We start from the raw sequence: 55,573 nt of genomic DNA on the forward strand, positions 1-55,573 counted from the left end.
AATTGCTGGGGTTGGGCGCTGAACTGGTGATCGTGTTCGGGGCGTCGGCGATCGCCGACCGCCGCGATGTGATTCCAGCGGCGCTCGAAGCAGTCGGCGGCGAGATCGAGCACTTCGGCATGCCGGTCGATCCCGGTAATTTGCTGATGATCGGCAATGCCGACGGCGTCCCGGTGCTGGGCGCGCCCGGCTGCGCGCGCTCGCCGGTCGAAAACGGCTTTGACTGGGTGCTGACGCGATTGTTGGCGGGCCTCGAGGTGACGCGCGCGGACCTCACCGGCATGGGGGTCGGCGGCCTGCTGATGGAGATCGTGACACGGCCGCAGCCGCGCAAGCCGGCGGGCTCGGAAGGCAACCGCAATGTCGCGGCCGTGATCCTTGCCGCCGGGCGATCCACCCGGATGGGCGGTCCGAACAAGCTATTGGCGGAGCTTGCCGGCAAGCCGCTGGTGCGGACCGTGACCGAACAGGCGCTGGCATCCTGTGCCTCCGGCGTGATCGTGGTCACCGGACACCAGGCCGGCGAGGTCGAGAAAGCGCTGGCGGGGCTCAAGGTCAAGTTCGTGCGCAATCCGGATTTTGCCGCGGGATTGGCCAGCTCCGTCAAGACAGGCATTGCCGCGGTGCCCGCCAATGCCGACGGCGCGGTGGTGTGCCTCGGCGATATGCCGCTGATCGATTCGCGCCTGATCGATCGGCTGATCGAGGCGTTCGCGCCGGATCGTGGCGAACTGATCGCGGTGCCCGTCAGCGACGGCAGGCGCGGTAATCCGGTGTTGTGGTCGCGGCGCTTCTTCACGGAATTGATGGCGCTCGACGGCGACATCGGCGCCCGGCACCTGATTGCCAGGCATGCCGAGGCGGTGGCGGAGGTCCCGGTCGAGGGCCACGGCGCGTTCCTGGATATTGACACGCCAGAGGCGCTGGCCGCCGCCCGGCAGACCAAGCGGCAGCCCGAGCGGCTGTCGTAAGAGCGGGCGCTGTAGGCCGTAGGGTGGGCAAAGCCACCGGGTCGCGCGAATGCGCGCCCGATGACAGGCTCCGCGTGCCCACCGCTGCTTGCGATTGTTTGAGTTGGTGGGCACGGCGCTAACGCGCCTTTGCCCACCCTACGAAGTCCTCGCCTGCGCGCGCGGCCGTTATTTTCAACCTCTCGTTCACCAAGTGGAAAGTTCCCTGCGCTAGGTTTTCCCCGATACGACCTCGGGGGAGGGGAAACTTGACGTTTTTTTCGAAACTGCAGCGCCGCGCGATGTTTGTCTTCGCGCTGACCTTGGCGCTGGCCGGAACGCGCTTTGCCACCGAAGCCTGGGCCGCCGGTTCGTTCGCGATCGGCAAATGCGGCGCCTATGGCCAGGCCTTCGATTATGCCGGCGAAGCCCGCGCGCGGGCCGCCGCACTTAAGCAGTGCAAGGGCGAATGCACCGCGGTGACCATGAAGCGCGCCTGCGCGGCGCTGTCGATCGACATGAAAAATCCCTGCGGCGCCTACGGCTATGCGGTCGAACAGCACATTTCCAATACGCTGAATACCGCGACCCGCAGATGCTATGAATTCGGCGGCAAGGAATGCGTGATCCGCGCCTGGGCCTGCGACGCCAAGGGCTAGCTTTAAGGGCTAGCTTTTATCACGAGAGACCATTTGTATGGATCTTCGCTTTCGGGTTCGCGCGTGCGCGCCCGGAACGACGTCACTCTCGCGGGAAGCCCTCCATGCAATTCGATACCAAGATCGCGGTCGTGATCCGGACCGATCTCGAGCCGTGGCAGAAGCTCAACGTGGCCTCGTTCCTGGCCGGTGGCGTCGCCGCGGCGTTTCCGGAATGCATCGGCGCGCCGTATCAGGACGGCTCGGGCACGCTCTATCTGTCGCTGATCGGGCAACCGATCCTGATCTATGGCGCCGACCGGCCGCAGCTTTCCCGCGCGCTCGAACGGGCGCTGGCGCGAAATGTGAAGCCTGCCCTCTATACCGAGGATATGTTCAAGACCACGCATGACGCGGCCAACCGCGACGTGGTCAAGGCCGTGATCCGCGCCGAACTCGATCTGGTAGGACTTGCGATGCGCGCCGAGCGCAAGATAATCGACAAGATCGTTGATGGACTGAAGTTTCACAATTAGCCGGCCTCACCACGACGCCGTGCGCCAGGAGCCGACCGTGGCCAGCCGAAAAGATCCAGCGATCCGATGGCTGCGGCGCTTGATCCGGCGGCGACAACACACCCCGGCGCTCGCCCAATATCACGACGCCCTGACCCGCGAAATCCTTCTCACCGAACGGATCCGCATCAAGGCCGTCATCAGTATGGGCTCGCTGTTGATCGCGGCTACCACGCTGCTGCATCTTCTCGCGCCGTCGGTACTCGACCGCATCACCCATGGCCGGTTCGATCTGTTGCCGCAGTTTGCGGTGTTCGTTCCATTCCTCCTGTTCGAGCTGGTTGTGCTGCATTTGCTGAGCCGGCGGCTGGCGATGCACCAGGATGTGCCGACGCTGCGCCGATATCTGTCCGCCCTGATCGAAACCAGCGTGCCGACCTATGTGCTGTATCTGGACATGAACTGGATGGGCCCGGCGCAGGCGCTGGGCTATGCCGCGCCGCTGGCGTATTTTCTCTTCATCGTGCTCTCGACGCTGCGGCTTGATTTCTGGCTATCGACATTCACGGGCTTGGTTGCTGCCGCCGAGCTGTTGGCGATGGCGATGTTGTATCACCCGCCGGGTTTTGCCGCCGAGCCGCCGGCCGAATTCGGTTACGAGCTGATCCGCAGCGTGATGTTTCTGCTGGCGGGTATGCTGGCGGGCGCGGTCGGCATGCAGTTGCGGCATCAGTTCGAGGCGAGCATCGCGGCAGCCACCGCGCGGGATCGCGTCACCAATCTGTTCGGCCAGCACGTCTCGCCCGAGGTGGTCGAACGGCTATTGGTCGAAGGTGGCGACAGCCTGGGCGACATCCGCCGCGTCGCGGTGATGTTCGTCGATTTCCGCAGTTTTACCGCGGGAGCGCGGGTGCGGTCACCGCAGCAAGTGGTCGAGCGGCTCGACGGCGCGTTTGCGATCCTGGTCGATATTCTCGACCGCCATGGCGGCATCGTGAACAAGTTTCTCGGCGACGGCTTTCTGGCGCTGTTCGGCGCGCCGATCGAAACGCCGGATGCCGCCCGCCATGCGGTCGCCGCCGCGCGCGAAATGCTGGCCGCCAACGCGCGGGTCAACGACGCCACGAGCTGGCCGCTGCGCATCGGCATCGGCATTCACTTCGGCGAGGTGGTCGCCGGCAATATCGGCTCGCCCCGCCGCAAGGAATACACTGTGATCGGCGATACCGTGAATTTTGCCTCGCGGCTGGAATCGCTCAACAAGGAATTCAATTCGCAACTGCTGATCTCGTCGGCGGTTTGCGATGCGCTCGGCGACGACGGCCGTGACGCGGTGTCGCTCGGCGAGGTCCCGATCAAGGGCTATGACCGGCCGATGGCGGTGTGGCAGTTGGGGTAGACCAGCGGTTCAGCCGTTTCTATTTGAGCCGTGTTGCCCGGCGAACTGTTATTGCGACCGATCGAAATGTCCTCAGTGCAATTTACGAAATGACATTCCGGCGTCATGCGCGCTAGAAGATGAACATATCCAATTCGCGACGGGAGACCTTAGATGCAACGGCGTTACGTCACCGTGGACGTCTTTACCGATCGCGCGTTCGGCGGCAATCCGCTCGCGGTGGTCCTCGACGCCGGCGGGCTTTCGACCGCGCAGATGCAGGCGATCGCAACCGAGTTCAATTATTCCGAGACTACCTTCGTGTTGCCGCCGCAGGACGCCGCCCACGACGCCCAGGTCCGCATCTTCACGGTGCGCTCGGAAATCCCGTTCGCCGGCCATCCCAATGTCGGCACCGCATTCGTGCTGGCGGCGCAGGCATTGAGGCCGCCGGCGCGGCTGTTGTTTGAAGAAAAGGTCGGCCTGGTGCCCGTCGAAATCCTGACCCAAGATGGCAAGGTCGTCGGCGCCGAACTCACCGCGCCGCAACCGCTGAAGCGTTTGACGCTGTTCAGTGCCGAACAGGCGGCGGCCTGCGCCTCGCTGTCATCGGCCGATGTCAGGACCGATCGCCATCCGCCGCAGATCGTCTCGGTCGGGTTGCCGTTTCTGGTCTTTGAGGTCGCGACCCGGGAGGCGCTGCGGCGCGCGAAGCCGGATGCGGCGGCGTTCGCGCGGACGTTTCCATGCGATGAGAGCGATGCGGTTTATTTTTACACGCGCGATGTAGCCGATGACGAGGAGCCATGCGATCTGCAGGCGCGGATGTTTCATCCGGGATCGAGCGGTCTCTCCGAAGATCCCGCCACCGGCAGTGCCACCGTTGCGGCCGCGGCGTTGCTCGCGGATTTGTCGGGCGAGCGGGACGGCGAGCTCAGGCTGCGGATCGGGCAGGGCGTCGATATGGGGCGGCCCAGCCTGCTGCTGACCCGCGTGCGCATGCAGGCCGGCGCGATCGTGTCGGCCCATGTCGGTGGCGGCTGCGCGCCGATGATGCAGGGAACGTTTTGGCTGGCGGGCGACGACTAGAGCCGTTCCCGTTCCGATGAGATCGGAACGCGGCTCTAGTCTTTTGTTTTGACGCGTTTTCTTCACGCGAACCGGTGCCCACTTCGCTCGAAAACGCTCTAGACCTGCCGCGCCGCCAGATTTTCGATCTTCACGCCATCGCGGTGTTCGATGATCTCGGCGATCCACTGCCGGTGGCAGTGGGCGTGATCGCGCTCGTAGCAGAGGATGCAGACCGGGCCGGATTTCTTCACCAGCGCCGACAGTTCATCCAGCTCTTCCTTCGCCTGTGCGGTCTTCAGATGCGCGGCATAGATCTTGTGCAGCACGCCGAACTGGCCACTGCGCGCGGCCTCGCGGCCGCTCTTTGGCGTGCCGAGCCCCCGCAGATGCAGATAGGAAATGCCGCGCTCGTCGAGCCCGGCTGCCAACTGGTTCTTGGAGAATCCAGGCCGCCGCGACGACGCCACCGCACGCACATCGACCAATAGCTTGACGCCGGCGGCTTCGAGTTCGTCGAGCACGGATTTTGCCGGCGTCTGCTCGTAGCCGATGGTGAAAAGTTTCTTGGCCCTGGCCATCACGGCCTCCGGTTATTTCGGGATGAGGCTCACTTCACGCGCTCGATCAATTCCATCGCGCCGGCCGGCGCCCGCACCTTGCCTTCGTGGATCACGTAAGCGTAGACGTCGCGCGGAATCTTCTTCGGGACCGTGGTGTCGACCCGCGGCAGGTCGTCGGGTTCACCGCCGTCGGCCCAGGCCTGAAATCGCGTCGCCCAGGCGTCGAGCTGCTTGGGCGGATAGCAGGTCTTCAGTTCGTCATTGCCCTTTTGCAGCCGGGCATAGACGAAATCGCTGACGACATCGGCAATCGCGGGATATTTGCCGTGCTCGGCAAACACCACCGGCGTCTCGAACTGGCGCAGCAGCGCGATGAAATCGGGCGCGCAAAAACTGTCGTGGCGCACCTCGACCACGTGACGCAGCGCACGGCCCTCCAGCTTGCGCGGCAGCAATTCGAGAAACTTGCCGAAATCGGCTTCGTCGAATTTCTTGGTCGGCGCGAATTGCCACAGCACCGGGCCGAGCCGGTCGCCCAGTTCGAGCACGCCTGAATCATAAAACCGCTTCACGGAATCGCCGGCTTCCGCCAGCACCCGGCGGTTGGTGGCAAAACGCGGGCCCTTCAGCGAGAACACGAAGCCGTCGGGCACCTCGCGCGCCCATTTGCGAAAACTCTCCGGCTTCTGTGAGCCATAATACGTGCCGTTGATCTCGATCGAGGTCAGTTTCGAGGCGGCATATTCCAGCTCTTTGGCCTGCGTCAGTTTTTCCGGATAGAACACCCCGCGCCACGGCGCGAACGTCCAGCCGCCGATGCCGATATAGATGTTGCCGGTCTTTAAATCGTATTTGGACGCGGTCTTTGAAGCTGCCTTGGGGGTCTTGCTCAATTGCAGTTCTCATCAGCTGGAGAGGGCGGGTCGCGGGGCCGGAGCCTAATCAAATCGCAAGCCCTTGACCAGTTCACCTCGGCCCGCGTCCGCGCCGCAACATCGGCGTCCGGTCCGCGCGGGCGCGGCCGCTCGCCCCACAGGAACAACTTTCAAATCGACGAATTGGTCAGTGGGTCAGGCTCGGAAGCCTGGCCTACACGGCCTGCCTCCGAAACCTTTAAAGCCCTCCGCGGCGGGTCGTGCGCACTCAATCCAACGCCCGAGGCGCACCATGGAAAAACCCACCGAGGACCAGATCAGCCAACGCGCGCGCGACATCTGGGAACGCCATCACCGGCCGGACGGAAGGGATGATGAGTTCTGGCATCAGGCAGAAAAGGAATTGCGGGACGAGGATGGTCGCGGCAATAGCGAGAGCAATCCCGAATCGATCGCGCCCGAGACGCCGGGCGTGTTGCCGGGTTGATTTCCGCACGTTACAACCGCCGCCGACACTTCGCTTCGAGAGGACGGCGTCATGGCGTGGCCCATCATTGTCGCGTGGATCCATTACATCGGGATCATGCTGCTGCTTGCGAGCCTGCTCGGCGAGCATCTCCTGCTCAAGCCGGAGCTGACGGCAGCTCAAGCCGGGACGATCCAGCGGCTCGATATCGTCTATGGCGCGTCAGCCGCGATCGTGCTGGTCACCGGGATTTGGCGGATGTTCCTGGAGAAGGGGGCCAGCTACTACAACCACCAGATCGCGTTTCATATCCTGGTTGGAATTTTCGTGATCGTGGCGTTGCTGTCGATTTATCCGACCGTGATCTTTCTGCGCTGGCGACCCGATAGTGTTGCCGGCCGTGGCCAGCAATTGGCGCAGGCCCAATTCAAGAAGATTCAGATGATCGTGCGGCTGGAAATGACGTTGCTGCTGCTGGCGCCGTTGTTTGCGACCTGGATGGCGCACGGCAGCTTCTGATCGTTGCAATCCGCAAATCGGCCGCGGCCACCCCTCAGGCGACCGCGACGGCGATCGGCGGCGTTTCGCCGTCGAGCCAGTCCTGCTCGTTGGCCAGCGAGAGCCAGGCGTCTTCCATGCGCTTGTAGCGCAGATAGCTCGGATGATCGTCCGCACGCTCCGCGAGACGCTGGCAGTTTTCAGCATTTTCACGGAAATGATCTGATTGCTTCATGACTTCCTCCTTCCCTAAAGGTAGGTACCAGGCCGACGAGTGCCAACGATATCTCGGGATGAAATGTTGGTAACGTCGCGTATCCGGGTTCCTTTCCAGTTCAGGTTCCCATCAATGTGGGTGAAACCCGCGCAGTGCGGCCTTACGCGGATCGCTGGTTCCGGCTAAGATGCAAAAAAAGGAGAACAAGATGCGGATATTTGTTGCGGCGGCGTTGATGTTGGCCGCTACCGGCGCGATGGCCGACGAGATCGGCGATGCGCACAAGGAAGCGATCACCGGACGCGATACCTACTGGAATTGCCTGGCCCAAGAGTATCAGACCTATGCGAGGGACAACACCAAGGCGGTGTCCGGGCCGGATTTCACCAGCCATATCGCCGATGTCTGTCCCTCCGAGCGGCAGAATTTCCGGGTGTCGCTGGTCGGTTTCCTCACGCTGCAATTCCCCGATGTCGATGCCGGAGACCACATGACGACAGCCAACAAGGCCATCGCCCTGGCGCAGAAGGATATCGTCACCGCCTTTATCAAGCATCAGGAAGCCGCCAAGTAGCCGCCTGCCAAGTAGTGCGGCACTAGATCCTGTGAAGCTATCTCGGAACGTCATCCTGAGGAGCGCGCACTTGCGCGCGTCTCGAAGGATGGCCGCGAGCACGGCTGAACAGCATCCTTCGAGGCTCGCACCGGACAGCGCAAGTGCGCTGCCGGGAGAGCTCGCACCTCACGGGGCGAACGCAATTGCGTTCGTCCCGGGGATGACGGCGTCGATTGTTTCGCGGCCTCACCAGCAGGCCAGTTCGGTTGAACGGGTCCCGGCCAATATCCTCGCGCCGGTGTGGCCCCCCTTGCGGAACGCGCTGGTCGTCCCCATCTAGTTAACAACGGCGACGTTGATGCTTCATAGCTCCGGCGCTGGAACGACCACGGAATAGCTCGGTAGCGCCGGATGTACGCGCGCCCTCTGTTCGTGGTCGTTGGCATTTTTGGGGCCCTTTTGGGCCCGTTCTAGGCCTCTTTCCCCCCGTTTTTGGGCTACCGGCGCGTTACCCCTGCTTGGCATTATCTGGGCCTGCGGATATACGCTGGCGCATGAATGAAGCCATCAGACCGGGCCCCGAAAGCCCGTTGCAGGCCGCCACGGCGCCTCAGCTTTCGGTCGTCGTCCCCACCTTCAACGAGCGCGACAACGTCACCACGCTGTACCGGCGGCTGGAAACGGCGCTGACCGGCATCGCCTGGGAAGTCGTCTTTGTCGATGACAATTCCCCTGACGGCACCTGGGAAGTGGTGCGCGGTCTCGCGCGCCAGGATAGCCGCGTGCGCTGTATCCGGCGGATCGGGCGGCGCGGCCTGTCCGGCGCCTGCATCGAAGGCATCCTGGCCTCGAGCGCGCCCTGCGCGGCGGTGATCGATGCCGATTTGCAGCATGACGAGACCCAGTTGCCGAAGATGCTGGCGCTGCTGCAAACCGACAAGATCGATCTCGTGGTCGGCAGCCGCTACATCGAGGGCGGCAGCGCCGACAGTTTCAACAAGCAGCGCGCCGGCGCCAGCCAGCTTGCGACCGAGGTCGCCAAGCGTGCGCTGCGGGTCGAGATCGCCGACCCCATGAGCGGTTTTTTCATGATCCGCCGCGACCGCTTCGAGCAACTGGCGCCGCAGCTCTCGACCCAGGGCTTCAAGATTCTGCTCGACCTCGTCGCCACCGCGCGCGGCGAATTGCGGGTGCAGGAAATCCCCTACAGCTTCTCCTCGCGGCTGCATGGCGAGAGCAAGCTTGATTCCATGGTGGCGCTGGATTTCCTAGGGCTGGTGCTGGCGAAACTGACCCATGACGTGGTGTCGCTGCGCTTCCTGTTGTTCGCGATGGTCGGATCGATCGGCGTGTTCGTGCATTTCGCGACGCTGTACATCGTGCTGAAGGGCTTTGATCAGCCGTTCGCGGTGGCGCAGGGCTGCGGCGCTCTGCTGGCGATGACCAGCAATTTCGTGCTCAACAATTTTCTCACCTATCGCGATCAGCGGCTGAAGGGCTTTGCGATCCTGCGCGGGCTGTTGCTGTTCTATCTGGTGTGCGGCGTTGGCCTTGCCGCCAATGTCGGCGTCGCGTTCTCGGTCTATGCGCAGGAGCCGATCTGGTGGCTGGCGGGAGCCTCCGGCGCGCTGATGGGCGTGGTGTGGAATTACGCGATGTCCGGACTGTTCGTCTGGCGCAAGCGATGATGGTGCCATGAGCCCGCAGGACGCGCGGCTCGTCCGCAACACGGCCCTGACGATATCGGCGCTGGTGGTGTTGCGGCTGGTCGCTGCGGCCTTGACGCCGCTGACGTTCGACGAAGCCTATTACTGGATGTGGTCGAAGCATCTGGCCGGCGGCTATTACGATCATCCGCCGATGGTGGCCGTGGTGATCCGGCTCGGCACCCTGATCGCCGGCGATAGCGAATTCGGGGTGCGCCTGGTCTCGATCCTGCTGGCGCTGCCGATGAGCTGGGCGGTGTATCGCTCCGCCGCTATCCTGTTCGGTGGCGAAAGGATCGCTACGACCGCCGCCATCCTGCTCAACGTCACGATGATGGCGTCGGTCGGCACCATCATCGTGACGCCGGACGCGCCGCTATTGGTGGCCGCGAGCTTCGTGATGTTCTTTCTCGCCAAGGTGCTGGAAACCGGCCGCGGCGCGTGGTGGCTCGCGGTCGGTGCCGCGGTCGGCGCGGCGCTGTTGTCGAAATACACCGCGATGTTTTTCGGCCCGGCGATTTTGATCTGGCTGGTCGTGGTTCCCAAATTGCGGCGCTGGCTGCTCTCGCCATGGCCCTATCTCGGCGGCTTCGCAGCCCTCGCGATCTTTGCGCCGGTGATCCTGTGGAATGCCGATCACCATTGGGTCTCCTTCATCAAGCAGCTCGGCCGCGCCCGCATCGAGGGTTTTAGGCCCGCGTTCATCGCCGAATTGATCCCGACCCAGATCGCGTTCGCGACCCCGCTGGTGTGGCTGCTCGGCGCGATGGGGCTCTACGCGCTGTTGCGGCGCAACTCCGGCGCGCTGGCGGCGCGCGCTTTGATCAGTGCGACCTTCTGGACCATCGCGCTGTATTTCGTCTGGCATTCGCTGCATGCCCGCGTCGAGGCCAACTGGTTCGCGCCGGTCTATCCGGCGTTTGCGATCGCGGCCGCCGTCGCCGCCCATGTCGTGCCCTGGGATGCCCGCCGCAAGCGCCTCGCGGATTTCTGCCTGCGCTGGGCCGCGCCGTCCGGCGTCCTGATGTTCGTGGCGCTGATCGTGCAGGCCAACACCGGCGTGTTGTCAGGCTATCGCCGCGACGCCACCGTGCGCAGCGTCGGCGTCGGCTGGCGCGAACTCGCCAGCGAAATCGAAGCGGTGCGTGCCCGGACAGGCGCTACTTGCGTCCTGGCGCCGGATTACGGCACCACGGGCTGGCTGGCGTTCTATCTACCCAAAGGCACCTGCGTGTTGCAGCCGACCCAACGCATCCGCTGGGTCAACATGCCGGAGCCGGGTCCCGCGCAGCTTTCCGGCAGACTGCTCTATGTCGACGAGCTGCGCCCCGTCACCCCGCGCTATCTCGATGAAACATTTTCGCATATCGAGCGGGTCGCGGAACTGCCGCGCAAGCGCGGTCCGCTGACCATCGAGACCTATGGCCTCGATTTGCTCGACGGCGCCAAGCGCGACGTCCTCGACCATTCCCCGCCGCCGGAATTGGAGTAGAGTAAGCCTCGATCAGCAGGCCGCAGGGCGGATGAGCGCAAGCTACCGTTCGCGGTAATACCGTCGTCATCCTGAGGAGCGGCGTCTTCGCCGCGTCTCGAAGGATGATGTTCATCTCGGTGCTTGCGGCCATCCTTCGAGGCTCGCAAGAGCTCGCACCTCAGGATGACGGCTGAATATTTTGAAACGGCACCTTAGGCAGAGGTGATGGGTTTCGCGAAGAGCTCAACCCATCCTACGGGCTCATCTTACGGGCTATCGCTCACTCCGGCCCCTTGTGAGGCTTCTGAGTCGATCGGACGCGGACAGGCTTCTCAGCGGGAGCAGACGTCTTTCTCCACTCGATGCCCAATTTTTCAAGCTTATCAAAATACTCCTGACTTGATGGTGCTGGCCCGTCCTCCAATGCACGAATAAATTCAACAGGTGGCGTGTAACAATGCATCTTCATATAATGATAAATAAGAGTTGGCGCAGCGTATCTGTCCCCATCACGCGAAAATACGCGGATTTCTGAGGATCCTAGCAGAAGTTTTTCATCGTTCCTCTCCGCGTAATATGAATCTCCATGACAGAACTCGCACTCATGTATGCCGCGCGTTTGGCCAACTGAGATTTTGCAAAAGCTCCAAACCTTATCGAGTATTTCATCCGTCAGCTCTCCCCGCTCAAATTCATGTCCCAGGCCCAACCAACCGATATTTTTCGTCCCTAGGCGGTAGAGGTCTTGTCCCAGATAAGCATATTCCGATAGATCACTATAAAATGTCATTTCCTTCACCGTAGATTGGCAACGCAAGCGCCGCTGTTGCAGAAACCGCCGATTGCCGTCCCTGGTCGATTCCCTCTCGGCTACGAGTAGCGCCGATGCGGATTATCGTACCGAAGCGAGGTTTCCCAAGCACCTCACAGCGTTGCCAGTTCCTCCCTGATTTCCGGTATAATCTTCATAAGGACTTCTCGATCATGAGATATCAAAAACTCCGCAACAGCAGACTGCGCACGCTGCAACAACACGTCATAAGCCTCAAGAGATTTACCTAATTCCTCTCCGGTATTTGGTCCGTTCCCATAATCTTGTACTCTGGAATCCAGAGTGATTATTTCACCAACTACCGCTATCGTTTTCAGCGGGATACCCGCCTGGAAGATCAGCGGTGCCAGTGCTTCGGAGATCGAGCGAGCTTCAGTCATCTGCCTATGGCCCCAGAGATTTCAAGAACCGGAATGTGCCCAACGAGCTGTTCATCTGTACATTTAATCCGCCTGCGTTAAGCACGTTGCCGCAATAGGACAGACAGTTATTATTGGCCCGGGCATAGGTCCCGGTATCCGTTCCAATGAGACTGTTCGAATAATCCAGCCCGTAGGATGGGTTGAGCCCTTCGCGAAACCCATCGCACCGTATGATGAAGATCGGAATCTAAGATTAAGCGGAGGAGACGTTCTCGATCACGACAGGGCGTTTGGTGAACCTGGGGGTGAACACAGGCAGAGGTTGATGGGTTTCGCGAAGAGCTCAACCCATCCTACGGGCTAACTCTGACGTGGCAACAGATAGCGGACTGCCATCCCCACACCCGCAGCTTCGTCGACAATCACGGTATCGCCGGGCTTCAATTCGGCTCTCATCGCCTTGCTACATGCGTCCATCGATGCGCTATCGCCACGCAGCGCGCGGCACAATTCGTTGCCATTGATCAGGATCTCGGTTGCACGTTGCGCGTTGGCGCGCGACATCAGCGCTCGTATTTCATGACCGAAGTGATCGACGGACACCATCTTTGCCTCCCGCTTCTTGATGTCGGTTGTAAACGCGATAGCCACACTCTGCGTCAATAGGGAGGCATGGAGAGGCGACAAAACCCCATGCCAGAAATATTGAGAAACGGGCGCAAGATTCCGGCTCATGTTGTTATCCATGGCATGCCCGGCTGGGGTCGTTCAGTTTGATGCCATGCGCGAAGAGTGTACTGCGTCGTTTGCACAACTTACGCAGCTAGCCGCCAGCGTGGGCGGCACTTATCGCCGCTCCGGCCCCGCGTTCCCGCGGCCGATCGAGTCCTTGCTGGAAATGACCTGCGTCGGTACACTGCGTCGCAGAAGCGTTAAATTTTTTCCGTGAATGGATCAGTTGGAATGACCGCAGGTCGGAGCTTGGCGCCGGAAGAATTGGAGCCGGAAGAATTGGAGCCGGAGGCAAGTGTCGGAAGACTGCCGCCGGGCGTGATCGTCGAAGGTCCGGCGATAGACGCCAAGCGACGCGAATCCATTGTCATGTTCTGCATTATTTACACCGGTTCGGCGGCGGCGCTGGTCTGGGCGATCACGCAAGGCATCGGCCGGGTGGAGCTCGCGGTCTTTGTCGGCATGTTCTGGCTGACCATGTTCGGGATGGGCGCAGGCATGCATCGCCTGTTTGTGCACCGGAGCTTTCGCTGCGGTCCGGTCATGAGGGCGTTCTTCGCTGCGATCGCCACCATGGCGGTGCAGGGCTCGGTGCTCAAATGGGTCGCCAATCATCGCCGGCACCATCTTCACACCGACAAACCCGGCGATGTCCACAGCCCCTATTATGACGGCGTCGGTAACCCCCATGCCAGCTTCCTCAAGGGGATGTTGCATGCGCACGGCGGCTGGGTGCTCGACCATGCCGCTACCGACGCCGAATACTACGCCAAGGATATTCTGGCCGACCCGATCGCCATGTTCTTCGTTAAAACGCGCTGGTTCTGGTACGCGATGTCGGCGATTTTCATTCCGGGCGCCATCGGCTACGCATTTGGCGGCATCCACACCATGATCGGCTGCGTGCTGTTCTCCGGCATATTGCGTGCCTACCTCATGGTCCTCACTACCTCGCTGGTCAACTCGGTCTGCCATAGCGACGGTCGCTACGGTTACCGTCGCTATGAGCTTGATGATGGCACCACCAACGAATTGGTGACCACGATCCTCACCCTCGGTGAAGGGCTGCACAACAACCATCATCGGTTTCCGCGGGACGCCTATCTTTCGCACGCCTGGTACGAAATCGACGTCAATGGGCTGATTATTCGGGGGCTTGGCAAACTCGGGCTCGTGCACGACATTTTCATTCGCCAGGGCCCGCGCGCGTCGACGGTCCCGGCCGGGGAAACTTCGCCAGCCGAATAGCGGTGACAGCCCGTAGGATGGGTATCGCTGCGCTCCACCCATCCTGCGCGCTATTGACGGACCGCGCGGTTGCGAAATCGTTTGCTTCACCTCTCCATGAAATTTCTGATTTTCAGAAATTATTCTTGACTCCAGACCCAAATCACTTGCTTATTCCTCGCCATCCCGTCCCGAGAGAGGGGGCGTTGGCCATCGTCACTGACGTTGGGGCGGGGAGCGGTGGACGCTGATGCGCTTTTGACGAACGGCGCGTGAAGCGGACGGTTAAGTCGTGTGGTCCTGATGCCCCGATGCCGGCATCAAGTTCTTGAGAAGCTCACGCTTCTGAGGGGCGACGGTGACAACAAAGCATGGTCTCGCCGGGGAGAGCACGAGATAGACCGTTAAAACCATTGCGCAGGGAAGGCCGGACTGCTTCCGCTGAACCTGTATGCTCGTGTGCACTTCTTGCTATGTGCATCTTGGCACGCGAGACCGCGGGTGCAGCGCGCACCCGGTCTTCCCTGCGCCCTCTTTTTTTGGGCGAATGATTTTAGCAAACCTCGGGCGCATCGTGCCGCGAGAATGCGGAGTTGCGTCCGCACAGTACATCTCCGCCGTCATCGTCCGCGAAGGCGGACGATCCAGTATTCCGAGGAGCCCGTGATTGAACCTAGAACTCGCGGCGTACTGGATACTCCGCCTTCGCGGAGTATGACGGTAGTGGGTGGCGCATCGTCATTGCGAGGAGCGTTTGCGACGAAGCAATCCAATTCTTTCGTTGTTGCCCTGGATTGCTTCGCTATCGCTCGCAATGACGACGTTGAGACGATCGTTTGTGGCCTTTTCCTCAGACGGCGGCGGCGATGCGGCGCTCATCGCGTTTACCCGGAAAGATGGCACAATCAGGCATTTTTGCGGCGGCGAGATGAACGGTGCTCGGCCGGTTCCGCTCAGGATGCACGCGGCGTAATTCCTGAACGCGTTAAGCGGTTTTTATCCATACCGAAAATGCCGCGAGTGTCTCGCGGTGGGACAGATTAACCATGCCCCGGATACGCCCAGACTTAATCCGCATTTAACTAAAAGTCGCCTTAATGACGCTCCTCGCCTCTGCGAGATGTTCCATCGGAACTTTTCTAACGATGGCATTTCTCGCGCGGGTTTGCGCTCGAAGCTGCCACCGTTTTGCAGAATTTCGAATGCAGCCTGGAAGGGGAACAAGGTGGAACCAGTCTGGATGCAAGGCGTATGAGTACCAGTGTCAGTGCGTGTTATGACTTCGCGGCCCACACCCCTAGAGACTTTCGCCGCAAGAGCGTCTCGTACAATTTGTTCGGCAGCGCCGCGATTGCCTGTCTGGTCGTAGGCTGCGCGTGGACGGTCTATAGCAACATCTTCGCCGCGGGGATTTATCCATCCGCCGGCAATTTCGACGTCGCGGTGATCAAGCGATCGCCCGCGCCGGCCCGAAACATCCTGACGGCGTCCAACAGTTCAGTCGCGATGGAATCGCCGCCGCGGCTTTCCGCGCCCGCGAGCGTTGCGCAACAGCCGTCGTTTTCGTTCGACGATCGCTTTGCCGCGGCAGCTCCGCAATCCGTCGCAGCAGCCCCGCAGGCGTTCGCCGCCGCGCCGCAAGCCGCCTCACGGCCGCAGGTCGCCGCGCTAACGCCGACAGCACAGGAGCGCAAGGTCGCCGACGCGGTGCCGATGCCGTCGTCGCGCCCCACTGAGGCGCGCAAGAGTGCCGGGGCTTCGGTGCGCGACATGGCGCAACGCGCCAAGGCGGCCGTGATGTCGGTGGCGTCAAACGACAAGCCCGAGGCCCCGGCTAAGCCGCCGACGATCTTCGAGCGGCTGTTCGGCAAGTTCGAAACGAGCACGTCGAGCGCAGGATCGGCGCTGGCCTATGCGTCGGCCGACGCCAGCAGCACGTCCTCGCTTGGACCGGCCAGCCAGAACATCGCTTCCGTCGGCACCGGCGCGCTCTATGATCACCAGACCGCAGTGTACGATATTTCCGCGCATACCGTGTATCTGCCCGACGGCAGCAGGCTGGAAGCGCATTCCGGCCTCGGCTCCAGCCTCGACGATCCGCGCTCCGCCAGCGTTCGGATGCGTGGCGTGACGCCGCCGCATCTGTATGACCTCAAGCCGCGCGAGGCGCTGTTTCACGGCGTCGCCGCGCTGCGGCTCAATCCGGTCGGCGGCGAGGAAGCCATCTACGGCCGCGCCGGGCTGCTCGCGCACACCTTCATGCTGGGCCCCAACGGCGACTCCAACGGTTGCGTCTCGTTTCGGGATTACAACGCATTCCTGAACGCCTACCGCAACAAGGGCGTGCGCAGACTAGCGGTCGTCGCGCATCTGTGAGCTTGCGCGCGCGTGATGCTCATTGTGACGGGCGGGCCACAACACATTTTGAATCCCGAATAATTTTCGAAACAGGCTTGCAACCGCAAGATGCCTGGTTTATTAGCGCGGTCCTTCGCTAGGCCTTGGGTTCGGGCTCCTGTGATCCCCGACTGGCGCGGGCCGGTTTTGCGGTTTCGTGTTCCGCCGAATGAAGACGTAGCATGTAGCTCATGGAGAGCGTCGGGGTGACCCGAAGGCGCCGGTTCGATTCCGGTCTGTTGCACAACAAAGGATATATCAGTGGTAGAGCAGATGACTGTAAATCATCGTGACGCGGGTTCAAATCCCGCTCCAACGCTCCGGTTCAGCCTGAAAAACTGAATTCCCATTGAAGGGGACCGGACGCGCGCTTCAGTCGCGGTCCGGCCGTGTTGCCGCAAGGCTTTTCGTCCGAACCCAGACGCTGCAAGACCGGCTTTGCGCCGCGGTGGATACCGCTTGCGTTGACGCCGGGAGCTCCGTTCGACCGCTCGACATATGTCGGGCGATTGAGCGCGTGCGCCCGTCGTCGTGCAAGCTCAAACCCCGGCCCGTCGAACTTTCAGGAAGCCGTGTCCGCGTCCTCACTTTCCTTTGCGATGAAACCAGCTTTCCGGCGTGGTGCCGAAAAGCCAATGAAGGAGGCATGTCATGGCGCGGCATTTTCTGATGTTGCATGTGACGGTGAAGGATGGCGAGCGCGCGCTGTTGACGCGCAACGGCAGGCTTGAGCGGGTGCTCGAGCCCGGCCGCCATCGGCTGTTCGATCCGCGGTCTGAGCTTGCGGCCGAAATGTTTCAGGTCGTTCGCTCCGAATTTCCCGCGGAGCGATACGCGGTGATCCATGCCGCGCGGCCTGATCTGGCGGCCGATCTGTTCGAGGTCGTGGAGACCAAGGCGAACGAAATCGCCATCGTGAGCCTCGACGGGCGCCCGATGCAGGTGATGACGCCGTGGCAGGTGCGCGTGTACTGGAAGGTCGCGACGTCGGTCGATGCCGAGCGCATCGACGTGACGAGCGAACCCCGGGTCAGCGCGCATCACCTCGCGATGACCGATCGCACCCGCCTGGTGATCGTGACCGAGGCGGTGGTCGAGAACCACGAAGCCGGCCTGCTCTATGTCGAGGGCCGGCTGGTGGAGCGGCTTGCGCCCGGCCGGCATGCCTTCTGGAATGTCGGACGCAAGATCGAGGTCAAGCGCCTCGATCTTCGCCCGCAGGCGGTCGAGATCACCGCGCAGGAGATGCTGACCAAGGATCGTATCGCCCTGCGGGTGACGCTGACGGCGTTCCGCCGGATCGTCGATCCCGAGCGCGTCGTCAGCGCGGTGCCGGACGTGGATGCGTGGCTGTACCGGCTGGTGCAGTTCGCGATCCGTGAGGCGGTGGCCGGCCGCACGCTCGACGAAGTGCTTTCTGCGAAGGCGGCCCTCGATGCGGAGCTTCGGGACTATGTCCGCGCGCGTATCGCGGACTCCGGTGTCGAGGTCACCGAGCTTGGCGTAAAGGATGTGATCCTTCCCGGCGAGATCCGGGAGTTGGTGAACAAGGTGGTGGAAGCGGAGCGGGTGGCGAAGGCCAACCTGATCCGCCGCCAGGAAGAGACGGCGGCAACGCGGTCGCTTCTGAACACCGCCAAGCTGATGGAGGAGAACCCGCTGCTGCTGCGGCTCAAGGAGCTGGAGTCGCTGGAGCGGCTGGTCGAGAAGGTCGGACGGATCGACCTTCACGCGGGGGATGGGCAGGGCTTTGATGCCTTGCTCAACAAGCTGGTTCGCCTGAAGCCTGCGGAAGCCACGTGACAAGAAGGGTCGCCTGCGGGCGGCCCTTCGCTTTTTGCGAGACACATGCCGGTCGAATTCGACGTCACCCGCCGGCTATCAACCCGCATAACCCGGGGGCGGCACGAAGCCGCCGAACTGGCGTTCCAGAAGTGCGGCGAAGGCGATCGTCGTGCGATCCTCAAGGTAAGGTCCGATGATTTGCACCCCGATCGGCAGACCGGACGGCGAGCGATCGATCGGGGCTGCGGTCGCGGGGAGGCCGCATGTGGTGGCGGGGTCCGCCCACACGTAGCACGCATCCTCGAAGTTGTACGCCTTGCCGTCGATCTCGAGATGTCGCGCCTCGATCGGCAGCGAATGGCCGTGCGGGAATGCTGGAACCGAAGCGGGCGGGTACAGCACAATGTCCCACTCGCGAAACAACAGGCGCCACTGTTGTTGAAGCCGCTTGCGCGCCACATCGGTGATCATCCAATCGCGATGGCTCATGACCGTGCCGCGCATGCGCTCGGTTGCCAGCGCGTTGTCACCCGTCGCCAGCGCTGTGGCCGCGCGTTGCGCTTCATCATAACGCTCAGGCGCCAGGCGCGTGCTCTTGGCGGCGCCCAGCAGTTTCATATACAGCCGAGCCGACTCCGCGAGATCAGGCAACAACGCGCTGGCGTGAGCCACCTTGACGCCAACGTTGGCGAGCCGCTCCGACAATCGGCCGATCGCGGTGCGAACCTCGGTGCCAACAGGCATCATTGGATGGTTATCGATGACGAGAACGCGGAAATCGCCGAGATCGTCGTGGCGGGGCGGTGATAATGCCGACCGATAGCCGATGCCTTCGCGATCCTCGTCCGGGGCTGCGACCGCATCCAGCGCCAGTGCCAGATCGGCCGCGGTTCTGGCCATCGGACCGACCACGGCGAGGTCGCCATGGCCCGGCAATGGCGGCGAGGCGGGCGGGTTGTACCCCCGCATCGGGATCAGGCCGAGTGTTGGCTTGTGGGCGTAGACGCCACAGAAATGCGCGGGCATGCGCAGCGATCCGCCAATGTCGGAGCCAAACGACAGCGGCCCAAACCCGGCGGCGATGGCCGCCGCGGATCCGCCTGAGGACCCGCCGGGAGAGCGGCCGATGTCCCACGGATTGTTGGTCGTTCCGTAGATGTCGTTGTAGCTCTGGAAGTCGCCGAGACCGACCGGCACATTGGTCTTGCCGAGCACGATGGCGCCGGCGCTCTTCACCCGGGAGACAATGAGCGCATCCTCTTTCGGCACGAAGTCCCTGAACTGCGGAAACCCCCATGTCGTCGGCAGCCCGGCAATGTTGAAGGCTTCCTTGAACGTGATGGGGATGCCGAGCAGCGGCCGCTGTTCGCCGCGTGCCAGCGCGGCATCGGCTGCCGCAGCCGCTTCCCGCGCGCGTTCAAAGTCGCGAACCACGACCGTATTGAGGCGCCGATCCAAGGCCTCAATTCGCGCGATGGTATGTGCCGCAAGCTCCGAAGCCGAAATCCTTCGGGCCCGCAACGCCTCGGTCAACGCTTTGATGGTAGCGTAGTCCCACTCTGACGATGGCATGGAATGATCCTCTTGCGCCGATCCCTCGTATCACACTTAGCTGTGTTCTGCGTCCAATAGACCTATACGCAGGTTTAGCGACCCGGCTTTCCGACGGTCGGCACGGCCTAAACCGGCGGAAACACATGACATGAAGGGTCGTCTGCGGGCAGGCCTTCATCGTATCCCCGATTTTCTTTCGGTGATTTCGGCCGTACGTGATCAATGCCACACAAGATTCAAGCACGGTGCGCGATATTGGCGTTGCTCTGAAGATTTCCAGCCGGGATAATTTCATGAATTCATCCGAACAAACTGCCCAACCGTCGCCGTGGAGTTCAGTGTTTCTGAAGCCGGGTGATACCATCGAACGCATTCTGGCCGAGCGGCCGCGGCGTGGCGTGCTGCTGCTGGGAAGCGTGGGCTTGATGTCGGGCTCGGTGAGCCAGCTTCTCGGCTTCGGCATCCAGAACCACGCATTCGACTGGCGCATTGTCGTTGCTCTCGTGGTTGCCTGCGCGATCGGTGGCATCGTCAGCCTCTATATCGCGGCATGCGTGTTGAAATATTGCGGCAGGATGCTGGGAGGTCGCACGTCCGCCACTGACCTGCGCACGGTTGTCGCGTGGGGCATGACGCCGGGTATTCTGGGACTGGTCATCGCCGTGGCTCTCGCCGTTGTCGCCTCCGTCGCAAGCCGGGCAGGCGAGCCCGCGCCGGCGTGGATATTTTCGCTGCTGCAGACGAACATTCTGACCTGCGGAATATGGTCCGTGATTGGCTTTGCCAAGATGCTGGCGCGGGTCGAGGGATTCGGCTTCTGGCGAACCGCCACGGCCTGCATTCTCGGCGGGATCCTGACCCTCGTCCTGTCACTGTCGATCGCGGTAGGCATCCGTACCGTGCTGTTCCAGCCGTTCAGCACGCCCAGCCATGCGATGAATCCCACCTTGCTAGTGGGCGACAATTTCTTTGTCTCGAAGTTTTCCTATGGCTACACCCACTATTCGATCCCGTTGTCGCCGCACTGGTTTTCCGGGCGTATCTTCGGGACCGACCCGGCGCGCGGCGACGTCGTGGTGTTTCGCGTCCCGAAAGACGATAGCGTCGATTACATCAAGCGCGTGGTTGGTCTGCCCGGTGACCGCATTCAGGTGAAGCAGGGCGTGCTCACCATCAACGGCACAGCGGTGAAACGCGAGCCAATGGCTGATTTCGTCGGCGACGGCTCCTGCGGGGAAAATGCCGCCGCCGCAGTGAAGCGCTGGCGCGAAACGCTGCCCAACGGCGTCAGCTATGAAACGCTCGATTGTGTGGAGAACGGCCTTTACGACAACACCAGGATTTTCGAAGTGCCGGCCGGCCAGTTCTTCGCGCTGGGCGACAATCGCGACAACTCGACCGACAGCCGCCTAGCCACGTTTGGCACGATCCCGTTCGACAATCTGGTCGGCCGTGCCCGGATGATCTTCCTCTCGGTCGCTCCAGCGTCAGGAGAAGCGCCGTCGGTCGCGCGTCCCGAGCGATTGGGCCAGATGATTCGTTGAGGTGTGTCGCCCTCTCGCCCAAACAAAAACCCCGGCATCGCTGCCGGGGTTTTGCATTCTGTGAACTTGCCTGAGTGGCTGGATCAGAAATCCATGCCGCCCATGCCGCCGCCGGGGGGCATGCCGCCGCCGGCCGGGGAGTTCTTCTTCGGCAGTTCGGCCACCATGGCTTCGGTGGTGATCAGCAGTGCCGCAACCGAAGCTGCGTTCTGGATCGCCGCACGGACCACCTTGGTCGGGTCGATGATGCCCTTCTTGACGAGATCGCCATATTCGCCGGTCTGCGAGTCGAAGCCGTACGCATACGACTTGTTCTCGAGGATCTTGCCGACGATGACGGAACCGTCTTCGCCCGCGTTGATCGCGATCTGGCGGGCCGGAGCGGACAGCGCCTTGCGCACGATCTCGACGCCGGTCTTCTGGTCGTCGTTCTTGGTGCGCAGGCCCTTGAGCTGCTCGGAAGCACGGAGCAGGGCGACGCCGCCGCCCGGGACGATGCCTTCTTCAACCGCGGCGCGGGTCGCATGCATCGCGTCATCAACGCGATCCTTGCGCTCCTTCACTTCGATTTCGGTCGCGCCGCCGACGCGGATCACCGCGACGCCGCCTGCGAGCTTGGCCAGACGCTCCTGCAGCTTCTCGCGGTCGTAGTCCGAGGTGGTTTCCTCGATCTGCGCCTTGATCTGTGCAACGCGGGCTTCGATGTCGGCCTTCTTGCCGGCGCCGTTGACGATGGTGGTGTTCTCCTTGTCGATCATCACCTTCTTGGCGCGACCGAGCATGGCAATCGTGACGTTCTCCATCTTGATGCCGAGGTCTTCCGAGATCGCCTGACCACCGGTCAGAACGGCGATGTCCTGCAGCATGGCCTTGCGGCGATCGCCGAAGCCCGGAGCCTTCACAGCAGCAACCTTGAGGCCGCCACGCAGACGGTTGACGACGAGGGTGGCGAGAGCTTCGCCTTCGACGTCTTCCGCGACGATGACCAGCGGCTTGCCGGTCTGCACCACGGCTTCGAGCAGCGGCAGCAGTTCGTTGAGGTTGGAGAGCTTCTTTTCGTTGATCAGGATGTAGGCGTCGTCGAATTCAACGCGCATCTTGTCGGCGTTGGTGACGAAGTAGGGCGAGATGTAGCCGCGATCGAACTGCATGCCCTCGACGACGTCGAGTTCGGTCTCGAGCGACTTGGCTTCTTCAACCGTGATGACGCCCTCGTTGCCGACCTTCTTCATGGCGTCGGAGAGGAACTTGCCGATTTCGGCATCGCCGTTGGCGGAGATGGTGCCGACCTGGGCGATTTCCTCGTTCGAGGTGACCTTCTTGGAGTTCTTGACGAGGTCGGCGACGACGGCTTCCACCGCCATGTCGATACCGCGCTTCAGATCCATCGGGTTCATGCCGGCAGCAACCGACTTGGCGCCTTCACGGACGATCGCAGCCGCCAGAACGGTCGCGGTGGTGGTGCCGTCGCCGGCAGCATCAGCGGACTTGGAGGCCACTTCGCGCACCATCTGCGCGCCCATGTTCTCGAACTTGTCCTCAAGTTCGATTTCCTTGGCGACGGTGACGCCGTCCTTGGTGATGCGGGGAGCGCCGAACGACTTGTCGAGCACGACGTTGCGGCCCTTGGGGCCGAGGGTAACCTTGACGGCATTGGCGAGGATGTCGACGCCGCGCAGCATGCGGTCGCGAGCCTCGACGCCGAATTTGACTTCTTTAGCTGACATATTTGTTTTCCCTGAGTTGAATTTGGCTCACCCTTCGAGTGGCGCCCGCAGGCGCTCCTCAGGGCGAGCGTGTGCGGCGTGAATTAAGCGGCCTTCTTCTTGGCAGCCGGAACGTCGGTGAGGACGCCCATGATGTCGCTCTCTTTCATGATCAGGAGCTCCTGGCCGTCGAGCTTGACCTCGGTGCCCGACCACTTGCCGAACAGGACGCGGTCGCCGACCTTGAGGTCGATCGGGATCAGCTTGCCGGCTTCGTCGCGGCCACCCGGGCCAACGGCGGTGATTTCGCCCTGCGAGGGCTTTTCCTTGGCACTGTCCGGAATGATGATGCCGCCAGCTGACTTCTCTTCGGCGTCGATACGCTTGACCACAACGCGGTCGTGAAGCGGACGGAAATTCATGCAGTCCTCCTAAGCTTTTGAAGATGTTGTCGAGTTTTTGCAGATTGGCAGTCACTGCCGGCGAGTGCCAGCGCGACTGACGTGGACATAATCCAGACTGCTGAGGGGGACAAGTGCCTGTAGCAGATTTTTTGGCACTCAAATATGACGCCTGCCAACTTTGTTCCGTATCCTTAACGCGGCGGAAAAGCCCGGAGTCTGCGCGTTAGCACTTGCGGTAAGCTGCTGCTAACGCAACAAATTTCAACGTTTCATTAAACATTTAAGCTTGTGATGGGTGGGTATCGTGCGTCACATTTCTCTCATGTGAGCGCGTCTCCACCGGGTGGCTCCCGGATGGCCAGCCACCCCTTGAAAATGCGCTCCAGCAATGGAGGTTGGCATGGTCTCGCGGGTTGGCGTTTCCGAGGATTTCCGGAAACAAGTGCTGGGGTATGGGCTGACGACGGCGCAAATTCTCTATCGATTGCCCGATCATCCCTCGTTGTTACAAACCTATGTCTGGCAGAACTACGATCTGTTTCCGAAATTCCCGGCGCTGAAGGATTTCCTGTCCTTCTGGCAGGAAAAGCTGGAGGGGCCGCTGTTCTCGGTGACCGTGGCGCATTCGAAATTGATAAAGCCCGCCGAACTGCGCGCTGTTGATGGCGTGTTCCGGCTGCATTGAGATCGCAGCTTCGAGGCTTCGTAGGGTGGGCAAAGCGTAAGCGTGCCCACCAAGCTTACCTCAATGCTAGGGATGGTGGGCACGGCGCAAGGGCGCCTTTGCCCACCCTACGAAGCTGCATTTGTGCTAACCTTTTCGGACAACGGAAAGGGAGAACGTCAATGGCCAAAAAGAAGCCGACGCGGAAATCGAACAAGCCGACCGCGCGTGCCGCCGCCAAAACCGCCGCGCAGAAAAAATCGCCGGCGCGCAAGGCGGCTGCCAAATCGACCGCGCGCAAGAAGCTGAAGAGCAAGGGCCGCGCGACAGCACCGGCGAAGCGCGCGCGTCCCAAGCAACGCATCGCCATCAGCCATCACCGTGAGGAAGATTTCAAGGCCGACGGCCTGCGCGCCTACGCGCATTACCGCGACCTCGGCGTCGCCGATGCGAGTCACGGCGTTGCGCAAGCGCATGTGATCCGGTTGATCGGGCCATGCAACCCCGCGGAAGTGTCAAAGCTGCATTTCCATCACGTCGACTTCCAGATGGTCTACGTGCTGAAGGGCTGGGTGAAGACCTACATGGAAGGGCAGGGCGAAACGCTGATGCAACAAGGCAGCGCCTGGACCCAGCCGCCGAAGATCAAGCATCTGATCCTGGATTATTCCGACGACGTCGAATTGCTGGAAGTGATCCTGCCGGCGGAGTTCAAGACGGTGGAACTGGCGAGCTGAAGCGCGTCAATCTCAAGTTCGTCATTCCGGGGCGTGCTCTTGCACGAGCCCGGAATCCATAGCCCCTGTATCTGAGTTCAACACCAAACGCTGTCGCAGGGGTTATGGATTCCGGGCCCACGCAAAGATGCGTGTCCCGGAATGACGATGCGTTTTTGCCTAGCGTTCCGTAATCAGCTCAACACCCCCACGATCGCGCCTATCAGGCAGGTCGTCAGCGTGCCCGAGACGATCGACTTTAACCCCAGCGCATTGATTTCCTCGCGGCGTTGCGGGGCCATCACGCCGAGGCCGCCGATCATGATGCCGAGGCTGCCGAAATTGGCAAAGCCGCACATCGCATAGAGCATGATCAGGCGCGAACGGGGATCCAGCGCGTCGGCGCCGAGTTTTGACAGATCGACATAGGCAATCAATTCGTTGAGCACCGTCTTGGTGCCCATCAGGCTTCCCGCAATGATCGCCTGCGACCAGGGCAGGCCCATCAGCCAGCACACCGGCGCCATGGCGTAACCGAGCAGCCGTTGCAGCGAGATCGCGGCGCCGCCGATATTGGGCAGCAATCCGAGGATCGCATTGGCGAGGTAGACCAGCGCCACCAGCACGATCAGCATCGCGACAATGTTGAGCAGCAGTTCGAGTCCGGCTGAGGTGCCCTTGACGATCGCGTCCATGGTGCTGGCGACCTCGACATCGACCGCCTCCAGCGCGCCGCCGGTACGTTTATCGGAGGTCTCCGGCACCATGATCAGGCTGACCAGGATCGCGGCCGGTGCCCCCAGCACCGAGGCAATGACAAAATGCGCCGCCGCGTCCGGGATCAGCGGCGCCAATAATGTCGCGTAGAGCACCAGCACGGTGCCGGCGATGCCGGCCATGCCGCCGGTCATCACCAGAAACAATTCGCTGCGGGTGAGTTGCGAAAGATAAGGGCGGATGAACAGCGGGGCTTCCACCATGCCGAGAAAGATATTGGCGGCAGTGGAAAGTCCGACGGCGCCGCCGACGCCGAGCGTGCGCTCCAACAGCCACGCCATGCCGCGCACCACCGGCGGCAGCACGCGCCAGTAGAACAACAGCGTGGTCAGCACGCTCATGACCAGCACGACCGGCAGCGCCTGGAACGCCAGAATAAAATCCGCGCCGGGCATTTTGGGATCGAACGGCAGCGCAGCCCCGCCGAGATAGCCGAACACGAAGGAGGTGCCGGCGCGCGAGGCCGCCGCGATGGCACCGACGGCGTCGTTGATCACGCCAAAGGCATGGGACACGAACGGCAGTTTGATCAGCACGATCGCGGTCAGGACGGTTGCGACCAGGCCGATCGCGGTCTGTCGCAACGATACCGCGCGGCGGTTCTCGCCAAATGCCCACGCCAGCGCCAGCAAGGCGACGACACCGAACGCCGATTGTAGCTGAAGCATCGATCCCCCAAAAAGCCGTGCGCGAGTATGGCCGCGCCATGCTCAAAAGCGCAATCCCGTATGCAGGCAGTAACGGGCCATTGACATCGGGGCGGCCGTCAGTCACGGCGTGAACAAGAGAAAAGCAGGTGGAGCGGGCGGTTCGCTCTCACGGCGAGCAACGCGGGAAGCCGGTCGATGTCCACCACGATGCCTGTCGGCGCCGGCGCATTGCTCACGCACAGGCCGTTCCTGCTTTTTCTGCTGTCACGAAGCCTATCGCGATTTTCCAGCCTGATCGCCATCGTGGCGTTCGGCTGGCAGGTCTATGACCTGACCGGCAGCGCGTTCGCGCTCGGCATGATCGGGCTGGCCGGTTTTCTCCCCACCGCCTTGCTGGTGTTTGTGGCGGGCAATTTCGCGGATCGTTACGAGCGCAAGCGGATCCTGCAGGCCTGCCAGCTTGCCGAGGCGCTGACGGCGCTGTTGCTTGCTTGGGGCGCCTATGCCGGCTGGCTCAACGTGGTCGATATCTTCATCGCCGTGCTGGTGCTTGGCACGACCGCCGCCTTCGAAAATCCGGCGACGGCGGCGCTGTTACCACTGGTCGTGCCTGAAGGCGCGGTGCAGCGCGCCACGGCGCTGTCGAGCGGTTCGGCGCAATTGGCGACGATCACGGGGCCGGCGCTTGGCGGCATTGCCTATGCGGTTTCGCCCGGCCTGCCTTACGCGATGATGGTGATGTTCTGGCTGATCGCGGCGATCTGCGCCGCTGCCATTCAATTGACGCAACCGGCCGCCCCCAAGGCGGCCGCGACGCCCAAAGATTCGGCGACGCTCAAGGGGTCTGCGACGCTCAAGGGGGCGGCGACGCCTGGCGATCTGTTCGCCGGGGTCAACTTCATCCGCAACCATCCGGCGATCCTCGGCACGCTGTCGCTCGATCTGTTCGCGGTGCTGTTCGGCGGCGTTGTCGCGCTGCTGCCGATCTATGCGCGGGACATCCTGCATACCGGCCCCTGGGGCCTCGGCGTGCTACGCGCGGCACCCGCGCTCGGAGCCTTGCTGACGACCGTGGTGCTGGCGCGCCAGCCGATCGCGCGCCGCGTCGGCATGCGGATGTTTCAGGCCGTCATCGTTTACGGCGCAGCCACCGTGGTATTCTCGCTGTCGCACTGGATATGGCTATCAGTGGTGGCGCTGGCGGTACTGGGCGCGGCCGACACCGTCAGCGTGGTGATCCGCTTTTCGCTGGTGCAACTGGCCACGCCCGACGCGATGCGTGGCCGCGTCGGCGCGGTGAACTTCCTGTTCATCAACGCCTCCAACAATCTCGGCCAGTTCGAAAGCGGCGTCACCGCCGCTCTGCTCGGCACGATGCCGGCCGCCGTAGTGGGCGGCGTCGCCACGGTCGCGATCGCGCTGTTGTGGATGAAATTATTTCCGACGCTGCGGGATGTCGAGCGGTTGGAGTAAGGGCTGCTCCCAGTGCGTGCCGTAAAGTTCGTCATGCCCGGCCTTGTGCCGGGTATCCACGTTTTAACTGAACGTAGGCAATAAAGACGTGGATGGCCGGGACGAGGCCCGGCCATGACGAGAATAATCCGAGCGCGTCGGTGCGGAAGACTAGCCCCGCCCGACGAACGGCATCTTGCTGGCCATCACGGTCATGAACAGCACGTTGGCGTCGAGCGGTAGGCCGGCCATGTAGGCCACGGCGTCGCCGACCGCCTTGGCGTCCATGCGCGGCTCTTGTTTCATCGTGCCATCCGGCTGCATCACGCCGGGACCGGCCACCATGCGGTCGGTCATCGGGGTCGCGGCGTTGCCGATGTCGATCTGCCCGACTGCGATATCGTACATCCGGCCATCGAGGTTGGTGGCCTTGGTCAGGCCGGTGATGGCGTGCTTGGTCGAGGTATAGGCCGAGGAGAACGGCCGCGGCGCGTGCGCGGAGATCGAGCCGTTGTTGATGATGCGGCCGCCGCGCGGGGTCTGGTCCTTCATGATGCGGAAGGCGTGCTGCGTGCACAGGAATGGTGCGGTGAGGTTGGTCGAGACCACCGACTGCCACTGCTCGAGGCTGAGATCCTCGAAGTTCACCGGCGGCGCGCCCATGCCGGCATTGTTGAACAGCACATCGAGGCGGCCATAAACGTCCATCACCTTGGCGAACAAGGCGGCGATCGATCCGGGATCGGTCATGTCGGCGGAAACCGCCAGGCTCTTGCCGATGTTCTCGCCGAGCTTTTTGGTTTCTTCCAGCTTGTCGAGACGCCGGCCGGCAAGCACCACGGTAAAGCCGGCCGCCATCAGCGCGTGCGATGCCGCGCGCCCTACGCCGGTGCCGGCGCCGGTCACGATCGCGATTCTGTTGTTTGCTTCCGCCATTTGCTTCCCGCCTGTCAGGTTTTTGGTTGTATTTCGGTCTTGTAGGGTGGTCTTGGAATATTCTGATGCGCCGCGCGCAGCGCCGCCGACCAGCGCGAGCGCAAATCGTGGAAATAGGGCTCGCCCGCCTCGATCCGGTGGTTGAGGTCGGCCTCGCAGACATCGGCGCGCACCACCAGCACATCGATCGGCAGCCCGACGCCGAGATTGGAGCGCATCGTCGAATCCATCGAGATCAGGCTGGTCTTCAGCGCTTCGTACAATTCGACGTCGTAATGCATCGCGCGATCGAGCACCGGCTTGCCGTATTTGTGCTCGCCGATCTGCAAATACGGCGTGTCAGTGGTGCATTCGATGAAATTGCCGGCGGTATAGATCATGAACAATCGCATCCGCGATCCCTTGATCTGGCCGCCAAACAGAAATGACACGTCGAAGGAGACATCTTCCGACTGTAGTGCTGCGCCCTCGGTGGCGTGCACGTTGCGGATCGCCCGGCCGATGCGCTGGGCGGCCTGGAACATGGTCGGCGCGTTCATCAGGGTCTCGATCTCGCCAGTGTGCGGGTCTTCGAGGCCTTCGGTCAGGGTCGAGAGCACCGATTGGCTGATCGCCAGATTGCCGGCGCTCGCGATCGCCAGGATGCGCTCGCCGGGCTTACTGAAAATGTGGAGCTTGCGGAAAGTCGAGACATTGTCGAGGCCGGCATTGGTCCTGGTGTCCGCGATCATGACCAGGCCATCCCGCACTAGCACTCCGCAGCAATAGGTCATTCCCGGTCCCCGACGATCGCTGTTTCCTGATGATCGCTGCGCAAACTAGTAGCCAATTTCGCCGGGCCATCCAACCCCAATTCCCGCAGCTGAGCTGCCAAAATCGGCCGCCGCCGGCCGCCCTCAGTCCTCAAAGCTGTCGATCACCGTGTCGGCGATCGCGCGCTTGGTGATGACGCCGACGATGTCGGCGGCCCTCGGCCGCTCGGTGCCGTGGAACACGATGGCGGCGCCGGCGCGATGCCGCCTCAACCTCGCGAATACCAGGCTCAGAAGGTCAACGTCGCGGCAGATCACCATGTGATTTTCGACAAAGCCCTCGACCTTGAGGTCCGGATTGTTGCGCGACTCGAGCCACAGACCCGAGCGCGGCGGGATCAGGCCGACGATGCGGCCATCGCGCTCGACGATGATGGCGCGCACATCATCGGCCTCCTCGGCGCTGATGACGTCCTTGAGCGAGGTGCCGGCCTTGGCGAGGATGAAGCGCTTCTCCATGATGTCCTGCGCCTGCTGCACCAGGAACAGATTGATATGCCGTTCTTTCGGGATGCGGTGGCCGCGATGCCGCAGCTTGATGGTGTATATGGTCTCGGGGATCAGCATGCGGCGGACGCCGGCCGCGATCGCGACGGCGACGATGACGGGAACGATGATCGCGTAGTCGCGCGTCATCTCGAAGATCATCACAATGGCGGTCATGACGCCGCCGGTTCCGGCGCCGACCATCGCAGCCATGCCGACAATCGCCGCCGAAGGCACCGACAGGCCGGCATGGGGCAGAACGAGACTGATGATGACCGCGAACGCGCCGCCCAGGGTGGCGCCGAGATACAGCGACGGCGAGAAGATGCCGCCGGAAGCGCCGCAGCCGAGACTGACGGTGGTCGCGAGCAACTTCAGCAGAAACAGCAGCGCCAGCAGTCCCGCCGATGTCATCTTGTTGTCGAGCGTCGACTGGATCACGCCATAGCCGACGCCGTCGATGTAGGGATGGCCGAACGTGTGAGTCAGGACCACCATCATCAGGCCGATCAGGGCCATGCCGAGAATGTTCTGCGTATAGGCATTGCCCGGCAGTTTCGGAAAGCCGTCCTCCATGAACACCAACAGGCGGATGAAGGCCCAGGAAGCCACGCCGCAGGCTATGCCGAGCAGCACGAAGGCGAGCGTTTCCTCGATGCCGGGCGTCTGCGCCAGCGAAAGCTGGATGCCCGGAATGACGAAGGCCGGATCGGGGCCGATCAATATTCTGCCAATCGTGGTCGCAGCCCCGGTCGCAACCACGACCGGAAGAAACGTACGGTTCGAGACTTCCGGCAGCAGGATTTCCAACGCGAACAGCACGCCGCCGAGCGGGGTGTTGAAGGTCGCGGCGATGCCGGCGCCGGCACCGGCCGAGAGCAAGGTGATTTTCTGCCAGGTCGACAGCCGGATTGCCTGCGAGAAGGCCGACCCCAGGGCCGCTCCGATCTGGATGATGGGGCCCTCGCGGCCGACTGCGGCGCCGCTGCCGATCGACAGCGCGGAGGCCAATGATTTGATCACTGCGACTTGCCAGCGAATGTTGCCGCGCTTGTAGAATACCGCGTCCATCACCTCGGGAACGCCGTGGCCCTTGGCCTCCGGCGCAAAGCGCTGCACCAGGAAAACCACGACAAGGCCGCCCAGAACGGGTGACAGCCAGATCCAGTTGCCGAACCGGCTCGGGCCCTCGCTGATATTGGCGTCGTACCAGATGCTGAAGGTGCCGTTGTAAAGCAGGTTGTGAAACAAGCCGATCAGGGAGCGCAAGGCGACCGCGCCGAAGCCGGTCATCACGCCCACGATCAGTGCGAGGCCGCACAGCACCAGCAGATTGACGCGTCGTTCGTCGTGTGCCTCGGGCTTATCGCTGGCGGTGATCGGCTGCACCGTGGAAACGGAAGGGGACGCTAGGGACATATCTGGAATATTCGCACCGGACGGGATCAATTCAATCGACACGAAGTCGGAACGAAAGCAAGGGCCATTCGGCCGGGTTCCATCACTGCGATTGCGACTGTGATTGTCCCGGCCGTCCGCCGGCCTGATCGACCTTGACGGCGACCGTCAGGGTTTCGGTGCCGCCGCCATAGCGGGTGCCGCGCACCGGTGCGGCGCCGAGATAGTCGAGCCCGATGGCGACACGGGCATGCGCGTCGGTGGTGCAGATCGAATTCGCCGGATCGAACCCGACCCAGCCCAAATCAGGCACGAACGCCTCCGCCCAGGCGTGGCCGGCCTGCTGGTTGACCATGCCGTCGGAGCGCAGGAAATGCCCGGACACGAAGCGCGCGGGAACGCCGCCATGGCGCGCGCAGGCGATGAAGATATGCGCATAGTCCTGGCAGACGCCGCGCTTCAAGCCAAACGCCTCGATCGCCGAGGTGCCGCTGTTGGTCGGATCCTCGTCGAAGGTCATGTGTTCGTTGATCTGCGTCATCAGCGCATGCAGGAATCCGAGCACGTCGTCATTGGCCTCGCTGCGCAGCTCGCGGGCGAAATTCCCCATCAACATGTTGACATCGGTCAACGGCGTCGAGCGCAGGAACAGGCTGGGGGGAAAACGCTCATCGGAGCCGCGCAACACGCCGCCAGTGTCATGGGTTTCGATCAGGCCTTCGACATTGATGGTGAGATCGGCGATCGCCCCGTGGGTGAGCACATGCGTGACGTTGCCGAACGCATCCTCATGGACATCGAGCCTGGAGTCGGTGGAGATGTCGATCTGCCATTCGGCTACATACTGCCCGTCATGGCTGCCGGGCGTCATCCGCAAGATCTGGATCACGCCGGAAGCCGGCGGTTCGTAGCGATAGCTGGTCGAATGGGCGATGCGCAGTCGCATGGTGTACCGATGTTGATTTAGAGCTTCGGGCTACATTAACAGAAATTCGTCATGCCCGGGCATAGGCGAGCGGAAGCGACGTCGTCCTCCGGGCGGCTATGCCCGGCCATGACGATATCAGATCAAATACTGCTTGGTAATGATTTCGCCGAGTCGCCCATTGTCCGCGATAAATTCCTGGATGAACTCGTGCACGCCATGCTGGAAGATGTCGTCCATATGGCTGTGTTCGAGCCGGTTGCGGACGCCGCGGGCGTGGCGTTGCGAGGCGCCCTGGCGGCCATAGGCGACGCCGATCTGGTCGAGATTGCGCACCAGATTGCCGTAGCAACTGGCCAGTGAGCGCGGCAGCGTGTCGTTGAGGATCAACAGATCGGCGATCAACCACGGCTTCAGGGTCTCGCGATAGACCCAGTGATAGGCGGTGTTCGCCGAGACCGAGCGCAGGATCGAGTTCCACTGGTAATAATCCAGCGGACCGCCGACATGCTCTTCCTGCGGCAACAGCACGTGATACTTCACGTCGAGGATCCGCGCGGTATTATCGGCGCGTTCGAGATGCAGGCCGAGCCGCGAGAACCAGTAGGCGTCGTTGCGTAGCATGGTGCGGTAGGCCGAGCCATCGAACCGCAGAGAGGTCTCCTGCACGAAGCGCAGGAATTTCGCCAGTTCCTCGCGGCTCGCGGTGCCCTTGCCCCAGACTTCCTGCAACTCGATCCAGGCCGAGTTGATGGTGTCCCACATCTCGCTGGTCAGCGCGGTGCGTACCGAGCGTGAATTGAGCCGTGCATTCTCGATGCAGTTGCGGATCGAGGAGGGATTGCCCGGCGCGAACGACAGATATTCGACGACGTTCTGCTCGTTGGCTTCCTGATAGACCTCGTAGAAGCTGGCGCTGACACCGGCGGTGAGCAGCGCCGAATCCCATTCGTTGGTCTTGCCGATATAGGCGGCGGGAAGGGCGGTGACGCGCAACGTCGCATCGATGGTGCGCGCGAGATATTCGGCGCGTTCGACATAACGGGCCAGCCAATAGAGGTTTTCGGCGGTGCGCGACAGCATGCTCGGGTCTTACTCTTTCTCTACGCGTCCAAAATCCGGTTCTGCTCGTCCAGTATCCAAATTCTATTCGTCCAAAATCCAGGTGTCCTTGGTGCCGCCGCCCTGGCTCGAATTCACCACCAGCGAACCTTCCTTGAGCGCCACCCGGGTCAAGCCGCCCGGCACGATGGTGACGTGATTGCTGCCGGTGAGCACGAACGGCCTGAGATCGACATGGCGCGGGGCGAGGCCGGAGGCGGTGCAGGTCGGGCAGGTCGACAGCGCCAGCGTCGGCTGGGCGATAAAGCCCTCGGGCTCGCGCTTGAGCTTGTCGCGGAACGCCTCGATCGTGGCCTTGGTGGCGGCGGGCCCGATCAGCATGCCGTAACCGCCGGAGCCGTGGACTTCCTTCACGACGAGATCGCCGAGATTGTCGAGCACGTAAGCGAGATCCTGCGGCTCGCGGCAGCGCCAGGTCTGCACGTTCTTCAGGATCGGCTCTTCGCCGAGGTAGAATTTCACGACTTCCGGCATGTAGGAGTAGATCGCCTTGTCGTCGGCGATGCCGGTGCCGACCGCGTTCGCCAGCGTGACGTTGCCGGCGGCATAGGCCGACATCAGTCCGGGTACGCCGAGCGCCGAATCCGGGCGGAAGGTGAGGGGGTCGAGGAAGTCGTCATCGACCCGGCGGTAGATTACATCGACGCGCTTGAGGCCCTCGGTGGTGCGCATGAATACTTCGTCGTTCTTGATGACGAGGTCGCGCCCCTCGACCAGCTCGATGCCGAGCTTGTCGGCCAGGAAGGAATGTTCGTAATAGGCGGAATTGTAGACGCCGGGCGTCATCAGCGCCACCGTCGGCTCCGCCGAGGCGCTCAGCGGCGCCACCGAGCGCAGCGCCGATAACAGCTCGTCCGGGTATTTTTCCACCGGGGCCACGCGATGGCGGGCGAACAGGTCCGGAAACAGCCGCATCATGATTTCGCGGTTTTCCAGCATGTAGGATACGCCCGAGGGCGTGCGCGCATTGTCCTCCAGCACGATGAAGTTTTCCGCGTCGGTACGGATGATGTCGATGCCGGCGATGTGGACGTAGACGTCGTGCGGCACGTCCTGGCCGTTCATCTCGGGGCGGAACACCGGGTTCTGGAAGATCAGGTCTTCGGGGATGATGTTGGCGCGCAGGATATCGCGGCCGTGATAGATGTCGCGCAGGAACATGTTGAGCGCGCGGACCCGCTGCTTCAGGCCTTTTTCGAGCAGGGTCCATTCCTTGCCCGACATGATCCGCGGGATCACGTCGAACGGGATCAGCCGCTCCTGGGCCTCGGCCTCGCCATAAACCGCGAAGGTGATGCCGATCCGGCGGAACAGCAGCTCGGCTTCCTGACGGCGATATTCGAGGGTGTCCGGCGGCGTCTCTTTCAGCCAGCGGGAGAGTTCCTGGTAGGCCTGGCGGAGTTCACCGCCGGAGCCATTCATTTCATCGAACGCAACTGCCATGTATCTCGACTGCCCTCGACTGCCTTCCGACGCCATGCTCAACAGTGCATGACTAAAAGGGATGGTAGCAAGGCCCGGGCCAGCGCGATATGCATTCACACCCAGCATTTGGGTGGGATGGCCAGGGATTTGCTCGAAAAAGGGGCTCGGTGGTGCTTATTTCGATGGCATCATCCGGCAGCCCGCTTGGGATGCCAACGGGTTTTTGAGGTTACTTGAGGTTTCCAGGGGGCGGCTTTCTCGGGCAGGCGTTCGGGATGGGTTCACTGAGGGAGGATGCCGCGGCCCGGTTTTCGGCTATTTTGGCCAAACCGGCGTGCGACGGCTAAGGAGAGGTCATGAGCGAACTTGTTACCGCGGGAATTTTGGTGATCGGCGACGAGATCCTTTCGGGTCGAACCAAAGACAAGAACATCGGCTTTATCGCGGAGTACCTCACCAATATCGGGATCGACCTCAAGGAAGTCCGCGTCGTCGCTGACGAGGAGGCCGACATCGTCGCCGCGTTGAATGCACTGCGCAACCGCTACACCTACGTCTTCACCACCGGCGGCATCGGGCCGACCCATGACGACATCACCGCCGATAGCGTCGCCAAGGCGTTCGGCGTCGGCATCGATCACCACCCCGAAGTGGTGGCGCGCTTTCGCGAGCGCTGGACCGAGCAGGATCTGAACGAGGCGCGGCTGCGGATGGCCCGCGTTCCCGACGGTGCCGAACTGATCCAGAGCGCGACCATCCTGGCGCCCGGCTTCAAGATCGGCAATGTCATCGTGATGGCGGGCATCCCCACGATCATGCAGGCGATGATGGATATCGTGGCGCCCAAACTGAAATCCGGCGTCCGGATGCTGTCGGAATCGGTACGCGCCAATGCGCGCGAAGGCGATATCGGCGGTCCGTTGCGCGACATCGCCAATGCGCACCCGGATACGATCATCGGCAGCTATCCGTTTCAGGACGAAGACAAGAAGCCGAACACCAACCTCGTGGTCCGCTCGCGTGATCCCGAAAAGCTCAATGCCGCGATGACCGCGGTGAAGGAAATGCTCGCGGGGCTGAATATCGCGCGCTGAGCGCAATTCTAAGAACATAGGAGAAGATGATGGCGGCGGACGCGACCGAACTGAGCGCGCAGGAGCGCGCGGGCAAGGCCTTCCCGGTCTCATGGGACCAGTTTCACCGGGATTGCCGGGCGCTGACCTGGCGACTGAATGAAGTAGGCCCATTCCACGCGGTGATCGCGATCACCCGCGGCGGACTGGTGCCTGCAGCGATCGTGGCGCGCGAACTCGGCGTCCGCGTGATCGATACCGTCTGCATCGCGAGCTACGACCACACCAAGCAGGGTGACCTCAAGGTCCTGAAAGGCATCTCGCCCGACACCGCCAAGCTCGGCGAGGGCACCGGCAAGGGATTGTTGATCGTCGATGACCTCGTCGATACCGGCAAGACCGGGCGGCTGGTGCGGGATCTGCTCCCCGACGCGCATTTCGCCACCGTCTATGCCAAGCCGATGGGGCGCCCGCTGGTCGATACCTACATCACCGAAGTATCGCAGGACACCTGGATTTTCTTCCCCTGGGATACTGCGCTCTCGTTCCAGCCGCCGATCCGCGACGGCGCGGCGTAGGCCGAAACGGGGACTGACCGGCGATGATTGCGCGTTCGCTGCGGCCCGTCTTTCTTGGCGCTGGAGGCCGGATCTTGAATCGGCGGATAGGGTTCGGACTGGTTGTCGCGTTGGCATTTCTATTCGGCTCGGCCAGCCTGCGGGCGCAAACTCCGGCCAGCCCGGATGGTAAAGCTGGCTCGATCGACAAGGCTCCGATCGACAAGGCGGGGTTGATCGACGATATCGTGATCGGCAGCCGTGTGCTGGCCGAGTTCGGCGTGCTCGATGGCTTCGGCCATGTCAGCGCGCGCGATCCCGCCAACCCCGATCATTTTTGGATGGCGCGTTCGCTGGCGCCGGCGCTGGTCACGGCCGACGACATCATGGAATTTGACCTCGACGGCAACGCCGTCGATCCGCGCGGGCGCGCGGTGTTCCTCGAGCGCTTCATCCACAGCGAAATTTATAAGGCACGCCCGGACGTCATGGCGGTGGTCCACACCCATTCTCCCGGCGTCATTCCCTTCACCATCAGCCCGGTCCCGTTGCGCGCGGTATTCCATAACGCCGCGTTCCTGGCTGGCGGCGCGCCGCTGTGGGACATCCGGAAGGATTTTGGTGAGACCGACATGCTGGTGCGCAATCCGGCGATCGGCAAGAGCCTGGCGCTGACGCTGGCGGACAGACCGGTGGTCCTGATGCGCGGCCACGGCGACGTTGCCGTTGGGCCTGCGGTGAAGGTGGCGGTGTTCCGCGCCTACTACACCGACGTCAATGCAAGGCTGCAATCGCAAGCGGTGGCGCTGGGCGGCGAGGTGAACTATCTGACAGCGGGAGAGGGCGCGAAGGCCGATGCGATAAACCTTCAGGTACTCGACCGTATCTGGAACCTGTGGAAGATGCGCGTCATGACCACGCTTGCGAAGTGACTTCGCCATGAATGGGCGGATCGGGACAGTCCATGCCGCTGCAAAACCGGGTCACACCGTCGGGCGATATCGTCGCCGATCCGCATCGCGGCCTGTTCACCGGCAACCGCGGCATCATTCACGACCCCGCCACCAAAACCCTATTGAAAAAACGCTGGTCGAACCCGGCGTGGCTGACCTGCGTCTGCGAATTCCGCGGGCGGCGGCGCAAGGTGATGGGCGGCCGCAGCTGGACCGAACTGTTCTTCCTCGACGAGGCCACCGCGTTCGCGGCCGGCCATCGCCCCTGCTTCTACTGCCGCCGCGATGACGCCAATCGGTTTCGCGCGGCGTGGCAAGAGGGCAATGGCGTCGGGTCGGTTCTCGCGCCCGAGATCGACGCCGTGCTGCATCGGGAACGGCTGAATCGCGGCGGCAAGCGGCTGCATCCGCTGCCGATGCCGATAGAGCAACTGCCCGACGGCGTGATGGTGCAAACCGGCGCGGAAAGCTATTTGATCGTGCAGGGTAGGCCGCTGCAATGGTCGTTCGCCGGCTATCGCAAGGTACCGGGTTCGATTCCTGAAGCGATGCTGCTGACGCCGCCCTCGACCTTGCGGGCGTTCGCCGCCGGATATCGGCCGCTGCTGCATCCGAGCGCGAGCGAGCAAGCGTGACTCATCGAATGGAGCGACAAACGTGAAGGCACTGACGGCGCTCCGGAAAATTCTGATCCTGCTGTTTGCGCTCCTGATCGCGCAGGCGGTCTCGCAGGTTTGGGCAGCGGACGAAGTGGCGCACAATCATCGTCCGGTGAAGGAAATTGCCGATGCCAGGATCGCGGTGGGCGATCGGGCAACGCTTCCGCTTTATCTATCGGCGGACTGGTCAAAACCGTTGCCCGGCATCAACCGCGCGGTGCTCATTCTGCACGGACGGCTGCGCGATGCCGACGTCTATTTCAGGTCAGCCAAAACAGCGCAGGCCGCCGCCGGCGATGCCGGCAAGGCCGCGATCATGATCGTTCCGCAATTCCTCGCCGGCATCGATATCGATGCCTATCAGCTTCCACCCGAGACGCTGCGATGGACGTTCGAAGGCTGGGAAGGCGGCGATCCCGCACGCGGTCCGACATCGGCCAGTTCGTTCGATGCGCTCGATGCGATCCTCGCCAAGCTGGCCGACCGGACTATATTTCCGAACCTGAAGCAGGTCGTGGTCGCGGGACACTCCGGCGGCGCCCAGATCGTGCAGCGTTACGCCATCGCGGGCAAAGGCGAGGCGGCGCTCACCGCGCTCGGGATCGCGGTGCGTTACGTGGTCGCCAACCCCTCGTCCTATGCCTATTTCGATAGTGCGCGGCCGCAGCCGTCGATCGCGGCGTCCTGCCCTGGATACAACGACTGGAAATACGGCATGGATGCCCGGCCACCCTATCTCGCGGGGCCAACCGTCAGCGCGCTGGAGCAAGCCTATGTGGCACGGCGGGTGATTTATCTATTGGGCACCAAGGATACCAACCCCAATCATCCGGCGCTCGACAAGAGCTGCATGGCGGAAGCCGAAGGTCCCTACCGCTACGCGCGCGGCCACGCCTATGCGGCGGTGATGCAGGCCCGCGACGCCGGTACGCCACATCACAGCCTGTGGGACGTGCCGGGCGTCGGCCACGACGGCGATCGGATGCTGACGTCGCCCTGTGGCCTGAAGGCGTTGTTCGATTTGCCGGGGTGTGAAGCTGGCCAATAATGACGGGGTGCGGCTTCGCGGATATCCGTCGGTGTTGCACCCGGAGCGTAGGAGAGTTGGGGCCTAGATTACGACGAGCCTATCGTTCGTCATGCCCGGGCTTGTCCCGGGCATCCACGTCTTTCTACTTTGACAGAAGGGAAGACGTGGATGGCCGGGACAAGCCCGGCCATGACGGGACACAACAACTCATCCCAACCGCTGCCGCGCCAATTTCGCACCGGCGCCGAGTGCCACCAATTTGGCCTCGGCGATGTCGCGATGCATCGGCGCCATGCCGCAATTGGTGGTCGCGACGATGTTGCTTTTGGGCACGAATTTTGACACCGCCTCGATCACCTTGACCACGTCCTCCGCGGTCTCCACCGTGTCGCTGGCGACGTCGATCACGCCGGCCTGGACGATCTTGCCTTTGAGCAGGCCGAGCAGTTCCAGCGGCACCCGCGAATTGCGGCATTCGATCGCGACCTGCTGGATCGGGCTATTGGCGATCGCCGGAAAAATATCCTCATATTGCCGCCATTCGCTGCCCAGCGTCTCCTTCCAGTCGGTGTTGGCCTTGATGCCGTAGCCGTAACAGATGTGCACCGCGGTGGCGCAGGTCAGGCCCTGCGCGGCGCGCTCGAGCGCCTTGATGCCCCAGTCCGAGACCTCGCTCATATAGACATTGAAGGCGGGCTCATCGAACTGGATGACGTCGACACCGTCGGTCTGCAAGGCCTTGGCTTCCTCATTGAGCAATTCGGCAAACGCGAACGCCATCTTGACCCGGTCGCCGTAATATTTGTCGGCGATGGTATCGATGATGGTCATCGGGCCCGGCAGCGTGAATTTCAGTTTTCGTGTGGTGTGGGTGCGGGCAATCCGGGCCTCGTCGGCATGGACGCGGCCTTTCAGCCGCAGCGGCGCCACCACCTGCGGCACCATCGCCTTGTAGCGGTCGTTGCGGATTCCCATCTCGACCTTGTGGGCGAAATCGATGCCCTCGATCTTCTCCAGGAAGCCGTGGACGAAATGCTGGCGCGCCTGCTCGCCCTCGGTGACGATGTCGATCCCGGCATCTTCCTGCAATTTGACCGCCAGCACGGTGGCGTCGCGCTTGGCGCGCGCCAGTTCATCGCCCTTGGACTTCCAGGGCGCCCACAGTGTGTTGGGTTCGGCCAGCCATTCCGGCTTCGGCAGCGAGCCTGCGATCGTGGTTGGAAACAGCATGGGAGCCTCCCGGTGGTTTTGCGGCGTCGGTTTTGATTGAGCGTCTGTATGCCCTGTCTTATGATCGCCGTACAGAACAACAAAAGTCGCCGGCACGAGGAATATCCTGGTGCCATCAGGGGTAGCGGCGAGGGAAGATAACGAAACCATGATCGACCTGCACTACGCGCCGACGCCGAACGGCTGGAAAATCTCCATCATGCTGGAAGAGCTCGGCCTTCCCTACAATTTGATCCCGGTCAATATCCGGGCCGGCGACCAGTTCAAGCCGGAGTTTTTGGCGATCAGCCCCAACAACCGGATTCCGGCGATCGTCGACCACGCCCCGGTCGACGGCGGTGGTCCGTTTTCGGTGTTCGAGACCGGTGCGATCCTGATCTACCTCGCCGACAAGACCGGGCGCTTCCTGCCCGCGGAGACCCGCGCGCGGTCCGTCGTTCTGCAATGGCTGATGTGGCAGATGAGCGGGCTCGGCCCGATGCTCGGCCAGCACGGGCATTTTGCGCTGTACGCGCAGGACAAGATTCCGTACGCCATCGAGCGCTATCGTGACGAGGCCGCACGGCTCTATCACGTACTCGATACGCAATTAGGCAAGACGGGCGGCTATGTCGCGGGCGGCGATTATTCGATCGCCGACATCGCCTGCTTTCCCTGGACCATGACCCACAAGGCGCAAGGTTTTACCCTCGACGACTATCCGAACATCAAGCGCTGGTACGCGTTGGTGCGGGCGCGGCCGAAGGTGCAGGCGGGATTGGCGATCGGCAAGTTCGTCAAGGAGCCGTTCGACGAGGAGGCCAGACGCAACATGTTCGGCCAGGCCGCGAAGGAGGCGGCGAGGAAGTGAAGGGAAGCCCCTTCGTCATTCCGGGGCGCGCGTAGCGCGAGCCCAGAATCCATAACCCCTGTAGCAATGTTCAAGCTGAACAACGACACAGGGGCTATGGATTCCGGGCCTGCGCCAAGTGGCGCATCCCGGAATGACGAAAATCATAAACATCGACCAAAAACAGAAACACAAAGGAGACGCCACCATGATCGAGTTCTTCTTCGACTGCTCCAGCCCCTGGACCTATCTCGCCTTCCACAACATCCAGCCGCTGGCCAAGGAGTTTGGCGTCGAGATTTCCTGGCGGCCGATCCTGGTCGGCGGCATCTTCAACACCATCAACCCAAGCGTCTACGCTTCGCGCGACAAGCCGATCGAGGCCAAGGCGCGCTACATGAAAAAGGACATGGCGGACTGGGCCCGCTCGACGGGGTTGGCGATCAAGATGCGGCCGACGGTGTTTCCGGTGAACAGCGTCAAGGCGATGCGCGGCTGTATCCTGCTGGCGCCGGAAGGCAAGCTCGTCGAATTCGCGCGGACGGTGTTCGAGATCTATTGGGGCGAGGACAAGGACATCTCGCAGGATGCGGTGCTGACCGAGGTTTGCCAGCGTGTCGGCGTTGACCCCGCAAAATTTGTCGCAGGTATCGGCCAGCAGGCGGTCAAGGATCAGCTCAAGGCCAATACCGATGAGGTGATGGCGCGCGGCGGTTTCGGCTCGCCGACCATCTTCCTCGACAAGACCGACATGTATTTCGGCAATGACCGGATGCCGTTGATCCGCGAGGCGCTGCAACGTCGCAAAGCGAGCGCGGCCTGATGCCGAAGGCTGTCGTTTGTCGCGAACTCGGGCCACCCGAAAGCCTGCGGCTTGAGACGTTTGCCTCGGCGCCGCTTGGACAAGGCGAGGTGCGCGTCGCCATTCATGCCGCCGGGATCAATTTTCCTGACATCCTGATGGCGGCCGGCGAATACCAGCTCAAGCCGCCATTGCCGTTCACGCCGGGGGTGGAGGCGGCGGGCGAGGTGACCGAGGTCAACCATGCTGCCGGGATCGCGGTCGGCGACAAGGTGATCTTGAAATTGCGCCACGGTGCCTATGCGGATGAAGCGGTGGTCACGCCGCAGCAACTGACGCCGTTGCCGGCGGCGTTCGATTATGCCGAGGGCGCGACGTTTCTCGCAGGCCACGGCACGGCCTACCACGCGCTGATCGATCGCGGACAGCTTCAGGCCGGCGAAGTGCTGCTGGTGCACGGCGCCGGTGGCGGCGTCGGTCTTGCCGCGGTCGAAATCGGCAAGCTGCTCGGCGCCACCGTGATCGCGGCGGCGTCATCGGAGGAAAAACTTGCGATCGCGCAGGCCAAAGGCGCCGATCATCTGGTGCTCACCAGCCGTGAACCGTTTCGTGACGCCGTCAAGCGTCTCACCGATGGCCGCGGCGCCGATGTGGTGTTCGATCCCGTCGGCGGCGAGATTTTTGAAAATAGCGTGCGCTGCATCGCCTGGGGCGCGCGGCTGCTGGTCGTCGGTTTTACCGGAGGGATCGGGCTTGCGCGCACCAATCTGTTGCTGATCAAGGGCGCCAGCGTACTCGGCGTCCGTGCCGGCGAAGCCGTGCGGAAAAATCCAGCGCTCGGCGTAACGCGGATCAAGGCGCTGACGGAATGGGCGGAAGCCGGCAAGGTACGCCCGAACATCTCGCATCGCCTGCCGCTCGAAGACTACGCGCCTGCGATGCGGCTACTGGTCGACCGCAAGGCGATCGGGCGGGTGGCGCTGATGATGGGATAAGAGGAAACGTCATCCTGAGGAGCGGCGTCTTCGCCGCGTCTCGAAGGATGGTGTTCAGCGCGGTGCTTGCGGCATCCTTCGAGACGCGCGTAAGAACGCGCTCCTCAGGATGACGGCGGTAGTTGTGGAGGCGATATACTACTCATACTCCCGTTCGTCCCACCACGGAAAATAGTCCGGCATGTCGCTCGACACCTTGTTCTTGAATTGCGCCGGGCGCTTTTCCAGGAACGACACCACGCCTTCTTTCACGTCCTCTGAGCGGCCACGGGCGTAGATGCCGCGGCTGTCGACCTTGTGGGCTTCCATCGGATCGTCGGCGCCCATCATGCGCCACATCATCTGCCGGATCAGCGCCACCGACACCGGTGCGGTCTTGGCGGCGATCTCGCGCGCCAGCGCACGCGCCGTCGGCAGCAATTGATCCGGCGGCACCACCTTGCTGACGAGCCGGCCGGCGAGGGCTTCCTGCGCTGGAAATACCCGGCCGGTGTAGCACCACTCCAGCGCCTGCGCGATGCCGACAAGGCGCGGCAGGAACCAGCTCGAAGCCGCCTCCGGCACGATGCCGCGCTGCGAGAACACGAAGCCGAACCGCGCATTTTCCGAGGCGATGCGGATATCCATCGCGAGCTGCATGGTGACGCCGATGCCGACCGCGGGCCCGTTCACGGCGGCGATCACCGGTTTCAGGCATTTGAAGATGCGCAGCGTGACCTGTCCGCCGCCGTCGCGGACGTTGGGATCGCTGTAGTCGACCTTGCCGTCGGCAAGGCGTTTGACCGGCCCGCGCCGCGCGTCGCGATCGAACGTGTCGGCGCCGGACGAAAGGTCCGCGCCGGCGCAGAAGCCGCGGCCGGCGCCGGTGACGATGATGGCGCGAACGTTGTCATCCTTGTCGGCGGCATCGAACGCCTCGATCAATTCCTTCTGCATCGCGGCGTTGAAGGCATTGAGCTTGTCCGGCCGGTTCAGCGTGATGGTCAGGATCTGCTCGTCGACCTCGTATTTGATGGTCTCGTAGGTCATGGGCGCGCTTCCTTCCTGTATGTTTTTGTTCATTGCAGCGTAAAGACGTGGATGGCCGGGACAAGCCCGGCCATGACGGAAGTGCTGCGAATTTACTTCGCCGGCGGCGTCGGCCAGGGCTTTTGCGGTCCGCGCAGGCCTTCGAACGCTTTTGCCATGCCGAGCACGCCGAGATCGTCGAAGCGGCGGCCGATGATCTGCACGCCGATCGGGAAGCCGCTGTCGTCGTAACCGCCGTTGATCGAGACGGCCGGATTCTCGGACATGTTCCACGGCACGGTGTAGCAGATGTGCTCGAACGGCTTGTCGGGATCGTTGAGCGGGCTGGCCGCTTCGGCGGCGAAATTCACCACCGGCGATACCGGTGAAATCACATAGTCGAGTTCGGCGAACAGTTTTGCCGCGGCGGTCCGGATCGCCATGGTGGCGTTGAAGCCCCTGATGACGTCGACGCCGGACAGTTTGGCGCCGGCTTTCGCCCAATCATGGATGTAGGGCAGCGTCTTGCCGCGCTCATCCGGCGTCAGCTTCGACAGATCGTCCCACATCCGCGCCCGCCAGAAATTGTCGAGCCCGTCGAGCATCTCGCGCGTCAGGATGCCGTCGACTTCGGTGACGACGGCGCCGGCGGCCTCGAAGGCCTTGGCGGCCTTCACGGCAACGCCGCGGACTGCCTGTTCCAGCGGCTGGCCGACGCCGAGGTCGAGCATCAGGCCGATGCGCAGCTTGCGCGGCGACTTCTCCAGCGTCTTCCAGTGGACGCTGTCGGGCGGCAGGCTCATGCCATCGCGACGATCCGGCCGCGACAGCACGCTCATCATCAGGGCGGCGTCATCGACGGTGCGGGTCATCGGTCCGGCGACGCGGCCGACGTAAGGCGGATCGATCGGAACGCGCCCCAGGCTCGGCTTCAGCGCGACAAGGCCGCACCAGCAGGCGGGCAGCCGCACCGAACCGCCGATGTCGGTGCCAAGATGCAGCGGGCCATAGCCGGCAGCGCCCGCCGCACCCGCGCCGGAGCTGGAACCGCCAGGATTTTTGGCGACGTTCCAGGGATTGCGGGTGAGGGGGTGAAAGCTCGACAGGCCTGACGACAGCATGCCGTAGTCCGGCATTGTGGTTTTGGAGAAGATCACCGCACCGGCCTCGCGCAGCCGCGCCGCCGGCGGCGCATCCACCGTCGCCGGCACCAGCTTGACCGAGGCCGCCCCGAGCGGCACCGGCAGGCCCTTGGTGGCGATGTTGTCCTTGATGGTGACGGGCACGCCGTCGAGCGTGCCGTTCGGCTCGCCATTCTGCCAGCGGTCGGTCGAGGCCTTGGCGACCGCGCGCGCGCCGTCGGGATCGAAGGCATACAGCGCCTTGATGTGCGGCTCCCACGCCGCGACATGCGCCAGCACGTCCTCCAGCACTTCGGATGGCGTAAACTGCTTGGCTCGATAGCCGGCGATCAGGTCGACGGCGCTGAGCTCGTTCAGCGGTGTGACGGTTTCCTGAGGTTCTGGCTTATGCATGGGCGGCCACCGGCAAACGTTTTTCGATAATGCGGGCGAACATGCTGGCGCCGACCGGCAGAATCCCGTCGTCGAGCACGTAACCCGGATTGTGTACCGGCACCGAGCCTTCATGGCCGACCCAGAAATAGGCGCCGGGCACGGCGTGCAGCATGTCGGCGAAATCCTCGCTGCCCATCTTCGGCCTGGTCCGGGTGATGACCTTGGCGGGCTCCACGACCGTACGTGCGACGTCGGCGACGACATCCGAATATTCCGGCGCGTTGACGAGGACGCTGAAGATGTCGCGGATATCGACATTGATCTCGACCTGGAACGCCGCCGCGATGCCGGCTGAGATCGCCCGCATCCGCTCGCGGATCAGGGCCCGGACCTCGTCGGAAAAGGCGCGGACGGTGCCGCATAACTTGGCGTCGCCGGGAATGACGTTGTAGGCGGAGCCTGAATGGATCTGCGTGATCGACAGCACCGCGGCCTGCGTCGGCTCGACGTTGCGGCTGACGATGGTCTGCAACGCCTGTCCGAGCGTCATCGCGATCACTACCGCGTCCTTGGAACGCTCGGGCATCGCGCCATGCGCGCCATAGCCCTGGATCGTGATGTCGAAGAAATCCGCACCCGCCATCGCCGGCCCCGGCAGGATGGCAATTTCGCCGTGGTTCAGGTCGGGCGCGTTGTGCAGCCCGTAGATTTCATCGCAGGGAAATTTATCGAACAACCCGTCCTTGATCATGGCGCGCGCGCCGCCGAGGCCTTCTTCGGCGGGCTGGAAGATGAAATGCACGGTGCCGTCGAAATTTTTGGTCTCGGCGAGGTAGCGCGCGGTGCCGAGCAGCATGGTGGTATGGCCGTCATGGCCGCAGCCGTGGAAACGGCCGGGAATCGTCGAGCGCCATTTCAGGTTGGTGTTCTCTTCCATCGGCAGCGCGTCCATGTCGGCGCGCAGGCCGATGCGCCGGCCGCCCGCGCCCTTGCCCTTGAGCACGCCGACCACGCCGGTGCCGCCGAGGCCGCGATGCACCTCGATGCCCCATTGCGTCAGCTTGTCGGCAACGATGCCGGAGGTGCGGACTTCCTCAAAGCCGATCTCGGGATGGGCATGCAGATCCCTGCGGATCGCGGTGAGTTCGTCGGCAAAGCCTTCGATACGGTCGATATTGGGCATGTCTGTTATCCGATGGAAGGGGAGGGTGAACGCGAATTCTCAGGACTAAACTCCGGACCGTTCGGTTTGATCCGGATGCCCGGTCGCAACCGGGTCCATGGCAGCGTCGCGGTGTCGGCGGGCATCGCGCCGGGCGCGGCGCAGATCAAGAGCTGTGCTGCGATCGGCTCGAAATCGGCGCGGAAATGCACCGAGCTCTTGTTGACCAGGATCGATTTTTCCGTCGGCTCGATCCCGACATAGCGGTACATCGATTGATCGGCGAGCTGCGCCTTGTGCGAACTGACGACCACCCTGATATCGCCGATCCGCAGCGCCGCCGACGGTCCCATGTCCATGTCGCGGCCGCCGAAATAGGGGCCGGGTGCGACAAACTTTCCGTCGGATAGTTTCTCGACGATAAAATTTTCCTGGTAGGGCGCGTCCCCCGGGATGCCCGATTTGCCGCCGAGCGACAGCGCCACCGTGGCGCCGATTCCCGCCTGATGCGCGGCCTTCGCCGATGCGGGATCGTAGATCACGCCGATCGCGGCGTTGACGGCGCTGTTGCGCACCAGTGCGCGCAGCATGCCGGTGGTGTCGGAATCGCCGCCGGCGCCGGGATTGTCCTGGGTGTCGGCAATCACGATCGGCTTGTTCGCGGTCTTTGCCAGCTCCATCGCATGGCGAACGCCATCATCGGGCGAATAGATCCGGCCGTCGAAATCGTCTTCATGGCCGACGATGATGTTTGCGATCGCATCGGCCGCGGCGTCGGCGTCGGCCTGCGTCTTGCCATAGGCGAACACGCTCGGCCCGCAATCGGGAAAATCCGCCGCCGGGAAACCGGGCGCAAAGGACAAGGTCGGCACCGCGTCACTCTCCAGGCCTGCGAGCTTCTGGTAGATGCCCTTGGTGGGCTGGTCGTTGGTGCACTGCCAACTGATCGCAATCAGGAACGGCAATTGCCGGAACGCTTTTGCGAATTTCTGTTTGGAGCCGAGCAGCAGCGCCAGATGTTTGGCCGACGCACGGCCGGTGTCGGCCATGTCGACATGCGGATAGGTGCGATAGGCGATCAGCGCGTCGGCGTGTTCGACCATCGCGGGCGTCACATTGGCATGGAGGTCGAGGCTGACCACCAGCGGCAGATCCTTGCCGATCACCTGGCGCACGCGGGCCAGAATTTCGCCTTCGCCGTCGTCGAAATGTTCCGTCACCATCGCGCCATGCAGGTCGAGATAGACGGCATCGAGCGGACCGGCTGCCCGGATGCCGTCGAGCATCACCTTTACGATACGCTCAAAGGCGTCCTTTGTTACATGGGCGGACGGACTGGCGCCGCACGAGATGGTCGGCACCAGTTCCCAGCCATTGGCTTCGGCGGCTTCGACGAAACCCGCCAATCCGACATTGATGTGGCGCATGGTTTTCAGCACGTCGGCGCCGATCGCCATCGCCGGCCAGCCACCGCCATGCACGAAATCATCATAGGTCGCCTTGGTCGGCGCAAAGGTGTTGGTTTCGTGCAGGAAGCCGCCAACGGCGATACGGGTCATCAATAGGGTCTCGGTCAATTAATCGTGGCCCCGACGTTAGCCACGCCGCCAAGCCGAGCGCAAGCGACGAAGCAATCCGCTTCCGCATGGCCTCGAACCATTTTCGGATTGCTGCGCCGGTCGCATCGCAATGCAGTGCGGCAAGCAGGCCTCATCTCAGCCGTCATCCCCGGGATGAACGCAATTGCGTTCACCCGTGAGGTGCGCGCCATCTTCGGCGCGCCTCGAAGGATGGTGTTCAGCGCAGTGCGTGCGGCCATCCTTCGAGGCGCGCAAGAAAGAGCGCGCACCTCAGGATGAGGTCCGAGATAGCTTCACGGGCCTCTCAGGATGCGGCTGCGGCGCCGGCCATTTCAACCGGGCGAAAATTGGCAAAATCCCAGCCGCGTCCGGGCGCGGCGTCGAGCAGCGCGCGGGTATAGGCCTGTTGTGGATTGGTCAGGACTTCCGCGGCCGGACCCTGTTCGACGACGCGGCCCTTCTGCATCACCACGACGTCGTCACAGATCTGCGCTGCGACCCGCAGATCGTGCGTAATGAACAACAGCGCGATCCCGAGCCGGGTCTGGATTTCGTCGAGCAGTTCCAGCACCTGTGCCTGCACCGAGACATCCAGCGCCGAAACCGCCTCGTCCGCCACCAGCACGTCGGGATCGAGCGCGAGCGCGCGGGCAATGGCGATGCGCTGGCGCTGGCCGCCGGAGAACTGGTGCGGATAGCGCGAGATCGCATCCGCGGGCAGGTCGACCAGTTCCAGCAATTCGCGCGCTTTTGCCAGCGCTTGCGCGCGCGGCACGCCGTAATTGATCGGTCCCTCGGCGATGGTCTCGCCGATCGTGACGCGCGGATTGAGCGAGCGATACGGGTCCTGGAAGATGATCTGGATGCGCTTGCGGTGCGGTTGCAGCAGCCGCCGCGACAATTCGGAGATTTCGCGGCCGACCAGGCGGACGCCGCCGGAGGTCGGATCGATCAAGCGGACGATGCAGCGCGCCACCGTGGATTTGCCGGAGCCGCTTTCGCCGACGATGCCGAGCGTGCGGCCCTTGCGCAAGGTCAGCGTGACATCCTGGGCGGCCGCGACCTCGCGGGGTTTGCCGAACAACGATCGCTCGCGATAGACCTTGCCGAGTTCGTTGGCCTCCAGCACCACCGGCTCTTTGGATTCCGGGCGCGGCGCGCGTGGCACCAGGCTAGGCACCGCCGAGAGCAGGTTGCGCGTGTACTCCATGGTGGGGTTGCGCAGGATATTATCCAGCGCGCCGGTTTCGACCAGCCGGCCCTGACGCATCACGGCGACGCGGTCGGCGATCTCGGCGACCACGCCCATGTCGTGGGTGATGAACAGCACCGCTGTGCCGCGATCGCGTTGCAGGTCGCGGATCAGGGTCAGGATCTGCTTTTGCGTGGTGACGTCGAGCGCCGTGGTCGGCTCGTCCGCGATCAGCAGTTTCGGCTCCAGCACCAGCGCCATCGCGATCATGATGCGCTGGCGCTGGCCGCCCGACAGCCGATGCGGATAGGAGGAAAAGATACGCTCGACCTCGGGCAGTCGCACCTGCTCCATCATCGCGAGGATCTTGGCGCGCCGCGCCCGCGCGTCGAGGCTGGTGTGGACACGCAGCACTTCGTCGATCTGGCGTCCGACCGGCACCACCGGATTGAGCGCCGTCATCGGCTCCTGAAAGATCATCGCCATGGTGGTGGCGCGCAGTTGCCTCAAGCGGCGATCGCTGGCGGTGAGCAATTCCTCGCCGACCAGTTTGATGCTGCCGCCGAAAGGCACCAGCGATCCCTTGTCCTGCAAGCCCATCGTGGTCAGCGACGTCACGGATTTTCCCGATCCGCTTTCGCCGACCACGCACAGGGTTTCGCCCTCGTGTACTCGCAGCGAGACGCCGTCGATGATGCGCTGACCTTGCCGGTTCTTGCCGAGACCGACGACGAGGTTGTCGATGTCGAGAACCACGGGTTTTGAATCGGACGCTGCGCTCATTTGCCGCCCTCGCGTTTTTTCATGCGGGGATCGAGCGCGTCGCGCGCGGCATCGCCGATCAGATTGATGCTGAGGATCGCCAGCGACAGCATCAGGCCGGGCCAGAAGATCAGCGACGGCTTGAGCTGGAAGTAGACGCGGCCTTCCGCCATCATGTTGCCCCAGGTCGGCGTCTCCGGATTGATGCCGGCCCCCAGGAACGACAGGATTGCCTCGGTGAGAATGGCCGAGGCGCAGACATAGGTGCCTTGCACGATCAAGGGCGCAATCGTGTTCGGCATCAGATGCCGCCACATGATTTTCGGCAGGCTGGAGCCGACCGAGATCGCGGCTTCCACATAGGGCTCCTCGCGCGCCGACAGCACCACCGAGCGCACCAGCCGCGCCACCCGCGGAACCTCGGGAATGGTGATGGCGATGAGGACGGTCGCAATGCTGGCGCCCGACAGCGAAACCACGGCGACCGCGAGCAGCACGCTCGGGATCGCCATCAGCCCGTCCATGATGCGCATCAGCACCGCGTCGACCCATTTGAAGAAACCGGACACCAGCCCGATCAGCAGGCCAACACCGATCGAGATCAGCGCGGAGCCGAGCCCGATCAGTAGCGAGACCCGTCCGCCGTAAAGGATGCGCGACAGCACGTCGCGCCCATAGGCGTCGGTTCCGAGCCAAAACTGCGCGCTAGACGGCTTCAATCGTTGCGCCGGCACCAGCAGTAGCGGGTCGTGCGGCGAGATCAGCGGCGCCACGATCGCGGAGGCAACGATCAATCCGAGACAGATCGTGGCCACGGCAATAATCGGTGTTTCCGTCAGGAAGCCGAACCGCGGCCGCAGCGGCGTGGTGATCGGGATTGACGGTTCGGGGAGGGTTTCGATCGCCATCGATATCTGACCTCAGTACCGGATACGGGGATCGAGCAGGGTGTAGGCAACGTCGATCAGGAGATTGACCGCGACATAGATGCCGGAGGTCAAGAGGATCATCGCCTGGATGATCGGGTAATCGCGCGCCAGCACAGCATCGACGGTGAGGCGTCCGATCCCCGGCAGGTTGAACACGCTTTCGGTGACGACGACACCGGAGATCAATAGCGCAAAACCGCTGCCGATCACGGTAATGACGGGGACCGCGGCGTTGCGCAACGCGTGGCGCAACAGCACGCCGGACTCGGCGATGCCCTTGGCGCGCGCGGTGCGTACGTAATCCTCGCCGAGCACGTCCAGCACCGCGGCGCGGGTCATGCGCGCGATCAGGGCGACATAAATGAACGACAGTGTGATGGTCGGCAGGATGATGCGCTGAAGGAACGGCCAAAATCCCTTCGAAATGCTTTGAAAGCCTTGCACCGGCAGCCAGCGCAGGTCGATGGCGAACAACTGGATCAGCACATAGCCGATCACGAACACCGGAACCGAGAAGCCGAGCACCGACAATCCCATCACGAAACGGTCGATCCAGGTGCCATGCTTCCACGCCGCGATCACGCCGAGCGGCACCGCGACCACGATCGAAAGGACCATCGTCGACAGCGCAATGCTGATCGACGGCTCGACGCGCTGGCTGATCATTTGCAAGACCGGCACATTGGAAATCAGCGACACCCCGAGATCGCCGTGCAGCAGCTTGCCGATCCAGGTGACGAATTGGAGGTAGAGCGGTTCGTTCAATCCGAGCGAGGTGCGGATGCGCTCGAGTTGCTCGGGCGTCGCATTGTCGCCGGCCAGGATCGCGGCGGGATCGCCCGGCGTGAGCCGCAGCAATAGAAATACGAACAGCGCCACCACCCCCATCACGGGAACAGCGGCCAGCACGCGACGAAGCAGATATCCGAGCATCTTTGTCCTGTCACAATTCGCGAACCGGTCGGCCGGTCCGCGTCAACGTTTGTACCACCAGCAGGATATCAGGTCAGCAAATCCCGTGCCATCGGGCTGAATTCAGGCCGTAGCAGCCGTCATCCTGAGGTGCGCGCACTTTCTTGCGCGCCTCGAAGGATGGCCGCAAGCACGATGCTGAACACCATCCTTCGAGGCGCGTCGAAGACGACGCGCACCTCAGGATGACGTCCAAGATAGCTTTACACACTCTCGGGATGAGACTTTTTCCTACTCCAACGTCGCCAAAAGCCCCGCCATCAGCCGGCCGCGCTCGGCGAGGCTCTCGACTTCGATGTGTTCGTTGAGCGTATGGGCGTCGGCGCCGCGGACGCCGAGACCATCGAGGGTTGGAATTCCCATCGCGCCGGTGAAATTGCCGTCGGAGCCACCGCCGGCGCTGGCATGGGGAAGCTCGGCGCCCAGTTGTCTGGCGAGGCCACGGGCCTTTTCATACAGCGCCATGGTTCCAGCGTCGGGTTCCCACACCGGCCGGGTGACGCCGCGCGTGACCTTGAACGTCACATCGTTGGCGGTGCCGGACAATGCGAGCATCCGCTCGACGCCACGATCGAGATCGGCCTGGCGCTTGGCCATGCTGAGCGCTTCGCCGCTGCAGGTGGTGGCGACGCAATTGACCCATTGGCCGCCATGCACGATGCCGACCGAGAAGGTGCAGTCGTCCGAGGTCATGGCATCGATCGCGATGATCTGGCGCGCCATTTCGCGGATCGCCGAACGGCCGGAAGAAAGCGTGGCGCCGGCATGGCTCGGCTTGCCGACAGCCTCCAGGTTAAATCGCGCAATCGCGTAGCGGCCGGTGACGACGCCGTTGTTCGATCGGCCGGGCTCGGGCACCAGCACATATTTGTTACGCGCGGCTTCGGCCTCGATGATGTCGCGGGTCGAGGGCGTGCCGACTTCCTCATCCGGCGTGAACAATACGGTGATCGGCAGCGGCGTCGTGAAGGCGGCGCGCGCCAATTGCCGGATCGCTTCCAGCGACAGGTAGTTGCCGCCCTTCATGTCGTAGATGCCGGGACCAAAGCATTTGTTGCCCTCGCGGCGCCACGGCAGTTTTGCCAGCGTGCCGACCGGATGCACGGTGTCGAGATGTCCCGCGATCAGGATACCCGGCTCGCCCTGCTTCGGATGCGGAAAGCGCGCGCGGACGCAACCGCCAAAACCCTGCCGTCCGGCGATGCGTTCGATCGTGGCGCCCATCACCGCCATGTCGCGGGCGGCGAGATCCAGCATGCGATTCACCGCCGCGGTGTCCCAAGTCGGGCTTTCGCATTCTACCCAGCCGCGCAGGCCCTGCAGCATGGCTTCGGTATCGAACGGAAGGTTGGCAGGGTTCATGACATGTCTCTCGTTTTTCGAATGGGATGTTTCTTGCCGGTGCGACGATGCGATACTCACGAGACGGATCGGCGATCGACTTGTAAAGTGAAACCTCGGCCGGGTGTCAACGTGCATTCGCCGCATGGCAATCGCCCAAAACCGGATTGACGCGCGGCGGGCTTGATGTAAGGCTCGTTTGCGCACGTCTTGAATGTCCAGTTTTTACAGCGCGTTAGTGCGCCTAAATAACGGACCTCATGCTTAAACTATGATCGGCGTTTGACCAGTTTCACGTCAGGAGAGATTCGAATGTCCCACATCTCGCGTTGGAAGCGTTCCACGATAGCATCGGCTATCGCACTCGCTGCGGCGCTGGCGTCACCGATGCCGACATGGGCCGCCGGCAAGACCATCACCGCGGTGATGCATTCCGATTTGCGTTTCCTCGATCCGATCATCACCACCGCCTATATCCAGCGCGACTATGGATACATGGTGTACGACACGCTGCTGGCGATGGACTCCAATTTCAAGATCCAGCCGCAGATGGCGGAGTACAAGGTTTCCGACGATAAGCTGACCTACACCTTTACCTTGCGCGACGGCCTGAAATGGCATGATGGCGCGCCGGTGACGGCGGAAGACTGCGTGGCGTCGCTGAACCGCTGGTCCAAGCGCGACAATATGGGCCAGAAGCTGGCGCAGTACACCGCCAGCCTGGAGGCGACCGACGCCAAGACCATCACGCTGAAATTGAAGGAGCCCTACGGCCTGGTGCTGGAGTCGATCGGCAAGCCGTCGTCGGTGGTGCCGTTCATGATGCCGAAGCGCGTCGCGGAAACGCCGGCGGACAAGCCGATCACCGAGCAGATCGGATCCGGCCCGTTCAAATTCGTCAAAGAGGAATTCCAGCCGGGCGTGAAGGCCGTGTTCGTCAAGAACACGGACTACGTGCCGCGCAAGGAAGCGCCGAGTTGGACCTCCGGCGGCAAGGTCGTGAAGGTCGATCGCGTCGAATGGGTGACGATGCCCGATGCGCAGACCGCGATGAATGCGTTGCAATCCGGCGATATCGATTTCATGGAGAACCCGTCATTCGATCTGCTGCCGGTATTGGCGGCCAATCCGGATTTGAAGATCGAGGTGCTGAACAAGCTCGGCTTCCAGACCCTCGGCCGGATGAACTTCCTTCACAAGCCGTTCGATAACGTCAAGGTGCGCCGTGCCGCGTTCCTGGCGATGAACCAGAAGAACGTGCTGGATGCGCTGGTCGGCAACCCCGAATATTACAAGATCTGCGGCGCGGTTTTCGTCTGCGGTACGCCGCTTGCCTCCGATGTCGGCGCGCAATCGCTGATCAAGGGTGACGGCATGGCGGAAGCGAAAAAGCTGTTGGCCGAATCCGGCTATGACGGCACGCCGGTGGTGGTGATGGCCCCTGGCGACGTCGTCACGCTGAAGGCGCAGCCGGTGGTCGCGGCCCAGGCGCTGCGCGATGCCGGCTTCAAGGTGGATTTGCAGGCCACCGACTGGCAGACCGTGGTGTCGCGGCGCGCCAGCCAGAAGCCGGACAGCGAAGGCGGCTGGGACATGTTCTTCACCAACTGGGTCGGCGCCGACGTGGTCAATCCGGTGGTCAACGCCTCCGTCAGCGGACGCGGCCTGAACGGCGGCTGGTTCGGCTGGGCCGATGATCCGAAGCTGGAGCAGATGCGGGACGCCTTCGCGCGGGCGACTTCGCCCGACGAGCAGAAAAAGATCGCGACCGACATTCAGAAGGAAGTCTACGATCAGGTGATCTACATCCCGCTCGGGCAATATCTGGCGCCGGTGGTGTGGCGCAAATCGCTCACTGGTGTGCTCGACGGCCCCGCAACGCCGATCTTCTGGAATATCGACAAGTCGGAATAGGCATAGCGTTTTCGAGCGAAGTGGATTCCGGTTCGCGTCAAGAAAACGCGTCAAAAAAACGAGAGCCCGGTTCTGATGCAATCAGAACCGAATAGGCTCGCATCAACTGCGTAGACGCGACGGAGGTTGATCTTCCGTCGCGTTTTTGTATTCAGCGTCAGCAGTCGTTGCTGCGCACGGTTTCCAGCCCGTCATTTGCGACCGGCGGGCGGCTCCGCGGCGACGGCCGCGCCGACGAACGCAAATCTTTGGGCGTCT

53 protein-coding genes and 2 tRNA genes (1 of these 55 cut by a window edge) are annotated in these 55,573 nt (G+C 62.7%); 28 read left to right on the forward strand and 27 right to left on the reverse strand.

The window, feature by feature from the left end; translation table 11 throughout:
* The 5 genes from GSQ88_RS35695 to GSQ88_RS16835 form a co-directional block, all read left to right on the forward strand.
* Positions 1 to 971: NTP transferase domain-containing protein (locus tag GSQ88_RS35695; protein WP_246784827.1), on the forward strand; the 971-nt coding region annotated here is incomplete at its 5' end.
* Positions 972 to 1,252: 281 nt separating this feature from the next.
* Positions 1,253 to 1,609 carry a DUF4189 domain-containing protein gene (locus tag GSQ88_RS16820; RefSeq protein WP_159008954.1) on the forward strand — a complete coding sequence of 119 codons (357 nt, stop codon included), beginning with the start codon at positions 1,253 to 1,255 and terminating at the stop codon, positions 1,607 to 1,609.
* Positions 1,610 to 1,713: 104 nt separating this feature from the next.
* Positions 1,714 to 2,124: a DUF2000 family protein gene (locus GSQ88_RS16825; RefSeq protein ID WP_159008832.1), complete on the forward strand. Its 411-nt coding sequence runs from the start codon at positions 1,714 to 1,716 to the stop codon at positions 2,122 to 2,124.
* A gap of 70 nt (positions 2,125 to 2,194) precedes the next feature.
* Positions 2,195 to 3,502: an adenylate/guanylate cyclase domain-containing protein gene (locus GSQ88_RS16830; protein ID WP_246784842.1), complete on the forward strand. Its 1,308-nt coding sequence runs from the start codon at positions 2,195 to 2,197 to the stop codon at positions 3,500 to 3,502.
* A 153-nt stretch (positions 3,503 to 3,655) separates the two neighbouring features.
* Complete coding sequence (locus tag GSQ88_RS16835) at positions 3,656 to 4,570, forward strand: PhzF family phenazine biosynthesis protein (protein WP_159008833.1); 915 nt, start codon at positions 3,656 to 3,658, stop codon at positions 4,568 to 4,570.
* Between the two features lie 98 nt (positions 4,571 to 4,668).
* Here GSQ88_RS16835 and GSQ88_RS16840 read toward each other — a convergent pair whose 3' ends face one another.
* Together GSQ88_RS16840 and GSQ88_RS16845 are read right to left on the reverse strand one after the other, a co-directional pair.
* Positions 4,669 to 5,130 (reverse strand): DUF488 domain-containing protein, encoded by a 462-nt coding sequence (locus tag GSQ88_RS16840; protein WP_159008834.1) that lies wholly within the window; start codon positions 5,128 to 5,130, stop codon positions 4,669 to 4,671.
* 29 nt (positions 5,131 to 5,159) lie between these two features.
* Complete coding sequence (locus GSQ88_RS16845; RefSeq protein ID WP_159008835.1) at positions 5,160 to 6,005, reverse strand: DUF72 domain-containing protein; 846 nt, start codon at positions 6,003 to 6,005, stop codon at positions 5,160 to 5,162.
* A 274-nt stretch (positions 6,006 to 6,279) separates the two neighbouring features.
* Between GSQ88_RS16845 and GSQ88_RS16850 the strand changes: the two genes are divergently transcribed.
* Together GSQ88_RS16850 and GSQ88_RS16855 are read left to right on the forward strand one after the other, a co-directional pair.
* Positions 6,280 to 6,474, forward strand: coding sequence for a DUF2934 domain-containing protein (locus tag GSQ88_RS16850; RefSeq protein WP_159008836.1), 195 nt, complete (start codon positions 6,280 to 6,282; stop codon positions 6,472 to 6,474).
* A gap of 51 nt (positions 6,475 to 6,525) precedes the next feature.
* A complete protein-coding gene (locus GSQ88_RS16855) occupies positions 6,526 to 6,972 on the forward strand; it encodes a DUF2214 family protein (protein ID WP_159008837.1) in 447 nt (148 codons plus the stop codon).
* Positions 6,973 to 7,006: 34 nt separating this feature from the next.
* Here GSQ88_RS16855 and GSQ88_RS16860 read toward each other — a convergent pair whose 3' ends face one another.
* Positions 7,007 to 7,186 (reverse strand): hypothetical protein, encoded by a 180-nt coding sequence (locus GSQ88_RS16860; RefSeq protein WP_159008838.1) that lies wholly within the window; start codon positions 7,184 to 7,186, stop codon positions 7,007 to 7,009.
* A 190-nt stretch (positions 7,187 to 7,376) separates the two neighbouring features.
* On the opposite strand from GSQ88_RS16860, the gene GSQ88_RS16865 reads away from it, so the two are divergent.
* The 3 genes from GSQ88_RS16865 to GSQ88_RS16875 all read left to right on the forward strand — a co-directional run bounded on the left by GSQ88_RS16865 (position 7,377) and on the right by GSQ88_RS16875 (position 10,922).
* Positions 7,377 to 7,742 carry a hypothetical protein gene (locus tag GSQ88_RS16865; protein ID WP_159008839.1) on the forward strand — a complete coding sequence of 122 codons (366 nt, stop codon included), beginning with the start codon at positions 7,377 to 7,379 and terminating at the stop codon, positions 7,740 to 7,742.
* A 536-nt stretch (positions 7,743 to 8,278) separates the two neighbouring features.
* Positions 8,279 to 9,412 (forward strand): glycosyltransferase, encoded by a 1,134-nt coding sequence (locus GSQ88_RS16870; protein ID WP_159008840.1) that lies wholly within the window; start codon positions 8,279 to 8,281, stop codon positions 9,410 to 9,412.
* 7 nt (positions 9,413 to 9,419) lie between these two features.
* Positions 9,420 to 10,922, forward strand: a complete 1,503-nt coding sequence (locus tag GSQ88_RS16875) for a glycosyltransferase family 39 protein (protein WP_159008841.1) — start codon at positions 9,420 to 9,422, stop codon at positions 10,920 to 10,922.
* A gap of 262 nt (positions 10,923 to 11,184) precedes the next feature.
* Here GSQ88_RS16875 and GSQ88_RS16880 read toward each other — a convergent pair whose 3' ends face one another.
* From GSQ88_RS16880 to GSQ88_RS16890, 3 genes are all read right to left on the reverse strand, one after another.
* Entirely contained in the window at positions 11,185 to 11,694 is a 510-nt protein-coding gene (locus GSQ88_RS16880) for a DUF7919 family protein (protein WP_159008842.1), read from the reverse strand.
* Between the two features lie 134 nt (positions 11,695 to 11,828).
* The gene (locus GSQ88_RS16885; RefSeq protein WP_159008843.1) at positions 11,829 to 12,116 is read right to left on the reverse strand and encodes a hypothetical protein; all 288 of its coding nucleotides are present in this window, start codon (positions 12,114 to 12,116) and stop codon (positions 11,829 to 11,831) included.
* A gap of 342 nt (positions 12,117 to 12,458) precedes the next feature.
* The gene (locus GSQ88_RS16890; RefSeq protein WP_210253833.1) at positions 12,459 to 12,845 is read right to left on the reverse strand and encodes a hypothetical protein; all 387 of its coding nucleotides are present in this window, start codon (positions 12,843 to 12,845) and stop codon (positions 12,459 to 12,461) included.
* 234 nt (positions 12,846 to 13,079) lie between these two features.
* Here GSQ88_RS16890 and GSQ88_RS16895 point away from each other — a divergent pair, with 234 nt between their 5' ends.
* On the forward strand, positions 13,080 to 14,078 hold the full coding sequence (locus tag GSQ88_RS16895) for an acyl-CoA desaturase (RefSeq protein ID WP_246784828.1): 999 nt from the start codon (positions 13,080 to 13,082) through the stop codon (positions 14,076 to 14,078).
* 717 nt (positions 14,079 to 14,795) lie between these two features.
* Here GSQ88_RS16895 and GSQ88_RS35270 read toward each other — a convergent pair.
* Positions 14,796 to 14,936 carry a hypothetical protein gene (locus tag GSQ88_RS35270; protein WP_210253834.1) on the reverse strand — a complete coding sequence of 47 codons (141 nt, stop codon included), beginning with the start codon at positions 14,934 to 14,936 and terminating at the stop codon, positions 14,796 to 14,798.
* 372 nt (positions 14,937 to 15,308) lie between these two features.
* Between GSQ88_RS35270 and GSQ88_RS16900 the strand changes: the two genes are divergently transcribed.
* The 4 genes from GSQ88_RS16900 to GSQ88_RS16915 all read left to right on the forward strand — a co-directional run bounded on the left by GSQ88_RS16900 (position 15,309) and on the right by GSQ88_RS16915 (position 18,257).
* Positions 15,309 to 16,433: a DUF2778 domain-containing protein gene (locus GSQ88_RS16900; RefSeq protein WP_159008846.1), complete on the forward strand. Its 1,125-nt coding sequence runs from the start codon at positions 15,309 to 15,311 to the stop codon at positions 16,431 to 16,433.
* Between the two features lie 198 nt (positions 16,434 to 16,631).
* Positions 16,632 to 16,698 (forward strand) — tRNA-OTHER (locus tag GSQ88_RS16905).
* A gap of 7 nt (positions 16,699 to 16,705) precedes the next feature.
* A tRNA-Tyr gene (locus GSQ88_RS16910) sits at positions 16,706 to 16,769 on the forward strand.
* A gap of 336 nt (positions 16,770 to 17,105) precedes the next feature.
* A complete protein-coding gene (locus tag GSQ88_RS16915; RefSeq protein ID WP_159008847.1) occupies positions 17,106 to 18,257 on the forward strand; it encodes a slipin family protein in 1,152 nt (383 codons plus the stop codon).
* 78 nt (positions 18,258 to 18,335) lie between these two features.
* On the opposite strand, the gene GSQ88_RS16920 is transcribed toward GSQ88_RS16915, so the two are convergent.
* Positions 18,336 to 19,811: an amidase gene (locus GSQ88_RS16920; protein WP_159008848.1), complete on the reverse strand. Its 1,476-nt coding sequence runs from the start codon at positions 19,809 to 19,811 to the stop codon at positions 18,336 to 18,338.
* A 275-nt stretch (positions 19,812 to 20,086) separates the two neighbouring features.
* Between GSQ88_RS16920 and lepB the strand changes: the two genes are divergently transcribed.
* Positions 20,087 to 21,337, forward strand: a complete 1,251-nt coding sequence (lepB, locus tag GSQ88_RS35990) for a signal peptidase I (RefSeq protein WP_159008849.1) — start codon at positions 20,087 to 20,089, stop codon at positions 21,335 to 21,337.
* Between the two features lie 83 nt (positions 21,338 to 21,420).
* On the opposite strand, the gene groL is transcribed toward lepB, so the two are convergent.
* On the reverse strand, positions 21,421 to 23,064 hold the full coding sequence (gene groL, locus GSQ88_RS16930) for a chaperonin GroEL (protein WP_159008850.1): 1,644 nt from the start codon (positions 23,062 to 23,064) through the stop codon (positions 21,421 to 21,423).
* Positions 23,065 to 23,147: 83 nt separating this feature from the next.
* Positions 23,148 to 23,465, reverse strand: a complete 318-nt coding sequence (locus GSQ88_RS16935) for a co-chaperone GroES (protein ID WP_159008851.1) — start codon at positions 23,463 to 23,465, stop codon at positions 23,148 to 23,150.
* 382 nt (positions 23,466 to 23,847) lie between these two features.
* Here GSQ88_RS16935 and GSQ88_RS16940 point away from each other — a divergent pair, with 382 nt between their 5' ends.
* Both GSQ88_RS16940 and GSQ88_RS16945 read left to right on the forward strand, forming a co-directional pair.
* Positions 23,848 to 24,132, forward strand: coding sequence for an usg protein (locus GSQ88_RS16940; protein WP_159008852.1), 285 nt, complete (start codon positions 23,848 to 23,850; stop codon positions 24,130 to 24,132).
* 161 nt (positions 24,133 to 24,293) lie between these two features.
* A complete protein-coding gene (locus GSQ88_RS16945) occupies positions 24,294 to 24,848 on the forward strand; it encodes a cupin domain-containing protein (RefSeq protein WP_159008853.1) in 555 nt (184 codons plus the stop codon).
* Between the two features lie 173 nt (positions 24,849 to 25,021).
* Here the strand turns inward: GSQ88_RS16945 and GSQ88_RS16950 are convergent, their stop codons facing one another.
* Positions 25,022 to 26,272: a NupC/NupG family nucleoside CNT transporter gene (locus tag GSQ88_RS16950; protein ID WP_159008854.1), complete on the reverse strand. Its 1,251-nt coding sequence runs from the start codon at positions 26,270 to 26,272 to the stop codon at positions 25,022 to 25,024.
* A gap of 177 nt (positions 26,273 to 26,449) precedes the next feature.
* On the opposite strand from GSQ88_RS16950, the gene GSQ88_RS16955 reads away from it, so the two are divergent.
* The gene (locus GSQ88_RS16955) at positions 26,450 to 27,727 is read left to right on the forward strand and encodes an MFS transporter (RefSeq protein WP_159008855.1); all 1,278 of its coding nucleotides are present in this window, start codon (positions 26,450 to 26,452) and stop codon (positions 27,725 to 27,727) included.
* Between the two features lie 150 nt (positions 27,728 to 27,877).
* Here GSQ88_RS16955 and GSQ88_RS16960 read toward each other — a convergent pair whose 3' ends face one another.
* The 6 genes from GSQ88_RS16960 to GSQ88_RS16985 all read right to left on the reverse strand — a co-directional run bounded on the left by GSQ88_RS16960 (position 27,878) and on the right by GSQ88_RS16985 (position 34,828).
* Positions 27,878 to 28,642, reverse strand: coding sequence for an SDR family oxidoreductase (locus GSQ88_RS16960; RefSeq protein WP_159008856.1), 765 nt, complete (start codon positions 28,640 to 28,642; stop codon positions 27,878 to 27,880).
* A gap of 14 nt (positions 28,643 to 28,656) precedes the next feature.
* Complete coding sequence (locus GSQ88_RS16965) at positions 28,657 to 29,415, reverse strand: proteasome-type protease (RefSeq protein ID WP_159008857.1); 759 nt, start codon at positions 29,413 to 29,415, stop codon at positions 28,657 to 28,659.
* A gap of 123 nt (positions 29,416 to 29,538) precedes the next feature.
* On the reverse strand, positions 29,539 to 31,359 hold the full coding sequence (locus GSQ88_RS16970; RefSeq protein WP_159008858.1) for a chloride channel protein: 1,821 nt from the start codon (positions 31,357 to 31,359) through the stop codon (positions 29,539 to 29,541).
* Positions 31,360 to 31,441: 82 nt separating this feature from the next.
* Positions 31,442 to 32,284: a transglutaminase family protein gene (locus tag GSQ88_RS16975; protein ID WP_159008859.1), complete on the reverse strand. Its 843-nt coding sequence runs from the start codon at positions 32,282 to 32,284 to the stop codon at positions 31,442 to 31,444.
* Positions 32,285 to 32,401: 117 nt separating this feature from the next.
* Positions 32,402 to 33,346, reverse strand: coding sequence for an alpha-E domain-containing protein (locus GSQ88_RS16980; RefSeq protein ID WP_159008860.1), 945 nt, complete (start codon positions 33,344 to 33,346; stop codon positions 32,402 to 32,404).
* A 63-nt stretch (positions 33,347 to 33,409) separates the two neighbouring features.
* Complete coding sequence (locus GSQ88_RS16985; protein ID WP_159008861.1) at positions 33,410 to 34,828, reverse strand: circularly permuted type 2 ATP-grasp protein; 1,419 nt, start codon at positions 34,826 to 34,828, stop codon at positions 33,410 to 33,412.
* Between the two features lie 338 nt (positions 34,829 to 35,166).
* Here GSQ88_RS16985 and GSQ88_RS16990 point away from each other — a divergent pair, with 338 nt between their 5' ends.
* The 5 genes from GSQ88_RS16990 to GSQ88_RS17010 all read left to right on the forward strand — a co-directional run bounded on the left by GSQ88_RS16990 (position 35,167) and on the right by GSQ88_RS17010 (position 39,100).
* Positions 35,167 to 35,904 (forward strand): competence/damage-inducible protein A, encoded by a 738-nt coding sequence (locus GSQ88_RS16990; RefSeq protein ID WP_159008862.1) that lies wholly within the window; start codon positions 35,167 to 35,169, stop codon positions 35,902 to 35,904.
* A gap of 29 nt (positions 35,905 to 35,933) precedes the next feature.
* A complete protein-coding gene (gene gpt / locus GSQ88_RS16995; protein WP_174248039.1) occupies positions 35,934 to 36,461 on the forward strand; it encodes a xanthine phosphoribosyltransferase in 528 nt (175 codons plus the stop codon).
* Positions 36,462 to 36,571: 110 nt separating this feature from the next.
* Positions 36,572 to 37,372: a class II aldolase/adducin family protein gene (locus tag GSQ88_RS17000; RefSeq protein WP_246784829.1), complete on the forward strand. Its 801-nt coding sequence runs from the start codon at positions 36,572 to 36,574 to the stop codon at positions 37,370 to 37,372.
* Between the two features lie 32 nt (positions 37,373 to 37,404).
* Positions 37,405 to 38,028: a hypothetical protein gene (locus tag GSQ88_RS17005; protein WP_159008864.1), complete on the forward strand. Its 624-nt coding sequence runs from the start codon at positions 37,405 to 37,407 to the stop codon at positions 38,026 to 38,028.
* A 49-nt stretch (positions 38,029 to 38,077) separates the two neighbouring features.
* The gene (locus GSQ88_RS17010) at positions 38,078 to 39,100 is read left to right on the forward strand and encodes an alpha/beta hydrolase (protein ID WP_159008957.1); all 1,023 of its coding nucleotides are present in this window, start codon (positions 38,078 to 38,080) and stop codon (positions 39,098 to 39,100) included.
* Positions 39,101 to 39,289: 189 nt separating this feature from the next.
* On the opposite strand, the gene GSQ88_RS17015 is transcribed toward GSQ88_RS17010, so the two are convergent.
* The gene (locus GSQ88_RS17015; RefSeq protein WP_159008865.1) at positions 39,290 to 40,312 is read right to left on the reverse strand and encodes a methionine synthase; all 1,023 of its coding nucleotides are present in this window, start codon (positions 40,310 to 40,312) and stop codon (positions 39,290 to 39,292) included.
* Between the two features lie 148 nt (positions 40,313 to 40,460).
* On the opposite strand from GSQ88_RS17015, the gene GSQ88_RS17020 reads away from it, so the two are divergent.
* The 3 genes from GSQ88_RS17020 (at position 40,461) to GSQ88_RS17030 (ending at position 42,938) form a co-directional block, all read left to right on the forward strand.
* Positions 40,461 to 41,162: a glutathione binding-like protein gene (locus GSQ88_RS17020; RefSeq protein ID WP_159008958.1), complete on the forward strand. Its 702-nt coding sequence runs from the start codon at positions 40,461 to 40,463 to the stop codon at positions 41,160 to 41,162.
* Between the two features lie 187 nt (positions 41,163 to 41,349).
* On the forward strand, positions 41,350 to 41,964 hold the full coding sequence (locus GSQ88_RS17025; protein ID WP_159008866.1) for a 2-hydroxychromene-2-carboxylate isomerase: 615 nt from the start codon (positions 41,350 to 41,352) through the stop codon (positions 41,962 to 41,964).
* The gene (locus GSQ88_RS17030) at positions 41,964 to 42,938 is read left to right on the forward strand and encodes an NADPH:quinone oxidoreductase family protein (protein ID WP_159008867.1); all 975 of its coding nucleotides are present in this window, start codon (positions 41,964 to 41,966) and stop codon (positions 42,936 to 42,938) included. Before GSQ88_RS17025 ends, GSQ88_RS17030 begins: the two co-directional genes overlap by 1 nt.
* 138 nt (positions 42,939 to 43,076) lie before the next feature.
* On the opposite strand, the gene GSQ88_RS17035 is transcribed toward GSQ88_RS17030, so the two are convergent.
* The 8 genes from GSQ88_RS17035 to GSQ88_RS17070 form a co-directional block, all read right to left on the reverse strand.
* A complete protein-coding gene (locus GSQ88_RS17035; protein WP_159008868.1) occupies positions 43,077 to 43,967 on the reverse strand; it encodes a crotonase/enoyl-CoA hydratase family protein in 891 nt (296 codons plus the stop codon).
* 92 nt (positions 43,968 to 44,059) lie between these two features.
* On the reverse strand, positions 44,060 to 45,481 hold the full coding sequence (locus GSQ88_RS17040; protein ID WP_159008869.1) for an amidase: 1,422 nt from the start codon (positions 45,479 to 45,481) through the stop codon (positions 44,060 to 44,062).
* Positions 45,474 to 46,646: a M20 aminoacylase family protein gene (locus tag GSQ88_RS17045; protein ID WP_159008870.1), complete on the reverse strand. Its 1,173-nt coding sequence runs from the start codon at positions 46,644 to 46,646 to the stop codon at positions 45,474 to 45,476. The genes GSQ88_RS17040 and GSQ88_RS17045 overlap by 8 nt, the downstream gene beginning before the upstream one ends.
* A 5-nt stretch (positions 46,647 to 46,651) precedes the next feature.
* Positions 46,652 to 48,184: a M81 family metallopeptidase gene (locus tag GSQ88_RS17050; RefSeq protein ID WP_159008871.1), complete on the reverse strand. Its 1,533-nt coding sequence runs from the start codon at positions 48,182 to 48,184 to the stop codon at positions 46,652 to 46,654.
* 325 nt (positions 48,185 to 48,509) lie between these two features.
* On the reverse strand, positions 48,510 to 50,180 hold the full coding sequence (locus tag GSQ88_RS17055; RefSeq protein WP_159008872.1) for an ABC transporter ATP-binding protein: 1,671 nt from the start codon (positions 50,178 to 50,180) through the stop codon (positions 48,510 to 48,512).
* The gene (locus GSQ88_RS17060; RefSeq protein ID WP_159008873.1) at positions 50,177 to 51,067 is read right to left on the reverse strand and encodes an ABC transporter permease; all 891 of its coding nucleotides are present in this window, start codon (positions 51,065 to 51,067) and stop codon (positions 50,177 to 50,179) included. The genes GSQ88_RS17055 and GSQ88_RS17060 overlap by 4 nt, the downstream gene beginning before the upstream one ends.
* A gap of 12 nt (positions 51,068 to 51,079) precedes the next feature.
* Complete coding sequence (locus GSQ88_RS17065; RefSeq protein WP_159008874.1) at positions 51,080 to 52,021, reverse strand: ABC transporter permease; 942 nt, start codon at positions 52,019 to 52,021, stop codon at positions 51,080 to 51,082.
* A gap of 270 nt (positions 52,022 to 52,291) precedes the next feature.
* Entirely contained in the window at positions 52,292 to 53,422 is a 1,131-nt protein-coding gene (locus GSQ88_RS17070) for a M20/M25/M40 family metallo-hydrolase (RefSeq protein WP_159008875.1), read from the reverse strand.
* 291 nt (positions 53,423 to 53,713) lie between these two features.
* Between GSQ88_RS17070 and GSQ88_RS17075 the strand changes: the two genes are divergently transcribed.
* Positions 53,714 to 55,315: an ABC transporter substrate-binding protein gene (locus GSQ88_RS17075; protein WP_159008876.1), complete on the forward strand. Its 1,602-nt coding sequence runs from the start codon at positions 53,714 to 53,716 to the stop codon at positions 55,313 to 55,315.
* Positions 55,316 to 55,472: 157 nt separating this feature from the next.
* Here the strand turns inward: GSQ88_RS17075 and GSQ88_RS35275 are convergent, their stop codons facing one another.
* A protein-coding gene (locus GSQ88_RS35275) for a hypothetical protein (RefSeq protein WP_210253835.1) crosses the window boundary here: on the reverse strand, positions 55,473 to 55,573 show its 3' portion. 58 nt of this gene lie beyond the right edge of the window; only the last 101 of its 159 coding nucleotides appear in the window; its start codon lies off the right edge, out of view; its stop codon occupies positions 55,473 to 55,475.

Source organism: Bradyrhizobium sp. S69 (assembly GCF_009766005.1).
Classification (GTDB): Bacteria; Pseudomonadota; Alphaproteobacteria; order Rhizobiales; family Xanthobacteraceae; genus Bradyrhizobium.

What these genes read in the sequence shown, in the direction of transcription:
- lepB (WP_159008849.1), top strand. Translation starts at nt 20,087, where the DNA reads ATGAATTCATCCGAACAAACTGCCCAACCGTCGCCGTGGAGTTCAGTG.
- groL (WP_159008850.1), bottom strand. Translation starts at nt 23,064, where the DNA reads ATGTCAGCTAAAGAAGTCAAATTCGGCGTCGAGGCTCGCGACCGCATG.
- GSQ88_RS16915 (WP_159008847.1), top strand. Translation starts at nt 17,106, where the DNA reads ATGGCGCGGCATTTTCTGATGTTGCATGTGACGGTGAAGGATGGCGAG.
- GSQ88_RS17055 (WP_159008872.1), bottom strand. Translation starts at nt 50,180, where the DNA reads ATGAGCGCAGCGTCCGATTCAAAACCCGTGGTTCTCGACATCGACAAC.
- GSQ88_RS16960 (WP_159008856.1), bottom strand. Translation starts at nt 28,642, where the DNA reads ATGGCGGAAGCAAACAACAGAATCGCGATCGTGACCGGCGCCGGCACC.
- GSQ88_RS16970 (WP_159008858.1), bottom strand. Translation starts at nt 31,359, where the DNA reads ATGTCCCTAGCGTCCCCTTCCGTTTCCACGGTGCAGCCGATCACCGCC.
- GSQ88_RS16870 (WP_159008840.1), top strand. Translation starts at nt 8,279, where the DNA reads ATGAATGAAGCCATCAGACCGGGCCCCGAAAGCCCGTTGCAGGCCGCC.
- GSQ88_RS16975 (WP_159008859.1), bottom strand. Translation starts at nt 32,284, where the DNA reads ATGCGACTGCGCATCGCCCATTCGACCAGCTATCGCTACGAACCGCCG.
- GSQ88_RS17025 (WP_159008866.1), top strand. Translation starts at nt 41,350, where the DNA reads ATGATCGAGTTCTTCTTCGACTGCTCCAGCCCCTGGACCTATCTCGCC.
- GSQ88_RS16965 (WP_159008857.1), bottom strand. Translation starts at nt 29,415, where the DNA reads ATGACCTATTGCTGCGGAGTGCTAGTGCGGGATGGCCTGGTCATGATC.
- GSQ88_RS16990 (WP_159008862.1), top strand. Translation starts at nt 35,167, where the DNA reads ATGAGCGAACTTGTTACCGCGGGAATTTTGGTGATCGGCGACGAGATC.
- GSQ88_RS16850 (WP_159008836.1), top strand. Translation starts at nt 6,280, where the DNA reads ATGGAAAAACCCACCGAGGACCAGATCAGCCAACGCGCGCGCGACATC.
- GSQ88_RS17015 (WP_159008865.1), bottom strand. Translation starts at nt 40,312, where the DNA reads ATGCTGTTTCCAACCACGATCGCAGGCTCGCTGCCGAAGCCGGAATGG.
- GSQ88_RS17005 (WP_159008864.1), top strand. Translation starts at nt 37,405, where the DNA reads ATGCCGCTGCAAAACCGGGTCACACCGTCGGGCGATATCGTCGCCGAT.
- GSQ88_RS17020 (WP_159008958.1), top strand. Translation starts at nt 40,461, where the DNA reads ATGATCGACCTGCACTACGCGCCGACGCCGAACGGCTGGAAAATCTCC.
- GSQ88_RS16935 (WP_159008851.1), bottom strand. Translation starts at nt 23,465, where the DNA reads ATGAATTTCCGTCCGCTTCACGACCGCGTTGTGGTCAAGCGTATCGAC.
- GSQ88_RS17030 (WP_159008867.1), top strand. Translation starts at nt 41,964, where the DNA reads ATGCCGAAGGCTGTCGTTTGTCGCGAACTCGGGCCACCCGAAAGCCTG.
- GSQ88_RS16950 (WP_159008854.1), bottom strand. Translation starts at nt 26,272, where the DNA reads ATGCTTCAGCTACAATCGGCGTTCGGTGTCGTCGCCTTGCTGGCGCTG.
- GSQ88_RS17075 (WP_159008876.1), top strand. Translation starts at nt 53,714, where the DNA reads ATGTCCCACATCTCGCGTTGGAAGCGTTCCACGATAGCATCGGCTATC.
- GSQ88_RS16985 (WP_159008861.1), bottom strand. Translation starts at nt 34,828, where the DNA reads ATGGCAGTTGCGTTCGATGAAATGAATGGCTCCGGCGGTGAACTCCGC.
- GSQ88_RS16920 (WP_159008848.1), bottom strand. Translation starts at nt 19,811, where the DNA reads ATGCCATCGTCAGAGTGGGACTACGCTACCATCAAAGCGTTGACCGAG.
- GSQ88_RS35270 (WP_210253834.1), bottom strand. Translation starts at nt 14,936, where the DNA reads ATGAGCGCCGCATCGCCGCCGCCGTCTGAGGAAAAGGCCACAAACGAT.
- GSQ88_RS17050 (WP_159008871.1), bottom strand. Translation starts at nt 48,184, where the DNA reads ATGACCCGTATCGCCGTTGGCGGCTTCCTGCACGAAACCAACACCTTT.
- GSQ88_RS16880 (WP_159008842.1), bottom strand. Translation starts at nt 11,694, where the DNA reads ATGACATTTTATAGTGATCTATCGGAATATGCTTATCTGGGACAAGAC.
- GSQ88_RS16900 (WP_159008846.1), top strand. Translation starts at nt 15,309, where the DNA reads ATGAGTACCAGTGTCAGTGCGTGTTATGACTTCGCGGCCCACACCCCT.
- GSQ88_RS16890 (WP_210253833.1), bottom strand. Translation starts at nt 12,845, where the DNA reads ATGGATAACAACATGAGCCGGAATCTTGCGCCCGTTTCTCAATATTTC.
- GSQ88_RS16885 (WP_159008843.1), bottom strand. Translation starts at nt 12,116, where the DNA reads ATGACTGAAGCTCGCTCGATCTCCGAAGCACTGGCACCGCTGATCTTC.
- GSQ88_RS17040 (WP_159008869.1), bottom strand. Translation starts at nt 45,481, where the DNA reads ATGCATAAGCCAGAACCTCAGGAAACCGTCACACCGCTGAACGAGCTC.
- GSQ88_RS16860 (WP_159008838.1), bottom strand. Translation starts at nt 7,186, where the DNA reads ATGAAGCAATCAGATCATTTCCGTGAAAATGCTGAAAACTGCCAGCGT.
- GSQ88_RS16865 (WP_159008839.1), top strand. Translation starts at nt 7,377, where the DNA reads ATGCGGATATTTGTTGCGGCGGCGTTGATGTTGGCCGCTACCGGCGCG.
- GSQ88_RS17045 (WP_159008870.1), bottom strand. Translation starts at nt 46,646, where the DNA reads ATGCCCAATATCGACCGTATCGAAGGCTTTGCCGACGAACTCACCGCG.
- GSQ88_RS16835 (WP_159008833.1), top strand. Translation starts at nt 3,656, where the DNA reads ATGCAACGGCGTTACGTCACCGTGGACGTCTTTACCGATCGCGCGTTC.
- GSQ88_RS17035 (WP_159008868.1), bottom strand. Translation starts at nt 43,967, where the DNA reads ATGACCTACGAGACCATCAAATACGAGGTCGACGAGCAGATCCTGACC.
- GSQ88_RS16945 (WP_159008853.1), top strand. Translation starts at nt 24,294, where the DNA reads ATGGCCAAAAAGAAGCCGACGCGGAAATCGAACAAGCCGACCGCGCGT.
- GSQ88_RS16840 (WP_159008834.1), bottom strand. Translation starts at nt 5,130, where the DNA reads ATGGCCAGGGCCAAGAAACTTTTCACCATCGGCTACGAGCAGACGCCG.
- GSQ88_RS17065 (WP_159008874.1), bottom strand. Translation starts at nt 52,021, where the DNA reads ATGCTCGGATATCTGCTTCGTCGCGTGCTGGCCGCTGTTCCCGTGATG.
- GSQ88_RS16980 (WP_159008860.1), bottom strand. Translation starts at nt 33,346, where the DNA reads ATGCTGTCGCGCACCGCCGAAAACCTCTATTGGCTGGCCCGTTATGTC.
- GSQ88_RS16820 (WP_159008954.1), top strand. Translation starts at nt 1,253, where the DNA reads ATGTTTGTCTTCGCGCTGACCTTGGCGCTGGCCGGAACGCGCTTTGCC.
- GSQ88_RS16875 (WP_159008841.1), top strand. Translation starts at nt 9,420, where the DNA reads ATGAGCCCGCAGGACGCGCGGCTCGTCCGCAACACGGCCCTGACGATA.
- GSQ88_RS16825 (WP_159008832.1), top strand. Translation starts at nt 1,714, where the DNA reads ATGCAATTCGATACCAAGATCGCGGTCGTGATCCGGACCGATCTCGAG.
- GSQ88_RS16855 (WP_159008837.1), top strand. Translation starts at nt 6,526, where the DNA reads ATGGCGTGGCCCATCATTGTCGCGTGGATCCATTACATCGGGATCATG.
- GSQ88_RS16940 (WP_159008852.1), top strand. Translation starts at nt 23,848, where the DNA reads ATGGTCTCGCGGGTTGGCGTTTCCGAGGATTTCCGGAAACAAGTGCTG.
- gpt (WP_174248039.1), top strand. Translation starts at nt 35,934, where the DNA reads ATGGCGGCGGACGCGACCGAACTGAGCGCGCAGGAGCGCGCGGGCAAG.
- GSQ88_RS16955 (WP_159008855.1), top strand. Translation starts at nt 26,450, where the DNA reads ATGTCCACCACGATGCCTGTCGGCGCCGGCGCATTGCTCACGCACAGG.
- GSQ88_RS17070 (WP_159008875.1), bottom strand. Translation starts at nt 53,422, where the DNA reads ATGAACCCTGCCAACCTTCCGTTCGATACCGAAGCCATGCTGCAGGGC.
- GSQ88_RS17060 (WP_159008873.1), bottom strand. Translation starts at nt 51,067, where the DNA reads ATGGCGATCGAAACCCTCCCCGAACCGTCAATCCCGATCACCACGCCG.